At 37.1% G+C, this 57671-nt stretch carries 50 protein-coding genes and 1 pseudogene (1 of these 51 only partly in view); 34 read left to right on the top strand and 17 right to left on the bottom strand.

From position 1 onward, the window contains the following. Positions 1 to 466: 466 nt before the first annotated feature. Entirely contained in the window at positions 467 to 823 is a 357-nt protein-coding gene (locus tag HCX49_RS08875) for a hypothetical protein (RefSeq protein ID WP_132773615.1), read from the top strand. Between the two features lie 392 nt (positions 824 to 1215). Beyond that, a complete protein-coding gene (locus tag HCX49_RS08870; protein WP_168126854.1) occupies positions 1216 to 2301 on the top strand; it encodes a serine hydrolase domain-containing protein in 1086 nt (361 codons plus the stop codon). A gap of 201 nt (positions 2302 to 2502) precedes the next feature. On the opposite strand, the gene HCX49_RS08865 is transcribed toward HCX49_RS08870, so the two are convergent. Continuing rightward, complete coding sequence (locus HCX49_RS08865; protein WP_168126853.1) at positions 2503 to 4704, bottom strand: TlpA family protein disulfide reductase; 2202 nt, start codon at positions 4702 to 4704, stop codon at positions 2503 to 2505. 105 nt (positions 4705 to 4809) lie between these two features. Next, positions 4810 to 5946 (bottom strand): hypothetical protein, encoded by a 1137-nt coding sequence (locus HCX49_RS08860; protein ID WP_168126852.1) that lies wholly within the window; start codon positions 5944 to 5946, stop codon positions 4810 to 4812. A 191-nt stretch (positions 5947 to 6137) separates the two neighbouring features. Between HCX49_RS08860 and HCX49_RS08855 the strand changes: the two genes are divergently transcribed. The 4 genes from HCX49_RS08855 (at position 6138) to HCX49_RS08840 (ending at position 10304) form a co-directional block, all read left to right on the top strand. Beyond that, positions 6138 to 6641, top strand: a complete 504-nt coding sequence (locus tag HCX49_RS08855) for a YfbM family protein (protein ID WP_168126851.1) — start codon at positions 6138 to 6140, stop codon at positions 6639 to 6641. 242 nt (positions 6642 to 6883) lie between these two features. Further along, positions 6884 to 9097, top strand: coding sequence for a sensor histidine kinase (locus tag HCX49_RS08850; RefSeq protein WP_168126850.1), 2214 nt, complete (start codon positions 6884 to 6886; stop codon positions 9095 to 9097). Continuing rightward, positions 9090 to 9719 (top strand): response regulator, encoded by a 630-nt coding sequence (locus tag HCX49_RS08845; protein WP_132773625.1) that lies wholly within the window; start codon positions 9090 to 9092, stop codon positions 9717 to 9719. The genes HCX49_RS08850 and HCX49_RS08845 overlap by 8 nt, the downstream gene beginning before the upstream one ends. 111 nt (positions 9720 to 9830) lie before the next feature. Beyond that, positions 9831 to 10304 (top strand): hypothetical protein, encoded by a 474-nt coding sequence (locus HCX49_RS08840; protein ID WP_132773627.1) that lies wholly within the window; start codon positions 9831 to 9833, stop codon positions 10302 to 10304. Between the two features lie 262 nt (positions 10305 to 10566). Here HCX49_RS08840 and HCX49_RS08835 read toward each other — a convergent pair whose 3' ends face one another. Further along, positions 10567 to 11868: a hypothetical protein gene (locus HCX49_RS08835; protein ID WP_168126849.1), complete on the bottom strand. Its 1302-nt coding sequence runs from the start codon at positions 11866 to 11868 to the stop codon at positions 10567 to 10569. Between the two features lie 474 nt (positions 11869 to 12342). Here HCX49_RS08835 and HCX49_RS08830 point away from each other — a divergent pair, with 474 nt between their 5' ends. The 5 genes from HCX49_RS08830 to HCX49_RS08810 all read left to right on the top strand — a co-directional run bounded on the left by HCX49_RS08830 (position 12343) and on the right by HCX49_RS08810 (position 16599). Next, on the top strand, positions 12343 to 13053 hold the full coding sequence (locus tag HCX49_RS08830; RefSeq protein ID WP_168126848.1) for a hypothetical protein: 711 nt from the start codon (positions 12343 to 12345) through the stop codon (positions 13051 to 13053). Positions 13054 to 13259: 206 nt separating this feature from the next. Next, positions 13260 to 13820, top strand: coding sequence for a hypothetical protein (locus HCX49_RS08825; RefSeq protein WP_168126847.1), 561 nt, complete (start codon positions 13260 to 13262; stop codon positions 13818 to 13820). 334 nt (positions 13821 to 14154) lie between these two features. Then, on the top strand, positions 14155 to 14487 hold the full coding sequence (locus HCX49_RS08820; protein ID WP_168126846.1) for a hypothetical protein: 333 nt from the start codon (positions 14155 to 14157) through the stop codon (positions 14485 to 14487). A gap of 44 nt (positions 14488 to 14531) precedes the next feature. Continuing rightward, complete coding sequence (locus tag HCX49_RS08815) at positions 14532 to 14864, top strand: hypothetical protein (RefSeq protein ID WP_206368323.1); 333 nt, start codon at positions 14532 to 14534, stop codon at positions 14862 to 14864. A gap of 667 nt (positions 14865 to 15531) precedes the next feature. Then, on the top strand, positions 15532 to 16599 hold the full coding sequence (locus HCX49_RS08810) for a serine hydrolase domain-containing protein (protein ID WP_168126844.1): 1068 nt from the start codon (positions 15532 to 15534) through the stop codon (positions 16597 to 16599). A 241-nt stretch (positions 16600 to 16840) separates the two neighbouring features. Here the strand turns inward: HCX49_RS08810 and HCX49_RS08805 are convergent, their stop codons facing one another. Next, complete coding sequence (locus HCX49_RS08805) at positions 16841 to 17851, bottom strand: GntR family transcriptional regulator (protein WP_206368321.1); 1011 nt, start codon at positions 17849 to 17851, stop codon at positions 16841 to 16843. Between the two features lie 244 nt (positions 17852 to 18095). Between HCX49_RS08805 and HCX49_RS08800 the strand changes: the two genes are divergently transcribed. The 9 genes from HCX49_RS08800 to HCX49_RS08760 all read left to right on the top strand — a co-directional run bounded on the left by HCX49_RS08800 (position 18096) and on the right by HCX49_RS08760 (position 34255). Then, the gene (locus HCX49_RS08800) at positions 18096 to 21233 is read left to right on the top strand and encodes a SusC/RagA family TonB-linked outer membrane protein (protein WP_168126843.1); all 3138 of its coding nucleotides are present in this window, start codon (positions 18096 to 18098) and stop codon (positions 21231 to 21233) included. A 14-nt stretch (positions 21234 to 21247) separates the two neighbouring features. Then, positions 21248 to 22816: a RagB/SusD family nutrient uptake outer membrane protein gene (locus tag HCX49_RS08795; protein ID WP_168126842.1), complete on the top strand. Its 1569-nt coding sequence runs from the start codon at positions 21248 to 21250 to the stop codon at positions 22814 to 22816. Positions 22817 to 22839: 23 nt separating this feature from the next. After that, positions 22840 to 23724 carry a DUF5017 domain-containing protein gene (locus HCX49_RS08790; RefSeq protein ID WP_168126841.1) on the top strand — a complete coding sequence of 295 codons (885 nt, stop codon included), beginning with the start codon at positions 22840 to 22842 and terminating at the stop codon, positions 23722 to 23724. Further along, positions 23721 to 26369, top strand: a complete 2649-nt coding sequence (locus HCX49_RS08785; protein ID WP_132773645.1) for a glycerophosphoryl diester phosphodiesterase — start codon at positions 23721 to 23723, stop codon at positions 26367 to 26369. The genes HCX49_RS08790 and HCX49_RS08785 overlap by 4 nt, the downstream gene beginning before the upstream one ends. Positions 26370 to 26390: 21 nt before the next feature. Continuing rightward, positions 26391 to 27824 carry a hypothetical protein gene (locus tag HCX49_RS08780; protein ID WP_168126840.1) on the top strand — a complete coding sequence of 478 codons (1434 nt, stop codon included), beginning with the start codon at positions 26391 to 26393 and terminating at the stop codon, positions 27822 to 27824. A gap of 82 nt (positions 27825 to 27906) precedes the next feature. Then, positions 27907 to 28578 (top strand): GDSL-type esterase/lipase family protein, encoded by a 672-nt coding sequence (locus HCX49_RS08775; RefSeq protein ID WP_132773649.1) that lies wholly within the window; start codon positions 27907 to 27909, stop codon positions 28576 to 28578. Between the two features lie 73 nt (positions 28579 to 28651). Then, positions 28652 to 30934 carry an FAD-dependent oxidoreductase gene (locus HCX49_RS08770; RefSeq protein ID WP_168126839.1) on the top strand — a complete coding sequence of 761 codons (2283 nt, stop codon included), beginning with the start codon at positions 28652 to 28654 and terminating at the stop codon, positions 30932 to 30934. 43 nt (positions 30935 to 30977) lie between these two features. Beyond that, a complete protein-coding gene (locus HCX49_RS08765; protein WP_168126838.1) occupies positions 30978 to 32657 on the top strand; it encodes a sodium:solute symporter family protein in 1680 nt (559 codons plus the stop codon). Positions 32658 to 32908: 251 nt separating this feature from the next. Continuing rightward, positions 32909 to 34255, top strand: a complete 1347-nt coding sequence (locus HCX49_RS08760) for an anaerobic C4-dicarboxylate transporter family protein (RefSeq protein WP_168126837.1) — start codon at positions 32909 to 32911, stop codon at positions 34253 to 34255. 369 nt (positions 34256 to 34624) lie between these two features. Here the strand turns inward: HCX49_RS08760 and HCX49_RS08755 are convergent, their stop codons facing one another. From HCX49_RS08755 to HCX49_RS08740, 4 genes are all read right to left on the bottom strand, one after another. Beyond that, on the bottom strand, positions 34625 to 35005 hold the full coding sequence (locus HCX49_RS08755; RefSeq protein WP_346600591.1) for a glyoxalase superfamily protein: 381 nt from the start codon (positions 35003 to 35005) through the stop codon (positions 34625 to 34627). 172 nt (positions 35006 to 35177) lie between these two features. After that, the gene (locus HCX49_RS08750; protein ID WP_132773659.1) at positions 35178 to 35603 is read right to left on the bottom strand and encodes a DUF2251 domain-containing protein; all 426 of its coding nucleotides are present in this window, start codon (positions 35601 to 35603) and stop codon (positions 35178 to 35180) included. Positions 35604 to 35918: 315 nt separating this feature from the next. Then, complete coding sequence (locus HCX49_RS08745) at positions 35919 to 36881, bottom strand: alpha/beta fold hydrolase (protein ID WP_168126835.1); 963 nt, start codon at positions 36879 to 36881, stop codon at positions 35919 to 35921. Positions 36882 to 37165: 284 nt separating this feature from the next. Further along, positions 37166 to 38140 carry a glycoside hydrolase family 43 protein gene (locus HCX49_RS08740; RefSeq protein WP_021188255.1) on the bottom strand — a complete coding sequence of 325 codons (975 nt, stop codon included), beginning with the start codon at positions 38138 to 38140 and terminating at the stop codon, positions 37166 to 37168. A 593-nt stretch (positions 38141 to 38733) separates the two neighbouring features. On the opposite strand from HCX49_RS08740, the gene HCX49_RS08735 reads away from it, so the two are divergent. From HCX49_RS08735 to HCX49_RS08715, 5 genes and pseudogenes are all read left to right on the top strand, one after another. Further along, positions 38734 to 39819 (top strand): glycoside hydrolase family 43 protein, encoded by a 1086-nt coding sequence (locus HCX49_RS08735; RefSeq protein WP_021188253.1) that lies wholly within the window; start codon positions 38734 to 38736, stop codon positions 39817 to 39819. Positions 39820 to 39906: 87 nt separating this feature from the next. Then, a complete protein-coding gene (locus HCX49_RS08730; protein ID WP_168126834.1) occupies positions 39907 to 40104 on the top strand; it encodes a hypothetical protein in 198 nt (65 codons plus the stop codon). Positions 40105 to 40416: 312 nt separating this feature from the next. After that, a pseudogene (locus tag HCX49_RS08725) lies at positions 40417 to 41211 on the top strand (Rpn family recombination-promoting nuclease/putative transposase); the annotation flags it as partial. 429 nt (positions 41212 to 41640) lie between these two features. Beyond that, entirely contained in the window at positions 41641 to 42090 is a 450-nt protein-coding gene (locus tag HCX49_RS08720) for a nuclear transport factor 2 family protein (protein ID WP_132768900.1), read from the top strand. 252 nt (positions 42091 to 42342) lie between these two features. Beyond that, positions 42343 to 42690: a hypothetical protein gene (locus HCX49_RS08715; RefSeq protein WP_132768898.1), complete on the top strand. Its 348-nt coding sequence runs from the start codon at positions 42343 to 42345 to the stop codon at positions 42688 to 42690. 232 nt (positions 42691 to 42922) lie between these two features. Here HCX49_RS08715 and HCX49_RS08710 read toward each other — a convergent pair whose 3' ends face one another. The 6 genes from HCX49_RS08710 to HCX49_RS08685 all read right to left on the bottom strand — a co-directional run bounded on the left by HCX49_RS08710 (position 42923) and on the right by HCX49_RS08685 (position 46434). Continuing rightward, positions 42923 to 43609: a tetratricopeptide repeat protein gene (locus HCX49_RS08710; protein ID WP_132768896.1), complete on the bottom strand. Its 687-nt coding sequence runs from the start codon at positions 43607 to 43609 to the stop codon at positions 42923 to 42925. A 27-nt stretch (positions 43610 to 43636) separates the two neighbouring features. Next, a complete protein-coding gene (locus HCX49_RS08705; protein ID WP_132768895.1) occupies positions 43637 to 44272 on the bottom strand; it encodes a hypothetical protein in 636 nt (211 codons plus the stop codon). A 111-nt stretch (positions 44273 to 44383) separates the two neighbouring features. Continuing rightward, complete coding sequence (locus tag HCX49_RS25725; protein ID WP_168126833.1) at positions 44384 to 45034, bottom strand: DUF3885 domain-containing protein; 651 nt, start codon at positions 45032 to 45034, stop codon at positions 44384 to 44386. Between the two features lie 79 nt (positions 45035 to 45113). Then, positions 45114 to 45677: a hypothetical protein gene (locus HCX49_RS08695; protein ID WP_168126832.1), complete on the bottom strand. Its 564-nt coding sequence runs from the start codon at positions 45675 to 45677 to the stop codon at positions 45114 to 45116. 106 nt (positions 45678 to 45783) lie between these two features. Next, on the bottom strand, positions 45784 to 46017 hold the full coding sequence (locus tag HCX49_RS08690) for a hypothetical protein (RefSeq protein WP_132768890.1): 234 nt from the start codon (positions 46015 to 46017) through the stop codon (positions 45784 to 45786). 21 nt (positions 46018 to 46038) lie between these two features. Then, positions 46039 to 46434 carry a hypothetical protein gene (locus HCX49_RS08685; protein WP_132768888.1) on the bottom strand — a complete coding sequence of 132 codons (396 nt, stop codon included), beginning with the start codon at positions 46432 to 46434 and terminating at the stop codon, positions 46039 to 46041. Positions 46435 to 46804: 370 nt separating this feature from the next. Between HCX49_RS08685 and HCX49_RS08680 the strand changes: the two genes are divergently transcribed. Then, complete coding sequence (locus HCX49_RS08680) at positions 46805 to 47254, top strand: nuclear transport factor 2 family protein (protein WP_168126831.1); 450 nt, start codon at positions 46805 to 46807, stop codon at positions 47252 to 47254. Position 47255: 1 nt separating this feature from the next. Here the strand turns inward: HCX49_RS08680 and HCX49_RS08675 are convergent, their stop codons facing one another. Next, complete coding sequence (locus HCX49_RS08675) at positions 47256 to 47858, bottom strand: hypothetical protein (protein WP_132768885.1); 603 nt, start codon at positions 47856 to 47858, stop codon at positions 47256 to 47258. Positions 47859 to 47992: 134 nt separating this feature from the next. Between HCX49_RS08675 and HCX49_RS08670 the strand changes: the two genes are divergently transcribed. The 8 genes from HCX49_RS08670 (at position 47993) to HCX49_RS08635 (ending at position 55669) form a co-directional block, all read left to right on the top strand. Continuing rightward, on the top strand, positions 47993 to 48361 hold the full coding sequence (locus HCX49_RS08670; RefSeq protein WP_168126830.1) for a nuclear transport factor 2 family protein: 369 nt from the start codon (positions 47993 to 47995) through the stop codon (positions 48359 to 48361). Between the two features lie 504 nt (positions 48362 to 48865). Beyond that, positions 48866 to 49756, top strand: coding sequence for a helix-turn-helix domain-containing protein (locus tag HCX49_RS08665; RefSeq protein ID WP_168126829.1), 891 nt, complete (start codon positions 48866 to 48868; stop codon positions 49754 to 49756). Between the two features lie 146 nt (positions 49757 to 49902). Continuing rightward, the gene (gene lysS, locus HCX49_RS08660; protein WP_168126828.1) at positions 49903 to 51399 is read left to right on the top strand and encodes a lysine--tRNA ligase; all 1497 of its coding nucleotides are present in this window, start codon (positions 49903 to 49905) and stop codon (positions 51397 to 51399) included. A 379-nt stretch (positions 51400 to 51778) separates the two neighbouring features. After that, positions 51779 to 52699, top strand: coding sequence for a hypothetical protein (locus tag HCX49_RS08655; protein WP_132768879.1), 921 nt, complete (start codon positions 51779 to 51781; stop codon positions 52697 to 52699). A 246-nt stretch (positions 52700 to 52945) separates the two neighbouring features. Further along, positions 52946 to 53395, top strand: coding sequence for a nuclear transport factor 2 family protein (locus HCX49_RS08650; RefSeq protein WP_132768877.1), 450 nt, complete (start codon positions 52946 to 52948; stop codon positions 53393 to 53395). Positions 53396 to 53594: 199 nt separating this feature from the next. Beyond that, a complete protein-coding gene (locus HCX49_RS08645; RefSeq protein WP_168126827.1) occupies positions 53595 to 54527 on the top strand; it encodes an Rpn family recombination-promoting nuclease/putative transposase in 933 nt (310 codons plus the stop codon). Positions 54528 to 54560: 33 nt separating this feature from the next. Then, the gene (locus tag HCX49_RS08640; protein WP_168126826.1) at positions 54561 to 55184 is read left to right on the top strand and encodes a hypothetical protein; all 624 of its coding nucleotides are present in this window, start codon (positions 54561 to 54563) and stop codon (positions 55182 to 55184) included. Between the two features lie 176 nt (positions 55185 to 55360). Beyond that, on the top strand, positions 55361 to 55669 hold the full coding sequence (locus tag HCX49_RS08635) for a hypothetical protein (protein WP_132768872.1): 309 nt from the start codon (positions 55361 to 55363) through the stop codon (positions 55667 to 55669). A gap of 557 nt (positions 55670 to 56226) precedes the next feature. Here HCX49_RS08635 and HCX49_RS08630 read toward each other — a convergent pair. Both HCX49_RS08630 and HCX49_RS08625 read right to left on the bottom strand, forming a co-directional pair. Further along, positions 56227 to 57156: a hypothetical protein gene (locus tag HCX49_RS08630; protein WP_132768870.1), complete on the bottom strand. Its 930-nt coding sequence runs from the start codon at positions 57154 to 57156 to the stop codon at positions 56227 to 56229. Between the two features lie 3 nt (positions 57157 to 57159). Then, on the bottom strand, positions 57160 to 57671 hold the 3' portion of the coding sequence (locus HCX49_RS08625) for a hypothetical protein (RefSeq protein ID WP_132768869.1). The gene runs 175 nt beyond the window's last position; only the last 512 of its 687 coding nucleotides appear in the window; the start codon falls outside the window, past its right edge; the stop codon is at positions 57160 to 57162.

Here is a 57671-nt window from a genome sequence, read left to right as displayed (position 1 = left end):
TTTAAAGTATATAAATATACTAATATTTATTTAATAAAGTATAATAGTATACTTATATATTTTATTAAACATATTCTAAAATTCATATATATAGTTTTATCTAAAATATCGAGAGACGATCTGGATAGGCGGCAACTATATATAAATAAGATGTTTATGTGTTTCGATTACTATTTGTAGTCTATGGTCGTATTGATTTTAAAGGATGCTAGGAAAAGTTATTATTGAAACCTATTAATCTTATAGTGATAACGATCAATCCTTTCCAATCAAAAAAAAGATTTACCTAGCCATTTCCACCATTCACAGATTTTTTAGTTTGTTTAGTTTAATTGCCATAGGGCAGGTACCATTTACACCCTACTTTTGAATCAACAAACAAATAGAACTGCAAAGCAGGCATCAGGGTTTGAGTTGGTGTATTTGAGGCTGATGCAACTTAATAACAATATAATATAAAGACATTATGAACACTGTAGCAAAAACATTCGCAGCAGCCTTGATCGCAGTATCAACATTCACTATTGCAGCAGCCAAACCAGTAGGAGATAACTCTAAAAAAGCAGTAGTCAATCTATCAACTGCAGATCTCGCGATTGATCATTACGTAGCGGTTATGACAGAGGGGCAGTCGGCAGGAGTGGAGCAGTTTTTCACTTCAGATTTTAAACAGAAAGTTCATGCATCAGAAGATAAGACCAATAGCCGTTCAGAAGTAATTTCATTTTTGAAAAAGCAAAAAGGCGAGCAGCTGAACTGTAAAACAAGCACCACAATCGTTGAGCAATCCAGTGACTATAGGGTCGCAAAAGTAACCCAATAATTTGAAGGGTTTACCAAGATCGATTTAATCACGTTTGTCAATGATGGAGGGAACTGGAAAGTATTCCAGTCCATCAACTCGTATAAGTAAGTAAAGTTTGAATACATATGTTTAGTAGAAGCCACATCGAGAGATTTGGCTTTGTTTGTTCTTATTTTTAGCCGAGCTGCACGCAAATCTTTCAGGAAGGAGTTGCTTTCAATGCAGAGCTACTCCTTTACTTCTGCAGTAGAAGTAAAAAGTATAATTAGCGACTTATTCAGGTTATTTAAAATATCAAATTCAAATGATCGAAATCTATTCGGTATGTAACCCTAATTTAACAAAAGCTGTGCAAGATCAAGTATGGAGAAATGTAGTATATTTGAGTGTTACATCCAATTATAAAATCAATGCCTAAGACAATCATTTTTTCATTATTAATATTTTTATCTATCTCAGTGAATGGGCAAGATTTCACCCAAATTGCGGGAAAAATTATGGAAAGAGATAGCATTCCTGAAATGGCATTTGCTGTCGTTACAAAAGACAGCATTATCATTAAAAAGGTTTTAGGACATCATAAAATATCTGAAATAGATGATAAATCGGATGCTAACTTATCAGATTATTTTCATTTAGGTTCAAATACAAAAGCTATAACAAGTTTTGTGATCGCAAAATTAGTCGAAAGCGAAAAAATTGATTGGAACACCAAATTCTTTGACCTTTTTCCAGACCTAATCGTTGGATCACACACAAATTATAAACATATAACATTAGCAGATCTGCTTGCTCATAAAGCGAATATACAGCCTTTCACAAGCGGAGCTGCATATCAAAAACTTCCAAAATTTACCGGAAATAAACAGGAAATGCGTGAAAAGTTTTCCCAATATGTATTAACGCTTCCTCCATTCGATAATAGTAATAAATACAACTATTCAAATGCAGGATATAGTGTTGCAACTTTAATGGCTGAAAAAGTTAGTGGAAAATCTTGGGAAGAATTAATCAATATATTTCTTAGTGAAGAATTAAATATTGACGTCGCTTTCGGTTGGCCCAATAGAAACTTCGAAAATCAGCCCTATGGACATTGGTCTGAAAATGGAAAGATTGTCTCAATTTATTCTGATAATGATTACAATTTAAAAATGGCTGAACCTGCTGGAGATTTGAGTATGAATATTGAAAACTATGCAAAATTCATCCAACTAAATTTGCTAGGTTTAGCTGGACAAGACAATTTTTTAAAATCTAGGACTTATGAATTTCTTCATACTGCAAGCGATGAATACGCATTAGGCTGGGGTAATTACACTAAAAACGATGAAGAAATTTCAGAACACGCCGGGTCGGACGGAACATTTTTTTCCTATTCACAAATTGACCGAAAAAAGCTAATAGGTTATATTGTACTAGTGAATAGTGGCGCTGAATCAGCTCAACTTGGTGTCTTCGAAATGATTAATCATCTAAAAAATAACAAAAAATGAAAATCCAAGTTGAAGTTGTCTTTTAGACAGGGAGACTACTCACAATAAAGTGGTTTAAACCAATATATTCCTTTGGTAAAACACCACTTAGTTACACTTAGCTTTAACTTGTCCGTTAGAATTGAAATCAACAATAAGAAATAGGAGTATTAAAGTATATAGCCATTTTAAATATTACAACTATAAGCCTATTTCATCTGTTTATAGCTTACTTAATTCCAAGACTAAACTTTCCCAGTCAAATCCAAATTCTGTAGGAATCAGTTTCCCTTCTGGTGTTAGGATGTATTTGCTTGGATATCCACGGACTTTATAATTTTGTTCTACTTTAGAATCGGACACCAGTACCGGTATTTCATAATTATTGTTCGTTAAAAAGCGTTGCACTTTTTCTTTTGTATCGTTGCAGGCAATGCTCATAAAATTAATTTTACTCATTTTATCCTGCTTTAGTTCCAGGTAATACTTGTTTAGTTTTGGCATTTCAGCAACACAAGGGCCACACCAGGTACCCCAAAAATCGACGACGGTCCATTTTCCAGCCAATTGTGCGGATGAGAATTCTTTATCCTGCATATCTTTTAGCAAAAAGGATGGTGCATCTGCAAGTTTTGAAATAATCTCTTTCTTGAAAAAATCATTGAAACTGCTCTCAGCATAATTTTCTCGATAAAAAGATGATAAGCTTTTAAAACTACTCGCCGGATTATTCAAAAACTCTTGTATATAGTTTTGAAGAGCCACATCCTTTTTACCCCTCTTACTTAATAACACCATATAATTGTCACTGTAGTTTTCTTTTGATTTTAAAAAGACGCGGTCATAAAAAGTTCCATATTCCTTTTCAGCCGAATTTTTTGGAGAATAATAGGCCGCTTTTTCCAAAAACAGGAGCGCGTGATCTTCTTGGTCTACTGGTGTCTTTTCATACGCCAGATAATATGCATAAGCTAAATGAGCTTTTTGTAGGAAACGTTTCTTATTTACCTCATCTTCATATAGTGCTGTAATTTTATCGATTATTATTTGCATCGTCTGTGCATCATATCTACCATGTTCAGAAAGGATCTTCTGAATCAAAAGTGCATACCGACTGGCATTTCCTTGATTCCAGTACTCATTATCCATATCGAGCACTTCATTTTGGATTTGCTTAAGGCTATCTATATTCTGAGTCTGCATTGCCTTCGCCCATAAGTACATTGGTCTAGCCGCCACTCGCTCTCTCTCGCTAAATTGATTGGCAATAAGATCGAGCTTTTGCAGAGCTGAACTGTTTAGAGACATGATGTATTGACTTAGCGTTTGTTGTAGATATTCGAAGAGTTGCTTATCATTCAGGAGTGGTATGATTTCCTTAAAGTCATTGTCTGAGATATTATCGAATGAAACTTTGTTGCTCAGATGGTAAGTCCCGGCCAGCAACTTTGGAGATATGGATGATAAAGCATCATAATACTGCTTATCTCGAAAGCTTTGCAAATGTCCCAGTTTATTTTTAACGTAATCACGATTTCCTGCATATTTCGCTTCGTATAGCTCTATATACCGTTGTAATTTAATACTATCTGTTTTATCATTTGTATTTATTGCATTGCTCCAATAGCTACCTTTTACGAGCATATCATAATAATCATTTTCAATCGCAGCTGCAGTATATTTGCTCGCACGTTCTATTGAACTGGAAGAGTGGCCGTTTATCTTTTTGCCATTCGCATCTAAAAATGAATAGTTAGCTATTCGATTTTCATCTCGTACAAGGTGGGTTTTAGGATCAAAGCTGGTACTTCCTTCCGTTGTTGAAGAGCTGTCGCTTTGCGAATAGTTGACGGCAATTTCAGACTTATTCTGTTTTACCATATGGTATAGTAGACCATTTTTTGTGATATCAGATTTCTTCAATGCATTTTCATCCGAAGATGATAATGCCGCAAAATAGAGAGATTGCAGCAGGTTACCGTATTCTGAAAATGTATTGGTTAAGGCATTTTCAACAATATCATCTTTAATTTCCCATGCAGTAAGTTGCTGTCTTATCTCATTCTTCCATTTCAGCGTATCTATGCTTATTACTCCCTTATTGACTGTAAAATGCAAAGGTTTTGTCAAACCATAGATATTGGAAATCGCAGCAGTCGAAGTCAAGAAATTTTCCCCTTTGTTCAGGTCTTCAGTAGAAAATATACGGTCTCCATTTTTACTTTCAAAACCAGTTACGCGCAATTCCATAAGATCACCTTGGCTGGCTACCTTCTTTAGTTTTATTAATGCTATATAATAGGTTTTTTCATCAGCATTTCGGTTGTAATTGCTGTTTTTTTTTACGATATAATGAACGGTTGGCTTCTTTTGTGCCACAGCCACTTGTACACACAAACTGACCACTAAGAGTAAGTACTTCATCGGTTAATTGGTTAAATTACTCTAATGTAAGAAAATTAATTGAAGTAGTTATTTACCAAGTAATTTTTAATTACTCTAGTGGCGTATGTTTTCTTTTGAGCTTATTTAATGATTTTGTTTACCTGTTTTTGGGGTCTTAGTTAGGTTTGGAATGAAAACCAGATAGTCATAACCTTTTATAATTCTTTCCAGCGTCAAATCCTCCACTTTAAGCTTCTTTTTAGAAATAGCTTGTTTCAGAGGTCTTAAATCATAGGTATACCAATTGTCATCTTTCACAACGGTTAAGAAAGGTTTATATTCGTCTAAATCAGCCAATGTTTCACCTTCACCCTTTCCGATAATCATAATATGCAATGACTTGCGGTAATTTGCCTCTTCAATATTATACACTAGGTTTCCAATATCAAATACTTCCATTAAACTCTCTCCTTTAGGCATATGATTAGCACCATATTTGAATAGATTCTTTTTGTCTCTCCATTCAGGGAATTTTTCAAGAATCAAGTGTTTCAAGTATTGAATTCTTAAAGGATGAATTCGATTTAAATAAAGTTCTTTGCTTAATTTGAGTGCTTCAAGTTGCTCTTTTTCGTTTGCTGATAAATTTAGAGCGCTCAGTGCGTCCAATTTAGCCCGACAATCATCAGAGAACAAATAGAATGTGGTGTTGTTTTTTGTGTCATAGGCAGCCGAATTAGCGATCATCTGCTTATAAATTTCTATTGCTTTATTATTTTTGGATTGTTTACTCAGTTCAGAAAAGAGTAACTGGTCTGAAAATAAACTAATTTGTTCAGTTCCATATATCTTGATGTTCTGTTGAAGTATGTTTTTATACAAATCAAACTCAGCCTCACCTTGTAAAAAAGATAAAGCAGAACCGTTTTCATTGCGGAATTTATCCAGTTCAGCAGGGGATAAGGATTTAATTTTTGTTGATATGGTATTGATTGTATAGGGATCAATTTCCATAAAATAGTTGTCGAACTTAATACTATTTACAATCGCATTTGTGAAGTAAGGGATCTCACTGGTGAAATGGTATTCGCCCAATAATACAGAATTGTTTTTGTTTATTTCATCCTGAAGGGAAGTCCATCCTTTCCCTTCGAATGCGCTGCTGTTGTTTTTTTTAAAGGTGGAATAGTTTTTTTGAATTAAGCTATCCATTAGTGGGGTTTGCGCATAACTGAAATTGGCAATAAAAAGGCTTAGAATAAGTAGTTTGGTTTTCTTCATATTTTTTTTAGAAAGATACAATATATTGATAAAATATATAACTATTTTTCATCGATACACCTTTTTTAATAGGTTGATAAGATCAGGTTGTCAATCTTCTTATTAACTAAGTTTTAGTCAAATTCAAAATAAAGTTGAAATCTCAAAATTCTTTGCTTTAGAATAAAATTAAAATTAGCTAATTTTATTGGATGGGAATAATACAACAGTATCTACGGATAGACCAAAGTACTTTACTACGTTATCTTGATAACAGCCAGTTATTGGAAGATGACCTTTTTTCTACTTCTAATTCTGAAAAAACAAACCTATTAGACATAGGTAAAAGCTGGGATGGCTTGTTTTACGTTGTCACAGGTGAACCTTTAAATAATTATAAAATAGTGCTCCCACCTTTGCAATGGCTAATATTTGGCCCCAATATACTTGACGAGGAACAGGATATGGGATATGGCCCTGCGAAATACCTTACGTCACCCCAGACTGAAGAATTATTAGAAGCTGTGAATGACATCTCTGAATCCTCTTTATCAGATCGATTTGATGCCGAAAAAATGAATGAGGAAGGTGTTTATCCTGAATTTTGGGAAGATCCTGAAGCGCTAAATTATCTGATTCAGGAATTTCGAAAATTGAAAGAATTTTTGCAATTAGCGGTAGCAGAAAATCAAGCTGTGATTACCTTCCTTTGTTAATTTTATTTTAAGGGCCAGAAGCTATATCAGCATTTTTCTCGCCGCTTCAAACATCAATAAGTACAAGATGCTGTAAAATTATAGCAAATCGAATGGAATATCTTATTATTGTTTAACTATTTTGTCTTTTTACGTGCATTTCAACAGTCTTTTCATATTTTGGTTTAATTATAAATTGTTAAAGAAAATATGATTATAAAAAGATGTTGTTCCTGTCCTAAATCTTGCTTTCAAAAGCAAACATGAAAATCTGTACAGTGAAGAAGTATTTAGTATTAATTTTAGTGATGTTTTTCTTCGGGAAGATTAGTGCTCAGAGTGCTGTTGAAACCGCTGCAAGTGAATATCATCAGGTCGCTGAAGGCAGTGAGCAACAGCTACTGTTGGCGGGCAAATATGCGCATGCACTTTTTTTTAATGGTCAGCAAAAGGAAGCGATGGAGTTGCTGCAAAAAAATATAGCTAGAGCATCTAAAAAGCTTGATGGACAATACGCTGCACAGCTGTGTGGTATTGCCGCAATGAACAGCAAGATACTAGAAGATAATACATCCGCTAACAGATATCTCGCGCAGGCTAAAATATTTGCAAAAAAAACCAAAGAGCTGAGCATTAAAGGATATGTGTCGTATTGTGAGGGTTGGATGCATGCGAGGAATAATCAGGAGCAACAGGCGATCCGATGCTTCCAGAACGCTTTAGTGTTTTACGATCAAGCCCCTCAGACAGATATCGTTATATCTAGAAAAACTGCAATTTATAAGGAGCTATCATCGATCTATTCAAACTGGAAAACATATGACTTACAGGAAAAATACGCTAAACTTACTCTGGAAGTCGCTAAATTAAGAAATAGACCCATGGATATTTTTGACGCTTACATGTCTATGGGATATAATTATCAGGAGCAGTACATCAATCAGCCCGAAAATGAGCATCTTCGTAACCAGTCTGAAAGTTATTACCTCCAAGCTATTAAATTCTATGAAAAGAACAGCTCAACAATGGCTGTGCCCTCTGACTTATCTTTTGCAGCAATTAACCTAGCCAATCTGTATTTACAGTATTATCCGGCGTCCTATAAAACAAAATCGCTCCAGTATGCGCAACAGGGACTAGAAGTTGGACAAAAAACAGAACAATATGCTCAGGTAGCTTCGGCTTATGGAATAATGGCAGAATATAGCATGAAAGAAGGTGATACAGAAACCGCAAAAAAATACCTCCTTGCTTCATTAGCCACGCTCATGAAAGATACTGTAATAGAAAATACGATTGCCCTTAGCTTATATCAAAAGCTCGCAGAGGTATATGAGACAGAAGGTCAGTATCATGAAGCCTATCATTACTATAAACAATATGTTAAGCTCTACGAAGAGGTTTTCAATGCAAATAAAATGGAACAGGGGCGCAGATTAGAAGCGCAGTTTGAAAAAGAGAGACAGCAACAACAGTTGATAAGACTGCGATTTGAAGCCGAAAAGAGAAAACAACAAATCTCGTTGATGCATGCGCATAATAAGGCGCAGCTGCAGGATTTGGAAAACTTAAAATTAAATGAAGAAATTCAGCGTCAGCATATAGAAGTTATCCAGCTAGAGGCAGATAACAGAGGTAAAGAACTTAAACTTTCACGTGTTGAGATACTGCAGCGGGCAGCACAACTTAAAACTTCTCAAAAAGAACTTGCATACAAATCAAAAATAAATTCAGTCTATTTTTTCCTTATCCTGACATTTATCATAGCTGCCATGTTGATCTATTATGCTTATCGCCAGCATCTCAAAACATTAAAACAGAAAGAAAGCCTACAGGTTTTGGTCTCCATGTTAGAGGGGCAGGAAACCGAACGTTCACGTATCGCCAGAGATCTTCATGATGGATTAGGCGGTATTTTGTCCGGGACAAAAATCACTTTATCCGGTCTTACGCTATTGAATGAGAATGATTCCAGTAGAAATACACTGAATAAATCTTTAGATCAGCTCGATGTTGCTGTAGTCGAGTTGCGCCGCATTGCACATAACCTTATGCCTGAACTATTGGATAAATATGGCTTGGAGGAAGCTCTTAAAGAATATGCTGAACGCATGAGTAACGATGAGCTTGAGATTTCCAGTCAATTTGTAAAGTTGGAAGCCGACCTTTCAAAAGATAAACAAATAGTCGTCTACAGAATAATCCAGGAGCTGGTAAATAATGCGGTGAAACATGCTCAGGCTTCACAGATTATAGTGCAACTGTCGCAACACAATGATCATATCCTGATCACTGTGGAAGATAATGGAAAGGGCTTTGATCCGCATCTTGCAGATGGAAAAAAATCAGCCGGAATTCACAATGTACAGTCTCGCCTCGAATTTTTAAGCGGGAAGATGCATATTTATTCCCGTGCCGGAAAAGGTACAAGTATAGAAATAGAGTTTCCGATAAATAATAATCCTTATTATGGTTAATATAGTAATTACTGATGATCATCCGATGATGCTGGAAGGTTTAAAAAATATTCTAGAGGCAGAACCCGATTTTAAAATTTTGGATTGCTTTACAGATGGTAAATCAACACTAGAACGGATTAAACGGATTAATCCTGATATATTATTGCTTGATATTAATCTTCCTGATACGAATAGTATAGAGTTAGTCGCCTTATTTAAGAAACGGTGTCCACACATGAAGATTGTTGCTATCAGTGTTCATAATGAATACGCTGTCATTAATAGTATGATCACACAAGGTGCGGACGGATATATCCAAAAGAATGCTTTAGGACCGGAGATTATAGCAGGTATTCGGAGCGTGTGTCAGGGAGAACTTTTTTTGTGCGCGAAGACTAAGTTAAAAATGAGTAAGAAAGATAATATTGGTCTTCAAAATGTACCTAAGCTCACGCGCAGAGAGAAGGAAATATTAATGGAAGCAATCAAGGGATCAACTACCGTTCAAATCGCCGAAACTTTATTTATCAGTCATCATACAGTTGAAAGTCATAGAAAGAATCTCATCGAAAAATTTGAGGTTAAAAGCATTGCATCTGTCATAAAACTTGCACTTGAATATGGTATTCTTCGTGACTAATGGCCAAAAAACCACTACATTCAGGGATTTGCTGAAATTTTTTCATCCTTTAAATTTGTTTATCCTTCAGAAGAGGTTTTAACAAATTATCAACACAAAAAATAAAAAGAGATGAAAAAAGTGATTTCAGGAAGTGCTGCTTTAATTATGTTCTGCACACTTTTAAGCTGTGGCCAAAAGAAAGATGCAGTTGCCTATAACAATGAACTGATGACGATTATCAACAGTGAAGAGGTACATATTAGCGAAATGAACAGCGCAATGCAGTCAAAAAAATATGATGAAGCAGGAAAAGTAGCCCTAAAATGGGACCAAGCTGTAAAAGAAGACATTAAAAAGGTTGAAAAAATTGGCGATTTCAACGGTGATGACCAATTGCAGCAAGCCATTCTAAAAGGGTTGAAAGGTTATGGTAAAATTGTTTCAGAAGATTACCCAAAACTGATTAACATTAGAAAGAGTACTACCCAAGATCCGGTGGTAGAACAAGGATTACTGGACAATATTAATAAGGCATTTGAAGATATGGCAAATGGTGTCAATGTCGCTTCAGATAAATTTGAAAAAGATTACGCCAAAAAATAGGTGGACATAAGAATAAATAAAATAGTCGGTGATGGAGATCACCGGCTATTTTATTTATTACCCCTTACGCTTTACTAGCTTAAACGATCTTCTTCAATCGGCAGCATACTTGCTTTCTCTTTAAGAAACTTCCATTTATACCCTTCCTTTACTGGCATAGGGAAAAACTGTACCGTTGAGGTTTAGCCGTAGAAATCATAAACTCTCAATCCAATGTCATCAAAGGAGAGTGGACCATCCATTTACCATTGGAAACTTTTCATTAAAACTTTTTTAAAGGTAATTTCAGTTGCTGCATGTTGGATACCAATGGTTTTAGGTGAGATTCACGATCCATAAAAACCGCTGATATTTTATATATTCCAGCAGACAAACCGTCAGGAAAGAAAGGTACATAAGGGTACTCATCCACATCTTCGTTCTCACTTTTATCATGAAAAATAACGAACTGTTTTTTTTCAACATCCCATTGTACCATATTGTCATCAAGCACAGCTCCGGGTTTAAACCACTTTTCATCCGCTTTATTGGCTTGTATATCCTTTGGGTTTTGTGGTGGTAGTTTTAAATATCCTGTATTGTAAAGAGGGTAGAGGAATTTGTTACCATTCTCATTTTCCAAAAGAATGTAAATTTTTCCGTTATATGATTCGAATATTTTATTGGAATAATTGTTCAGTGCAATACAGAAATAAAAGCGATCATCTCCACTCTGAGGATCTATCATGACCAGGTTTAGGCCATTGTTATTCTCCTTATAGTGAAGTTTGCTGATGTCCATCTTTAACTCTGACACATTGACCCATTGTTCTAGTGTTTCAGAAGCAGATTTATATTTTATTTTTAGCCACTCCTTTCCTTCAAAAGCGGTGATCTCAAGAAAAGCTCCTTTTTCGACAAAGCTATTAGAAACAGCTTGATATCCCGGCTCATTGTATAATCGAAGCCTGGGTACCTTTACTTCAATTATAGGTATATTTTTATCTTCAAAATTTTCTAGTTTTACACTTTTTATACTCCCATCCACATTATACATACGGATTTGATATTGGTGAATTGCAAGTTCATAGTCATGCAATACCTGTGAATCGCCAGCACTATACAGTTCACATTGCTTATTAAAACCGAATTTTATCCATTCTTGCGCATTGCTATAGCTGATGATCATGCCAGGCTCTTGCTTAGTGATGATAAGGTTACTGAATTCATGGTTCGGATAGTTGAGTTCCCTATAAGATGAAGATTTAGGCTCAAATAAAAATATAAGGGCATCATTTGACTGATGTTCATCCGAATTGAGAACTAGATCCATATACCCGTCATTATTGACATCGTAGGTTTCAATAAAAGACAGCGTACGTTTCCATTTTTTGAGTAACACAGTTTTATTATTATTATTATTCAGCTTTGCGACAATACCTTTTTCAGTTTCATCGACAGTAACGGTAACAGCTTCGTTCACTTCGAAAGTAGGAAACCGCGATTGTGCCTGTGTGCTCAGATTATCAATAAAGGAAAAAAGTATAAGACCGAACAATTTTTTGTATGCTGTAGAGAATGCCATCTATCAAACCTACGCATATCTTGTTGACAAAAACATCCCTGAATATAGTGTAGTTTAGGTCACTTTCTCTCTCGCTCAACTTATAACCTGTCTAAAATCAATTAGATTTAGCTGTGGTGTCTATTTTATTGGCAATCAAAAATAAAAAATCAATGATGTAATATTAAAGGAAATCAACAATGACCTAATATAAAGAAATGATAAGAAGGGACATGGATAAGAGTACAAGACAATTAGACGAATTAACAAGTATCCGAAACCTGAATAGCAATATTAACCAAAAACGAAGTCTGAAGATTGCTGTTCTCTAACCTAATTCATATTTTAGTAGTTACTATGGTTAAGTTGATATTTTAGAAATCTTATAGACGATGGCAGAAATTGATCTGAATGGGGCAAGATAAATCTTAGCGAAAAGCTCAAGTCCTATTTCGTAGCTTTGTCAAAATATTATAGTTTGTAACTTTATTTTAAATGAATAAAAAACATCTGCTTGCATTACTTCTCCTCACGATAACTCATTTTACGTACGCGCAATTTGCAGAAATTATCGATAAAGATGGTTATGTAAATGTGAGGAAACAACCCACAGTTACTAGCAAAATTGTTTCAAAAATTAACACTGAGGAGATTGTCTATGCATTTCCCGATGAAAAACTTCGGGATTGGGTCATTGTTGATTATACCGATCGTCAAAATGAGAATATTACTGGATATGTACATCAATCTAGGATTAAACTAATTGAATCTTATGAAAAGATCCCAATTAAATCCTTTAATGATAGCATTGCAAAATTTATATCGAAAAATGTGACTGTCGAAATTAGGTCCGAAAAATTTGATTACAAAAAAAATAAAAGATACTTTTCATCGACAAAATATGAGGATTATACCGTTGAAGACATATTCAAAGGACAGCAGGTATGGGGAACTGATGGTACGATTCCTATAAGTCATTATACATCCATAAAAGCCACGATAAAAGGTAGAACTATCCAAATCCCAGAAAATGAGATCGAGAATCTGTTTAATATAAACAGTGAGTTTGCAGCATGTTACTATGACAATCCAAATGATACTTTATACATTACTTCTGTCAATGGTGATGGTGCAGGAGGATATGCTGTATTGTTTAAGATTGAAAAAGGGATCTATAAAGCCCGAGTTGTAACAATGCCTTTTTAGCATAATAAGGGAGATTTCAGTTTTTGATTAATAATGCAGAAACAACGCTAAGTACATAAAAAAATAATCAAAAAAATATTTAATTATAGGAGTCTTATTACTTATCACTTCACTAAACAAATAAAATGAATAACATTAATAAATATTTTTACCGCTATATTATTTTCATTTTAATCTCAGTCCCAATGCATCTATTCTCCCAAAGTATGAAAAATAAAAACAAGTATACTTACGAGGTTAGAGAAGAAAAAGGGGACTTAAATCATGATGGCAAAATGGACAGAGTAACTGTGAAAATGGATACTGTAGATGAAACAAGACCATTAAGATTGCAAATTTTCCTCTCTCAACCTAATGGAAAGCTAACTTTGACAGTATCCTCAGATAAAATCATTGAACCGCAGTATCCTGCTGAAAAACAAGGTGAGTTTAATGGTTATCAAATTCCTAATTTCTTTATTGAAGAAGGGATTTTAAAAATGTGGAGCGAAATTAAAGGCGGAAATATTACCTATCATTTCAAATATAAAAGAGGAAATTTTGAATTGATTTATGTCGATAAGCTTACATATGACGCGCCCCAAGGTTATATTGATGAAAATACAATATTCACAGAAACAAAATTTGACTTGATTACAGGTACTAGAACTGAATCCGATGAAAAATTAGGTTCAACTAGACCACTTGCAGTCCGAAAAAAAAGAGTTTTAGTACGACCTTTACCCAAAATACAGGATGTTAAATTTTCGGATAAAGATCTATATTAACGATATTTCTTCGAATATTGACATCATGGTACAAAGGATAATGATAAAAGTTCATTTGCCCATCAGACTCTTTATTTAAGTATAAACTTCACAATGGCAGGAGCCAACCAATAGATGAAGGCAATTGGAAAGTAACTCAATCCATCAACTAGTACAAATGAGTTAAGTTAGAATGCACATGTTTCGTTAAAGTCACGTCGAGATGTGGCTTTACTTTATTCCATTTCTAAAGTTTTGGACGATATCTTTTTCTTCTTAAATAGAGGTTTTGTTATTGTCGCGATTTATAACTTATAAGCGTTATATTTAATATAAACACTAAATAATTTAAATTATGAATAAAACTTACCTATTAATATGCGACCTGTTGACTGTTGTAATTCTATTTTATGCCTGCAAAAAAGACAATAAATATGAAGAGCTAACTCAGCTTGCGGACATAAAATTACAGGAAGCGATTAAGCTTGCCGAAAATCAATCTTGCAAACCGATAGAAGAATGGCGTATAGATACCTTTTCTTACCGTTATGTATCCGTGCATCCAAGTTTTGAAAAAGAGTATAGTAAATTGATTAAAGAATACAGAAAACTTTTTGAACAGGCCAATAAAGCGTACAAGCCAGGTAAGAGCGGTGCGATTGTTTGTAATATTATAATACTTCACTAGTTGAACTACCTCCACACTTTGGTGTCCGTTGCATGGATGGTAAGATGATTGTATCATTGGCTACAGATCTTGAGCTAGTAGAGATTAACCAAAGATTGGAAGTGCTATTTCCCAAGGTAAGGGATTTCTTCAAAGATACACCTTGTACTGATCCGAGTAAATGGGGGGTAATCACTTTACGAAAAGACTGTGAATTTATACCTATAGCGATCACAGATACACCTAACTTTAGAACTTTTGCAGAAATGGAACAGCAATACAGCTCTTTAAATGCCGCTAAGTTATGGTTGACTCAAGGAATAGGCTGTCAGTCAGTTAATCCCAACTCTTCCAAAAATGTAGTGTGTGTGGATGGCAAAGCCAGTATAAAATTATAAAGTGCTTTAGATAGATCTTCGGAGGTGAAATTTTTAATATAATGCAAATGTTATTTTGTTTACGTTCAATATCGTTGCTTCAGTAACATGCTTTATCCTGAAAATGAAATACTACATGTAAGTTTACTGTATCGTTTATATTAGCATAGGATTTCAGGTAATTATGTTATGGGAGGTATAAGAGGTTGGGCAATATTGACTTGTGAAGACATGCCTACATAAATTGTAAACGTGATTATATCAATACGCTAGCCTAAGCGAAAAAATTAGTTTAGAATTTCATTGGAGTGCAAAATGCTCGCAACAAGAATCGCGAAGGAAGAGATTAATGTTGCATTATAAATTTCCCGTGAAGAGCCCCGAAGATCTCTACGTAATAAGATTGAAAAACTGAAATAGAACTTTTTTTTGTATACAGAACCGCTTGGATGACCAAGCGGTTTTTTTTGTGCTAATAAAAGAAATTCTTAGAAAGACATGATTTAAAATTAATGACAAATACAATAAACCTGTTAAATTAATTATGATTAACCGACTTCTTAGAGTGATTTACCGATAATAATATGATATTCACCTCTTTTGGATGTGATATCGTGTAATATTATCTTAGTTTTATTGCTGTACATTTTTAGATAACTGTTGTAATTCTTAATGAAAAACCTAACTGATGAGAAGATTATTTTTAATATTAATTTTAATTTCTGTTTTTGGCATTTTGTCAGCTCAAGATTTTAAAGAAAAAATTGATAGCATTATTAAAACAGAATTTATGCAGGTAAACGAACCAGGTGGAGCTTTTTTAGTTGCTAAAAATGGTAAAGTGCTTTATAAAAAATCTTTCGGGAAAGCCAATTTGGAATTAGATGTTGATATGACTATCGACCATGTGTTTCAAATAGGTTCCATGACCAAACAGTTCACCGCTGTTGCCATATTAATGCTTGAAAAACAAGGAAAATTAACTGTAAATGATCCAATCTCTAAGTTCATTCCTAATTATCCATCTGGTCATAAAATTACGATAAAACATTTGTTAACACATACGTCGGGAATTCAAGATTTCACTAAAATGAAATCTATATCAGATATTGCTCAAAAACAGATGACCCCTGAAATGATGGTTAACTTTTTTAAAGATGAGCCTGTTAATTTTGAAGCCGGAGAAAAATTTGAGTATAATAATTCAGGCTATGTTGTACTTGGATATATAATAGAATTAGTGTCGGGCATTACTTATGAAGATTTTATACAAAAGAATATTTTTCAAAAAATTGGAATGAATAATTCCTATTATGCTTCAGATCGAAAAATTATAAAATCTAGGGCATATGGATATCATCAAAAAGCAGATGGTTTTGTTAATAAAACATGGATCAATTTTAGTGTCCCATTTTCTTCAGGCTCTTTGATGTCAACATTAGAAGATTTATTAAAATGGCAAAATGCACTAAATGATAATCAGGTATTGGATTCATTAAGTCTTAGTCAAGCATTTAAATCATATAAATTAAACAACGGTGAAGTCAGTTCGTATGGATTTGGCTGGCATATTAAAGAAATTAATGGTATACCTACAAGAGAACATGGAGGCAGTATTTTTGGATTTAAATCTATGGCCGTTTACATTCCCAGTAGAGATATTTATATTGTTGGATTGAGCAACTGCGATTGTCACTCACCTACAGAGTTGGTTCGGGAAATTGCTAAGATTACACTTGAAGTTATGAAACAATAAAGGCTTCTCAAGGATTGATAATATTTTGTATAAGCTGGTAAAGCTTTCTATTCAACTAGCTATAATTAAAATGAAAAAACGAGATATTCAAAAGTATTTAATTGATTTTTAATATTTCTGAAAATATAACCGTTTTATAAACAGACACTTAATTGCGAACTGACCCTGCCAAGAATAAAGTGGCATTTACAAAAAAGCACAGCTTATCCGATCTTTAAATGCTAACTGTACCAAAAATTAATTATAGTGAATTTCGGATAATAACTTGAGTAGGGTTGCGGACATTTACAATTTTCTTTTGAAGTATAACTTCAGCAGTAGTTTTTCCCATTGCCTGAAAATCAGTAGAGATTACGGTAATTCCTCCCTCGAGAATCTCTTTAACATCTGTATCATTGTAAGAAATAAGACCAATATCGTAACCTAATGTAAATCCATGCTTTTTAGCTAATTTGATCAGTGATACATCGTCAGAATCGTATCGACTAAAAGTAATAAAGGCAGTATGCTTTTCAAATTTGTTTTCATCTACTTCCGACTGGATATTATATTTAACGTTGAACTCCTCGCAGTAACTAATAAAGCCTTTGATTACGTGCTTCGCATGTAAAGCTTCGGGGTGTGCAATAAGTACAAGATTCTTATATTTTTTAATATTATCCTGTAGAAGACTAAGACTATTGTAGATATCGTATTCGTAGTCTTGGTAAATACAGGCATAAAGACCAGAAAGCTCCAATTGATTGTAATCAATAATAATCCGTTTGCTAGGTGGAACAAGATTTATTATTGAAGAGGGATCTTCTTTTAGAAATGTGACAATAACAAAATGTGTATAATTATTAATGTTTTCAGTGATAATATTTTTGAAAACATTAAAGTTATGGTGGTGAAAGTAAACATCAATATCCGCAATACCTTTCGTTTCAGCAAGCAAAGATTGATAAATCTGTTCACGCATAGGATTCATTTTATCGAGAAGAAGCAGGATACGATAAGAATGTTGTACCTGTATTTTCTTTACATAATACCCTTTGCGGTATACCGATTCGATTACACCTTTTTCAAGCAAATAATTAAGCCCTTTCAGCACAGTCTCCTTACTCATGCTGAGTTGATCCTGTAATTGTTTTAAAGAAGGAATACGATCTCCGATATGAAGGTCATTCTTTTCGATCAACGCATAGATGTGATCTACCAACTGTAGATACTTCATACGTGATCCATTACCTATTTCGTTTGTCGTGGACATGTGCGTGAAAGTCATATATAATAATAACAGTCAAACTTAGATAAACTTGTTTTCATATGCAAGTTCAGATCATATCATAGGATGAGTTTTTTTAACGATTTCCGTGTATATAAAAACTAGTTCTGAAAATAGAATTCTTTTTTTATCATTTTTTTTGCGAAAGCAAATATAATTTATAATTTTATAAAAGCAAACCAGTCTAGACCAGACTAGTTTAGGGAAGATAACTAATTATAAATATATTATGACTCTATTTCATCTAAGGACAGCTTGGCTGTTTTTAGGAATTCTTTTCATTTCTTTCTCCTCCTTTGGCCAGCAGTCTAGGTCTGCGAAGGGAAGAGTAGTAGACGTAAAGGGCATTCCTTTAATCGGGGTTACTGTTTCTAATCAAAATAAATCCGTCAATACCTCGACAGATTCTATGGGTAATTTTTTAATATCTCCAATTTTCAAAGATGAGCTCCTGCTGTTTTCAATGATCGGACATGTAGTTGTAGAACAGGCTGCGGTATTGGATAAGCCTATGGTGATCACATTATTGTCAAATAGCCAAATGCTTGATGATGTCGTCATAATTGGTTACGGTACTACAACAAAACGCGACCTGACCGGCGCTGTGGGTCAGGCTAATCTGACGGATATGCGAAAAGCGCCAGTAGCGAATTTTGAAGAAGCATTGGCTGGACGGGTAGCTGGAGTACAGGTAAGCTCGAATGATGGGCAACCGGGAGCGGAGCTTAAAATTGTTATTCGAGGCAACAACTCAGTCACTCAGGATAATTCTCCACTGTATGTAGTTGATGGATTTCCTGTGGAAACTTCCGTCGGGAATATGATCAATCCAGAAGAAATAGCATCCTTAGAAGTGTTGAAAGATGCCTCTGCCACCGCTATATATGGAGCAAGGGGAGCCAATGGTGTGGTGCTGATTACAACAAAAAAAGGTAAAGTGGGAGCACCAGTCATTAATTACAGTGGCTGGGTAGGGCTTAATCAGGTCATCAAAAAACAAGAGGTTCTCGATCCCTATGAATTTGTAAAATATCAATTGGAACAAAATCCTGTGCTTTATACAGGTATTTATCTTAAGGAGGGGAAGAAGCTGGATGATTATAGAGATATGGAAGGAATCAATTGGCAAGATAAGATATTTCGCAATGCCGTTACACACAATCATACACTTGCCATGCGTGGCGGCAGTGAGCTTACGCGATATGCAATCTCAGGATCGGCACTGGATCAAGATGGGATTATTTTAAATAGTGGCTTCAATAAGTATCAGGGGCGGATAGTCTTGGATCAGACCATAAACACAAAATTTAAAGCGGGAATAAACTTAAATTATACAGCCTATAAACGATACGGTACAGTTGTGTCCGAATCTCAGGTAAGTCCAACGGCTAGCCTGATGTATGGGATATGGGGATTTAGACCGGTCACTGGAAGTGATTTGGCTGATGCATCGTTAATAGATGATCTCTTTGATCCAGATATGGACCCCAGTGCCGGTACAGATCTACGTATCAATCCTTATCTAGCTGTGCAGAATGAGTATAATCCATTGTTCAGCACTAATCTAACTGCCAATGGTTATCTGGAGTATAAACTGGCAAAGACCTTAACATGGAGAACGACTGGTGGTTATACTCGGATAAATCAAAGACGAGAAGTATTTTTTAATTCTCGGTCTAGAGGAGGACATCCATATACAAATAATAAAGTAAACGGTTCGATCTGGAATAACGAGATCACAAACCTGTTAAATGAGAATACACTGTCTTATGATAAGAAATTTAAAGGAGGACATCGCTTAAGTGCTGTAGCAGGGTTTACCTTACAGGATATTCGGAATTACACCAATGGTTTTTCATCTATCCTGGTACCCAATGAGGCATTGGGTATCAAAGGACTGGATGAAGGACAGGTGACAACGGCCCCGATTACAGATCAGGCCAATGGACTGGTATCCTATTTGGGACGTGTTGACTATAATTACCGGTCACGGTATTTGCTGACACTTTCATTCAGAAGTGACGGATCATCAAAGTTTCCTAAAGCAAATAGATGGGCTTATTTTCCTTCGGGATCTTTTGCCTGGCGGCTGAAGGAAGAAAACTTCCTCAAGTCATTGACCGTAATCAATGATGCTAAAATACGGGTAGGTATAGGCTCGACCGGCAATAACCGGGTATCTGATTACGCGTCACTTAGTGCATTGCAAATGAACCCAGCCTCAGGTTATAGCATTGGTAATAGCGCTGGCCAAGGAATGGTGCCGACCAACTTGGGAAATCCAAATCTGAAGTGGGAAACCACCGTACAGACCAACGTAGGACTTGATGTCTCCCTATTCAAGAATCGGGTATCTCTAACCACAGATTACTATCATAAGGAGACTCGTGATCTATTGTTAAATGCGACTTTGGCACCTAGTATGGGATTCCTGACCGGGTTCAAGAATATTGGTCGAGTATCCAACAGTGGGATCGAATTTACTTTAGAAACCAAAAATGTACAAACTCCAAATTTTTCATGGAATTCGAGCTTTAATATCGCATTCAATAAAAATAAAGTGCTCGAACTGAATGAGGGGGAACCAAGCCTTGCTACCCGTGTTACATGGGGCAACTTTAACAATGCATATCCTTACATCGCTATACCGGGACAGCCAATTGCTTTGTTTTACGGTTATCTGTTTGACGGAGTATATCAGTATGCAGACTTTGACGAGGCCAATGGCAGTTACATATTGAAGACAGGAGTGCCCAATAATGGTGTCCCTAGAGCAAATATTGAACCTGGAGATATCCGGTTTAAAGATATTAATGGTGATGGGCAGGTTGACAACTACGACCTGACGATTATAGGCAATCCAAATCCAAAGCATATTGGTGGATTCAATAATAACTTCATTTACAAGAATTTTGACCTGAATGTCTTTTTACAATGGAGCTACGGAGGTGATATCCTCAACGCCAATCGTATTGAATTCGAGGGAGGAGATCCTGTCGCTCGTGGTTTCTTAAACATGTTTGCCTCTTTTGCAGACCGATGGACCCCAGAAAATCAAACCAATGATCTCTATCGGGTTGGTGGACAGGGGCCCGCAGTGTACTCTTCCAGAACGATCGAAGACGGGTCTTATCTGCGCCTCAAGACGGTGTCTTTGGGATATACCTTCGATGCCAAGCAGCTCAAAAGAATACGAATGTCATCGATACGAGTATACATGGCGGCTCAGAATCTGATCACCTGGACTAATTATTCTGGACTCGATCCTGAAGTGAATACACGTCCCGGAGCATTGACTCCGTCGTTTGACTGGTCTGCTTATCCACGACCTCGTACAGTGACACTGGGACTTGATCTTAATTTTTAAACTAACCCTCAATCATGATGAAAAGCATCTATATTTTATCCATATGTATGGTCTGTCTAATCAGCTCATGTTCCAAATTATTGGACAAAGAACCGGATTTTGTGACGACTGAAAATTATTTCAAGAGTGAAGACGAATTGATGAATAGTCTACATGGCGTTTATAATCGGTTGATCGATACGTATGGTCGTATGTACAGTCGAGGACTCTTCAGCTACTTTGTCCTCAGTGATGAAGCTTATTTTAAGAATATATCCATCAACAATATCAGAGTGATGGTCATGAATGCAGCAGATCTGGACATCGGTAGATTATGGGAGACGTTGTACGAAGGAATAAACAGGTCAAATCTATTATTGGAAAATGTAGATCGGGTGGATATGGATATCACCAGGAGAAATGCCATAAAAGGTGAAGCACTCTTTATGCGTGGATACTATTATTATGTGTTGACTGATCTTTTTGGTGAAGTTCCTCTAAAACTGTCGTCTACCCAATCTCCAAATGAAGCATATCCTACCCAAGCGACTTTGGCAGTTTTGTACGCACAAATTGTGAAAGACATGGAAGAGGCTGAAAATCTGGTCTACGAAAGTGGAGAAGTCGCTAATGAAAGAGTTTCCAAAACAGCGGTCCAAGCAATGTTGGCTCGGGTATTTCTAAAAATGGCTGGTCAGCCACTTAATGATCAATCCCGCTATCAAGATGCCCTCCACTATGCTGATAAAGTAATCGCTTCTGGAAAACATGAGCTCAATCCTGATTATAAGCAAATATTTATCAACCATTCACAGGATATCAATGATGCTAAAGAATGTCTTTGGGAAGTGGGCATGTTTGGTAATAAGATAGGCAATATTGATCAGGCTGGGATGGTCGGTATTGAGAATGGAATAGAATGTCCTGATGAACGTATTGGATATTCCGGCGGGGCAATGCGGATCACAGCCAAGTTGTATGATCTATTTGGTCAAAAGGATACCATTAGACGCGATTGGAGTATCAGCCCTTATCGTTTTGTAGTCGCTTCTGGAACGACCTCACGGCGATACCATACTGCGGCGCAATTGTACGAGCGGAATCCCGGCAAATGGAGACGGGAATATGAGATAGGTACCAAAGCACGCAGTTATAATTCGACTAATTTTCCGATGATCCGTTACAGTGATGTGCTGCTGATGAAAGCCGAAGCCGCAAATGAGGTTAATGGATCGCCTACAGTGGAAGCCTATGAAGCCGTCAACCAAGTTCGCAGAAGAGCTTTTGGTACACCTTCAAGTATGGTAAACAAAGATAGTGATGTACCCGCAGGATTGGATAAAATTGAATTTTTGCAATATATCCAAGATGAACGTTTGCGCGAGCTCTGCTTTGAGGGTATTAGAAGACATGATCTGATCCGTTGGGGAATCTATGTGCCAACTATGAATACACTAGGAAGAGATATTTCGACCAACGCACCTGCGGCACATCGGTATGGCGGTAATGCAGGTCTGAATGCAACTGAAAGAAATGTGTTATTCCCGATCCCCAACACTGAAATTACCATCAATAAACAGATTGTCCAAAATCCAGGTTGGTAAATCTGGATCTAAATAGAGAAGAAATGAAAAGATTGACAATTTATATCATGACGGCCTTACTGCTAGCTAGTTGCATGAAGGAGGATATCGCCAGCGCTGATCTTCAGGTCCTGACGAGTGCATCGGAATATAGAGTAGGAGATACTGTCGTATTCCGATTTGAGGGGGCTCCGGACAATATCGTGTTTTATTCAGGAGAACATGGTCACAACTACGAACTGAAGGATCGGCAATATGCAGACAATGACCTACAGATTGATTTTAAAACATTGGTGCAGTGGGGCGTAATCTATCAGAATCTACAATTGTTGGTCTCCAATGATTTTAGTGGAGTGTATAATCAAGAACAGATCGCTAAGGCAACCTGGGTGGATATTTCCGACAAAGCTGTATTCTCCACAGGCAAAGACAACACAGCTTCTGGAACAGTGAGTCTGAAACCTTATGTCGGCACCGTCGATACAGCGTCACTTTATGTCGCATTTCGGTATACTGACTTCCAAAAAAAACAGCAGAACAGATGGGTCATCCGTACTTTTAATGCTGACAAAGTGTCTCCGGAGGGGATGACGACAAATGTAGCGACGATGTCCAGTGCCGGCTGGGAAGCCGTCAGCATCTTGAATGATAGTAAGGTGTGGGACATTTCTGCTAAACAGCTAATGATGTATGGGGGAGTTGCCTCCGATACCGACAACGATGACTGGGTCATTTCTAAAGGATTTACAGTGAAAGCATCTGTAGCAGATAAAGGAATCGCACTGAAAAATATCAGTACCACTATGCAGGAATACAGATATGTGTACCAGAGCCCCGGGATCTACAAAGCAGTATTTGAAACTTCATCGGATTGGTACAGTGGGCGTCAAGAAGGATATACCGAAGTAACAGTAGAAATCAAGCCATGATCATTATACACATACTCAATAAAATAGGTAAGCAGGGCCGTACCGCAGGAAAGTGTCTTATTTTACTGCCGCTACTGTATTGTTCAGAAGCATCTGGGCAAAGTCATGCCGAAGTTGCTTTGGAAAATAGTGCCGTACAGTTGGTGTGGCGTCATGCAAAAACTGGCTATAACCTTCAATCTGTCGCTTTAAAGGGAAGGGAGGGAAAGGACTATTTAACTATGGCTACGCATCAACGAACGGTGTTGTTCTCGAAAGAAAAGCCGTTGGACACAGCAGTTACAATCTATGATAAACAAGGGAAAACGATTCAGTTCCCAGACTCCCAATACCGCTACGTGACACCAGTATGGTCGCAGAGTCTATCGGCTGTCAGCTTAAATATTGCTGGCGAAGCCTGGTCTTATCAACCGACTTCCGTGAGCTCTATTTCGAAATCAGCGCTTACTTTCCAATATGGTAGTGAAAAATTTGAAATGTCGGAAGAATGGAGTTTGGATTCCAATTATGCCCATGACATCCGTGTGCGTATGACTTTGGTTGCCAAGGAAAGCGGTTATTATTCGTTATCAACCCCATCTTTGGCTACAGCAGATCAAAAACAATTTCAATGGGCTGTGATTCCGGGATTATTTCAAGGAGCGCAACTCAATCCTGACTTTGTAAGGGCGTATGCATATGGTCATGGTATACCTGATCGGCCGGTGGTTGTGCGGGAACGAACAGCGTCTACATTAACCTCCTTATTGACAACGCAGGCGGGAATAACCTTAGCCACTGTGGCCGAACCGGGAACGGCGAGGGATCCATGGCCGGAGAATGTCAAGACCCATGCAGACTGGAGACTCGGATTGTCTCTGATGAATCGAAACAGTGAACTGACACCCACCCTATATCATCCTGTATTGGGATCGACCGGATCTTACCTAAAGGAAGGTGAGCAGGTAACATTTTCTTTTCGGTATACCATCCAAAAAGCAGGATGGTATGACGTCCTAGGACACGTGATAAAAGACGTGTATCAATTTGACGATTTTTTAAAGATGAAGAAAGCAAAGCGGTCTTTGACGGATCGTCTCTACGCTATGTATGATTATGTCATTGCTGACAGTACATCTAAGTGGCGAACGGAACGTTACGAGGGGGAGGTGATCGGAGCTCAGGATTATCTGGGTGGGGTCTATGGTTCCGAAAAAGACGCGATGAAAAACTCAGATTATGGAGCGATGTGGATGCTGGCCAGATTGACTGGAGACACGAAGTTGAAGGAACAGCGACTTCCTGCGGCTTTAAACTTTAAGCTGAAACAGCAGCATAGCGAACAAGGATTTTTTTACGGGTCGGCAGCAGGCCAGTACTACCTGCATCGCAGTAAGCGATTTGCTGAAGAATGGGGCCCATACAGTGAACCTATCGGTACGACATACTATATGTTAATGGATATTGGTAATATATTACTTTTTGAACCAGATCGGACAGCTCTTAAGCAAGAGCTGCGAAAAGCAGCAGATTGGTTGTTATCAAAAATGCATCCGGATGGACACTGGGAGGTCGCCTATGACAACCAGTCAAACACTCCGATGTTCGAGGATTTAGCAGATCTCCGTCCAACATTTTACGGCCTACTGGTTGCTCATCAGTTGCTGAAAGATGAAAAATATAAAGAAGGGGCCATCAAAGGAGCAAAATGGTTTGTGGAAAATGCTGCTAAAAAAGGATGGTTTCTCGGTGTTTGTGGAGACACCCGATTCGCCCCGGATTTTGCAACAATACAGTCCGTGCAAGCCCTGATAGATATGTATAAGCTGACAAATGATGAACAGTATCAAAATGCGGCGCTACAAGTGGCCAAGTACTATACAACAGCTATCTATACGCATCCCATGCCATCCCGTACGACTAAACAGGTAAACGGTGTGACGCGAGAGGACTGGGAAATCAGCCAAGTGGGGTTAAGTTTTGAGCATGGTGGTATCATGGGGTCTGCCAATCATCATGGCCCTATTCTGCTGTCAAGCCACGCAGGTCTATTCGTTAGGCTTTATGCGCAGACAAATGATAGCTTATTTCTGAATATGGCAAGAGCGGCGGCGTGGGGACGGGACGCATTTGTGGACGCCTCTACAGGAGTAGCATCTTACTATTGGGATGCCATGAATAAAGGGGCAGGTCCATTTCCGCACCATGCGTGGTGGCAGCTGGGGTGGATTACAGACTATCTAATAGCTGAGGCAACACTTCGATCGAATGGACAAATTACTTTCCCCAGTGGGTTTATCACCCCTAAAGTGGGCCCTCATCGTAGCTATGGCTTTGAAAAGGGCAGCATATTTGGAAGATCCGTGGATTTGAAAATGAAAAAAGGACTTGTAGTTCTGGGTAACGCAAATGTAGATTATATCTTGGCTACAGATAGCGATAATAAGGAGCTCTATATCATCTTGTTGAATAATAGTGTAACTCCACAATCCTTTCGACTTTCTGTAGCTGAAAACCAATCCCGTGAGATATTTGGGTTGATCGGAAAACAGGCGCATGTCCTCAACTCGAGGGGTGCCGAGGAAGTACGCATGGATAGTGCCGAAGATTGGGAAATCACATTGCCCGAGACTGGACTCAAAATCGTAAGGATCACCTATCATTAATCTTTAAAAACAACTAACAACATGAACAGACGTATAAATTATTTAAAAAGTTATTGGGTACTACTGATATGCCTAGGGGCCGTATCTACAGTATTGGGGTGCAACCGCTTCGGACAGGATCTGCCCATTGCGGAAGAGCTAACGGCAAACAATCTTGCACGCATGGCATCGACGGTCGGCCAATTGGATTCACCAATGGTGAAGAGTTTGGCTTATCAAGTCATCGTCAATAATGATACCTTGGATGTATGGCAGGAAACCTGCTATGATCTTGCCCAAAACGGTGGACAGACAGACGTCCATACGGCGTTATTCAACTATACCCCTGGTGCTCAGGTTAAGATTATTTGCAATACGACCTTCTCCAACTTTACGCTGTCGCCTAAGCGATTGGATATACCGGTAGTGAAAAATGGGAACGAACTGACATTTACCGTTCCAGAATATTATAATTATGCCTTAGCAATCCCCGGAAGAGCTCCTCTATTCCTATTTGGTGCTCCTGACTACAGCGCTTACAAGCCTGGAGCTGTTGTGTTTGCAAAAGGTGTGCACGAAGGCGTAAATGGGGTCTTCAAACTTGCATCGAATACAACTTATTATCTAGAAGAAGGGGCTATATTAAAAGGAAAAGTGCTGATTGAAAATGTCTCCAATGTCAAACTAATCGGTCGGGGATATATCGATGACCGCACTGCTCCTGTAGCGGGTAATTTCGTCAAAGTCTATCGCAGCCAAAATATTGAACTTCGCGGATTTGGCGTTCGACATGCTGCTTTAGGCTGGCAAGTGGATATGGTCAACTCTTCAGATGTAGAGGTATCACATCTTAATCTATTAAGTTTTGGACAGAATAATGATGGTTTAGATCTAGGTTCGGGCTGTCAGGATGTACATTTTTCCCACTGCTTTATCGGATCGGGAGATGATGGTTTTGGTTGGCATGCGACAAATGCTGCTGCAGATGGGGAAACACCCCTATTAAATTGCAGTGCGCACGATTGTATGATCTGGAAAAATCAAGTGGGGGTAGGTATTCGTATTGGGTCGTCTTTAGAAACCAGCAGTGTCGAACAGCTTACTTTTAAAGACATAGATATTGCCCAAATGACCTGGGGTGGTCATTCTGTAGCCATACCGCACTCGGATTGGGCCGATGTAAAGAATATTACGTTTGAAGGTATTCGAGATGAAACAGCAGGCAATACGCGGTTTGTCCTTATGTATATCAAGCAAAATGCAAATTCAAACCCTGTATACAGACCTGGAACTATTTCCGATATCCGATTTATTGACTGTACGAGTAGTGCTACCGCAGCAATATTTGAGGGTTATGATGCCGCGCATATGATCAAAAATGTCAGTTTCAAAAACGTAAAGGTTGGGGGAAGAGACATGCTTCAGTCAGATATTGTAGCAAATGCCTTTACATCCAATATCACAGTGGTGGATTAGGAATCGAAATGGATGATATAATTTATAAATAATCAAAACAAACCGATCCGTCAGATAGCGGATTACAAAGTAACTTATACAGATGAAAACAACTCAGATAATATGGATATGCTTACTGCTCGGTATGACTATACCTCATCTTTATGCCCAGTCGACATTGACACAACAGGAGAAATGGGAACAAAAAATACAACGATATGAACAGTTGGACGCCCAATATCCACCTCCACCTGATGTGATTCTGTTTGTTGGCAGTTCGACCATTGAGAATTGGAAGACTCTAAAGGATGATTTTTCGGATAAAGCGATCCTTAATAGGGGTGTGTCCGGAACCAAGACAATAGATCTTTACAATTATAGGGATCGATTGATAACCCCCTATGATCCGAAGCAAATTTTCATTTACGAAGGTGATAATGACATCGGACTACGCTGGTCGACCGAACGCATTGTTGCGCAGTTCGCCCTCCTGTTTAATGCAATAAGGAAAGAGAAACCAAATGCGGAAATAATCTTTATCTCCATAAAGCCATCACCTCGTCGATTAAAAGATAAAAACCAAGTGGAAGAGGTAAATGCGGAGATACAACGATTTATAGCAAAACAAGAGCGGGCCAAATATGCGGATGTATATACCGAGATGTTGGAAGCTAATGGCGATTTGATTCCAGCATATTATCGTGAAGATGGACTTCATCTTACTGCGGAGGGATACGACGTCTGGAAAAAAGTTATATCCAAGTTTATACAGTGAAATTGAAGAATATGCCCCAGGCTTTAGGGACATTAGAAAGTGAGTAGAGCGTTGATTAAAATAGAAAAAATATATGATTTACAGTAAGGGGGGAACCTCCAGAGTATTAAAAAAGGAAATCATCACGGCGGATCTGACGATCGTAGGAGGAGGGATGTCCGGGGTTTGTGCAGCTATTACTGCGGCTAGACAAGGACTAAACGTCGTATTGGTACAGGATCGCTCTGTACTGGGAGGCAATGCCTCCAGTGAGGTAAGATTGTGGATATTGGGAGCGACTTCCCATATGGGTAATAATAATAGATGGAGTCGGGAAGGAGGGGTTATTGATGAAATATTGGTCGAAAACGTATATCGCAATCCGGAGGGTAACGCAGTTATATTAGATATGATCCTATTGGATAAGGTAAAACAGGAATCAAATATAAGGTTGTTGCTCAATACCAGTGTTCACGAAGTGCAGAAAGACGGAAATGAAATCATCAAGTCTGTCCATGCTTTTTGTAGTCAGAACTCCACGCAATATGAATTGGTATCTCCTTTATTCTGCGATGCTTCTGGAGATGGAATTGTAGGCTTTCTTTCTGGCGCTGCATTCCGCATGGGAGCAGAAAGTCGGGAAGAATTTGATGAACCTATGGCGCCAGATACATCCTACGGGGAGCTATTGGGACATACCTTGTATTTTTATACAAAAGATGTAGAAAAACCAGTGTCCTATACTCCACCTGCCTTTGCGATGGACGTGACCAAGGAAATTCCACGATTCAAAAACTTCAATGCCAAAGAACATGGATGTAAATTGTGGTGGGTGGAATATGGAGGACGACTGGATACGGTACATGATACCGAAGAGATCAAGTGGGAGCTTTGGAAAGTCATTTATGGCGTGTGGGATTATATTAAGAATTCTGGACAATTTCCTGAAGCCGATACGCTGACATTGGAGTGGGTAGGAATGGTACCCGGTAAAAGAGAGAGCCGTCGATTTGAAGGGGATTACATATTGACACAGAAAGATGTGGTGGAGCAACGGCAGTATCCAGATGCGGTGGCATATGGCGGCTGGTCTATTGACCTCCATCCTGCAGATGGTGTATTTAGCGACCGTCAACCATGTAACCAATGGCATAGTAAAGGTATTTTTCATATCCCTTATCGTTGCCTATACAGCCATAATATTCAAAATCTCTTCTTGGCTGGTCGTATTATCAGTGTTTCCCATGTTGCATTTGGTGCTACCAGAGTGATGGCAACATGTGCATATGTAGCGCAAGCTGTGGCTGTGGCAGCGCAATTGTGTATCCGGCACCAACTTATGCCACGACAGATTGGTCAGGACCATTATATGGTTGAGTTGCAAAAAGAACTACAGAAATCGGGTCAGTATATTCCCGGAAGTAAATTGTCCGACGATGATGACCTTGTACAGCAGGCGGAACTAACCGTTTCGAGTACGTTGGCTTTTAAGGGATTTTCGAGCGAAAATTTAGTGTGGAAAGACCTTGAAATTTCTGCTGCACAACTACTTCCTGTGGTGGTTGGAGCATTGCCGATCTTTCTTTTGGAAGTAGAAGCTATTAAGCAGACAACATTAAATGTCGAGGTGAGGGCGAGTAAACGGAGGGGCGGATTTACTCCAGACAAAACGCTTGCAAAGAAGCACATAGCGCTTAAAGAAGGATTTCATACGCTATCTTTAGATTTTGAATTAGAAGTCGATCAAGATCAGTATATCTTTCTTACATTTCTACAGAATACGGATATACGTCTGGCTTATTCCAATCAGCGAATCTCGGGATTACTATCTGTATTCAATGGCGTCAATAAGGCTGTCTCCAATAATGGAAAACAGGAGGCCCTACCGGAATCTGGAGTGGATTCTTTTGAGTTTTGGACTCCACAGCGTCGACCGGAAGGACACAATCTAGCACTTGGATTATCTTCGGTCCTCTCTGTCTTTGACATCCAAAATGTCCGAAACGGCATTGATAGACCAACTATTCAGCCCAATGCTTGGGTCGCTGCAGTCGACGACAACAGTCCAATGATCTCCATCAAATGGTCTCGGGAACAGACCATCCGACGAATTCAAATTAATTTTGATACCGATTGGGATCATGCGATGGAATCAGTATTGATGACTCATCCGGAGAAGGCTATGCCATTCTGTGTTCGGAATTACAGAATTGAAGATGGGCAGGGCAAGGTTATATATACAGGAAGAGAAAATTTCCGAACCAGAAATGTGATCGAACTTCAAGAACCGTGCGTGACCGACAAGATGACAATTCATCTTGAACACCCTTCATCAGATGTACCTGCGGCAGTTTTTGCAGTCAGGTGCTATGAATAGATAAGAAGACAATTATTTTCGTTAATTTAATGTTTGATACAAGATGATAGATACAGTAGTCATAATAGTTTTTTCGGTCTTCATTATGCTCGTCGGAATTAGTTTTTCACGAACAGGAAGAAATTTAAAATCTTTTTTTGCAGGTGGAGAAGCTGTTCCTTGGTTTATTGGCGGGATGTCACTGTTCATGAGTTTCTTCTCAGCTGGTACATTCGTAGCTTGGGGATCCATCGCCTATAGTCACGGTTGGGTAGCCATTACGATCCAATGGACAATGTGTATAGGGGGGCTCATTACAGGACTATATTTGGCTCCTAAATGGAAGGCCACAGGCAACCTTACTGCTGCCGAATTTATTAAGGAGCGCTTGGGTAACGCTGTTCAGAAGTGTTATATCTATGTATTTATGCTGGTATCGGTTTTTATCAAAGGATCGGTACTCTATTCAGTGGCCAAACTTGTTTCGGAGTCGTTGGGATATCCTTTGATCCCAGTAACCATCGTATTGGGAATTTTGATGATCGCCTACACGGCTATTGGGGGGCTGTGGGCAGTGATGGTGACAGATATACTGCAGTTTGTCGTATTGACGGCAGCGATATTGATTGTAATTCCTTTGGTGTTCCAGGAGGTTGGTGGCGTACAGTCATTTTTGGATCAAGTGCCCGAAGACTTCTTTAATGTGGTGAGTGGTGAATATACCTGGGGATTTATATTGGCATTTGCGTTGTATCATATTTTTTATATCGGCGGAAACTGGACATTCGTGCAGCGGTATACCAGTGTGGATACGCCTCGGTCTGCATCGAAGGTCGCTTATTTATTTGCCGCATTGTACATTGTCAGTCCCATGTTATGGATGATTCCGCCCATGGTCTATAAAGTCATTAATCCAAATCTTATAGGTCTAGCTACGGAGGGTGCTTATATAATGGTTTGTAAGAAGGTTCTTCCCGCTGGATTATTAGGATTGATGCTGACAGGAATGTACTTTTCTACATCGGCTTCAGCAAATACGGCATTGAATGTTGTATCTGCTGTATTTACCAATGATATTTATAAAGGATCGGTAAATCCGCAGGCATCAGAAAAGAAACTGATGTTTATAGCTCGGGCATCTTCTTGGTTTTTTGGACTTTTTATGATTATTGTTGCGCTTATAGTGCCACTAATTGGGGGGATAGTCGAGTTTACCCTGAGCATAGGAGCGATTACAGGTGGACCGTTGCTAGCACCACCCATATGGGCACTGTTTTCAAAGCGGCTAACAGGAAAAGCGACCATATACATCACTGGAATAAGCCTATCTGTAAATTTGCTATTTAAAATTGTCTTTCCGTTGTTGATGGATTATAAACTCAGTAGGGCCAATGAGATGTTACTCGGTGTTGCGCTTCCATTTCTCTTGTTGATTTGCGTTGAAATATTTGCGAAATCGAGAGGGTTAATAAGTCCAGAGTATATGAATCTTCAAAAGGTGAAAGCAAAGCGAAAGGAAGCTATAAAACAAATAGATGAAGAAGAGGAGATTGCATTACAGAATCAGAATGTATTCGGGTTGAAGATGATCGCATTTTCACTTAGCTTTATAGCAGTTCTTCTGTACGTATTGTGTTTTTTCTTTGCAGATCGTTCGCCATTGGTAGGAGGAATTGCGACGGTGATATTGATGACCGCACTCATCCCGTGGAGAGCGGCTAAAAAAGTATCACCTATGAAGTAATATCATTGCATAAGGTAACTAAATTATTGATCATAAATAGCTTATTCATGTCCTGTGCGCTATTTGCATAGGTCTTTGAGATGCCATTTTAAAAAACCTTAAATTATGAAACAAATACATAGATGGAGGGTAGAACTAAATTTTACGATCCGAAAAGCAGATGCTTATCCATCTACTTTTCGGATCGTGAAGATAAAGTGTAAGAAACCCAATTCCATAGAAAATTTAATTTATCCTAAATTTATAGTACAATGATATTCTGGCAACTCGGGATCCTGCTGATCATGATCTTGATCGGATCCCAAATGAAAGGGATAGGTCTTGGAATAATGGGAATGGTTGGTTTACTGATCTTCGTGCTGGTGTTTAAAATGACACCCGCAGACCCACCTGTAGCGGTGTTATTAATTATTCTGGCCATTGTGACTACGGCAGCTACCCTGCAGGCGGCAGGTGGTTTGGATTATCTTGTGAGTATTGCCGAACGTATAATCCGTAAAAACCCAAGCCAGATTACGTTTATCGCCCCTTTTGTTACTTATTTCCTATGTCTATTCGCAGGGACAGCCCACATCGTCTATTCCCTTTTGCCCATCATTGCTGAAGTCTCCGCCAAAAGGCGGATACGCCCTGAAAGACCACTTTCGGTATCCGTGATAGCCTCACATCTGGCCATCACAGGAAGTCCAATGAGCGCAGCTAGTGCTTCTCTTGCAGGTATGTTGGCATATTCTTCAGCATCCATCGATATTATGAAAGTATGTATCCCAGCTGCTCTGTGTGGTATACTGGCAAGTGTGTTGGCTGTGCGCAAAAAAGGAGTTGAGCTCGACAAAGACCCGATATTTTTAGAGAAGATGAAGGACCCCGAATTTGCGCACTCAATGGATCCCAGTCGCATCGGGAACGTAAATCATCAGTATGTCCCTGCGCCAGGGGCCAAAATTGCGGTAGCAATATTTGGATTGGCGATTCTTCTGGTTATTTTCTTTGGTGCATTTCCAGCCTTTGTTCCTTATGTAGGTGGAGGACCTAGCTTTAGTGTGAGTGAAAATGGAACTATCAATCTCACAAGCTTAATTATTCTGATTACCTTATCTGCTTCTGGATGCATCATGTTGATCACGAAGACTCCGGCTGCTAAGGTGGCAAAGATGACGCTCTTTACTTCGATGGCTTCAGCTGTCGTATCTGTATTGGGGGTAGTGTGGATGAGTGCCACTTTTATGTTGGCCAATGAAGAGATAATCGAACATACTTTCAAGGATGTTGTGACGGAGCACCCTTGGACATTTGCAATTGCGTTGTTCTTCATGGGAGCACTTACTTTTAGTCAAGCAGCCACCACTCGGGCTATTATGCCTATGGGGCTAGCTCTTGGTATCTCGAGTCCACATTTATTGGCAATGTTTCCCGCAGTAAATGGAGACTTCTTTCTTCCAGGTTATCCCACGCTCGTAGCAGCCATTGACTTTGATCGAACAGGAAGTACCAAAATTGGGAAATTTGTAGTCAATCACAGTTTTATGTTACCTGGGTTGGTGGCGATTGCCGTAACAATCTTTGTTGGTTTTATTTTAAGTGGTTTTTTACTTTAATTTGTTCACAAGCTTTCTATCTGATGTGAGATTCAGCAGTTTCATCCCATTCAACAGTTATTCTATGTGCTCCGTTTTCAGAATGTACGCCAATGAAATTACGCCAATGAAATTCGGAAGTCCTTTTGGTTTTATATTTTTAAGCGTTAACAGGCAAATGCCCACTATTGCTTTTCCTTTTTAAATATTGTTGAAGAAATTACGAATGAGTGATATGCCAGGTCAACGGGTATCAGACATTTCCAAATGGATAAATACTGGGTATTAACGAAGTGTGGATGAAACTTTTGAATAAAACCACTTTGTCATTTTAAAGAATTTTTAATTTCAGAATGAAGTTTTCTTAGCCGTTATTGTCAACCGATTTTTTTATAAATGGGTCAATAAATTAATAGTTACTCCATTTGGGTCTTTTACAAAAAATCGTCTTACTCCCCAACTTTCATTGGTTATAGGATACACAATTTCAATTTTTTGATTTTTGGCACGTTCAAAAAAGTTATCTATATCCGAAACCTCAATTGATAAAAATATTGCCGAGTTATCTAAAGGATTGTTTTTGTTGTTTTTGAAAATAGAAATTTGTGCTGTTGTGTTTTCTTTTGATACGAAAGTTAATATCCAATCCATATCCATCGCTAAGTCCATTCCTAAGAAATCAGTATAGAATTGCTTGCTTTTCTCTATGTCGTTTGAATAAATATTTGGAACAATTCTTAGCATTATTACTTTATTTTTCGTTGTGTGAATTTTATTTTTTCAGCTTGTTGCCAACGAAGTTGGATATCTGTAGCAAATATACAGATATCCAACTTCGTTAGTATAGTTAGTAACTCCAATAGCTACTTTTTGTTCTTAAACAACCTTTCAAATCTTTCCGGTTTGGTTTCATATAAATCTTCAATGCCATGACCTCTATCTTTTAATTTTTGTTTCTTGATAATTCTATGAGCAGATCATCAGTCAAATGTCTTTCAGCAATTAATGTCCATTTATTACTTGATTTTGGAAAGCCAGTTCTGCAGTAACCTGCTTTATTTTCAAAATCAAAAACGGCATGATAATAATTGTTAATAGATAAAAAAGCTTTAGTAAGATCTTCAGACCATAGAATTTTCAAAGTTGAAGGCTTCTCTTTATCAGTAACATTCGCAACATTATAAATGTGCAAAGCATCTAAAACATCCAACTTATCGTTATTTCTGCCGATGGCATAAAAATATCCTGTTTCATTATTGTCTTCAAATACAACTGCATTATTATTTTCAGCAGTAGAGTCTATAAAAGTATCTTGACCGATTGAGAAAACCTGCTCTTCATAAAGTACTACCTGAGGTCTATCATTCATTTCATTGTAGTTTGGTATAACTAATATAAGACTTTCTTTTCTTCTTCAAGCAGACCTCTTCAGGAGCAGTGTATGTATTTTGGGTTTTTGCTTAGCCTATAAAAGAGGCGCTAATAACACTTATATATAATTTTCGTTTTTTTGCTGTCAATCCAACCGAAGCAAAGTGCTTCATCAATGGCTTCACTCCAACTTAATTAAGTAATATTTTTTTGTGTAATAAACAAGCCAAACAGATTGTTTGGACTGATGGTTTTTTTCAACAACTGTCTCCAATCTGTTTGGTTTTGAGGAAAATAAGTTTCTACCTCCTTGTTAAGCATTTTGTTGTTCTAACCATTTTAAAATGGCTTGTGTAGCTTCCTCTGGCTTTTCTTGTTGAATCCAATGACCACAATCCAGACTGACAACATCCAGATTAGGAACAATATTTTTTAGGTTTTCAGACTTTGGAATCGTGTCCAGATCACCATATATCATAAGAGTCGGCTGATGAATGATTGGCGTTACGTCCGCCATGAAGTGCCAGTTTCTATCCATGTTTCTATACCAATTTATACCCCCTGTAAATCCTGATGATTCAAAGGCGGAAACGAACACTGCGAGTTCATTGTCGCTCATCAAGGGTTCGCCAAGCGGTTTTTCCGCCCTTGCAAGATTAATCATCAGCACTCCTGGTTCAGGAGGTGTGGGAGCTGAGCTTTTGCGGAATATATTACGAAGGAACTGAGCAGTGTTTTCATTCATAATCGCATCTGCTACCCCAGGTTGTCTGTTGAAATGAACAAAATAGAAGTCTGCTCCAAATATTGCTTCCATCAACTCAATCCATGGCTTTTGACCACGATCTTGATAAGGCAAAGCCAAGTTGATGATTTTATTTACCCGATCAGGATGCAATAGTGCTAGATTCCAAACCACATTTGACCCCCAGTCATGACCCACAAATGTAGCATCCTTATATCCATAATGGTCGAGCAGGGCAATAAGGTCACCAGTCAAATGTTCAATATCATAATCCGTCACTTCAGTCGGACTTGAAGAATTACCATAGCCACGTTGATTTGGGACAATTACATGGTAGCCAGCCGCGACAAGAGCCGGTATTTGATAACGCCATGAAAATGCATGCTCTGGAAACCCGTGGCAGAGAACGATAGGTTTCTCAGAATTTTGCTGACCTGCTTCAAATACTTCCAGAACTACTCCATTAACAGAGATCATTTTAGGTTCTGGAAATTCGATTGCATTAGATCCAGTATTGATTACGTTTGTCATTCCTATATCTTTTAAATATTAATTAATGACGCAAATCTATAAGGGAGAAGTGACAGCCTTATGTCAGGAGTCTAAAATAAATGAGAGGTGTCAAATTACGCTTGTAGGATCATTTTTAAAGTCCAAATTTGTATATAATTATATTTTTACTATAGTAGCTTTATTATAAGTCGTTTATTAAGAGTAAATCTTCCAGCAATTTTGATGATCTGCTATGGAAGTCTATTTTAGAGCAGACTTTTGCACATTTTTCTTTGCAACGCTGGCAATTATATTGACATAATTTATTTAACAATTAGCGGTCTAATAGGTTCTCCAACAATGCTTAATACGCCATCAGATGAAATTGCTAAATCATTAATGTATGATGTCCTTGGAGCGACACTTGTGGAGCTGGCATGAGCATGGTATATATATTTATATCCGCCATCAGCACTTATAAATGGAGCTCCATGACCTGTACCGAGCAATCCCGATGCTGAGGGATGATCTCTCCTTAGGATGGGGTTGCCACTATATTTCTTCCAAGGACCTTTGGGTGAACTGGCTGTTGCATAGCCTACGGCGTAATCCTGGCTTTCAAAATGATTGGCAGAGTAAATTAGATAGTACGTGTTGCCTCGTTTTAAGATTGACGGCCCTTCTACGACTGTAGCTTGTTTCTTCTCCCATGGTTCACTTGTACTTATGCATTTTGTGAGCGTTTCTGCTTTTATACTCTGTAAATCATTATTCATCTCGGCCATCCAAATGACATTTCCATCCGTAAATCGGACATAAAATAAATATGGCGTTCCGTCCTCGTCGATAAAAAGAGAAGTGTCAATTCCTTTTTCATTTGGAATAATAGGTTTTTTTTCTTCTTGAATAAAAGGCCCTTCTGGGCTTGAGGAAGAAGCAACACAAATATGTTCATCAACAGAATAGAACATGTAAAACTTTTTGTGAGCGGTTACATAATATACTTCTGGTGCCCAGAACCATCGGGTTCCCCAAGAGTCTTGAGGGGAAAGTGCTAAATTTTTATGACGCTTCCAATGCTTTAGATCATCGGAAATATAAACTTCAAAACCATTTATGCGGGTGCCATATGCATAGTATTTGCCATTATGGAATAATACGTAAGGGTCTGCAATAGGTAGCTCGTTTTCGATAATTTTAACAGACTTATTATCATTTGCATTACAATATAAAGACAGTATAAAAAATAAACTTATAATCGTTATTAAACGATAAGGAATGCTTGTCATAATTTTCATTTTTTTGAATTCAAATCTTATGAAGAATTAGCCATAAATTCAAATACCGATGAATCTGTTGAGCATTTTGCTCATGCATGATACAAATTGGAATAATTTTGAATAAAATGGGCAATGTTATGTAAACTTTAATTTACATTTTTACGTGATATAGATTTGTAATTGGGCTTCAATACAATTATAAACAAAAAAAATAAAATTTATACATAAAAAGAGAAATTACAGAGCCTGAGGTGAATTGTCAGTCAGTAGATGTAAAAAACCAAATTGTAAACGGATGTGAAATTAAAACAGCGCTTTAAGTTTTTAATTTATTCTATTGGATTATTATCAACGGCATAATCCTGTGGACTATTTGTGTCTAGACGTACTATAAACGAGCAGGTGTATCAAAAAAGCAAAAACATAAACTTGGTATTTGAACACATTTTTGTAGATCCTACAGTTATAAGAAATAAACAAACTGGCTATTTCTATAGAACTGAAGACAACTGGGGAGATGATAATGGGAATCCATTGATGCCTATCTTACGATCTGACGATCTGGTTCATTCGGCGGAGTTGGGGCACTGTATTTTAAAATTAATTGAAATATGATTACTAAAAATTTATGTTTATCCTTATTGATTGGTTGCTGGCTGTTGTTATTCTCCACTTCAAAAGCCCAATCAAATAATCCACTTGATGTTGCTTTTGGTGATCCATTTGTGCTTTACGATCAAGAAACAGATGCCTATTATATGTATGGTACTGGTGGAGTAGAGAATGGTTTTGTAGCGTATTCTTCTAAGGATTTGAAACAATGGGAGAATAGGGGTACAGTGTATACCGCTCAGCAAGATAAAAGCTGGGGGACGAAAGATTTTTGGGCCCCGGAAGTATATAAGCGTGGAGGAAAATACTATATGTTTTATAGTGCACATTGGAAAGAAAATCCGAATGATGAATTAGAAAATTATCGCATTGGTATCGCAACCTCAACCAATCCTACAGGCCCATTTATAGATTTGACAGGTCGTCCCTTATTTGACCCCGGATATCCCATTATTGACGGTAACGTGTACTTTGCTGAAGATGGACGTTTGTATCTTTACTATTCACGATGCTGTTATAAAAATCCAGTTCAGTCGGAGATTGCAGCTTGGGCAAAGCAACAGGGGATGTTTGATGAAATAGAAGAAAGCTGGATATATGGAGTAGAGCTAGCTTCAGATTTTTCACATGTAATTGGAGAGCCAACATTATTGTTACGGCCTCCTGTCTCAAGGGATGATAAGCAATCTGAATGGGAGAGTAGATCTGTGACTTCAGGTGAAGTAAATAGAAGATGGACAGAAGGATCCTATCTATTTAAGCATAACAATCTCTATTACATGATGTACTCCGCAAATCATTTCGGAGGAGAAAATTATGCTGTTGGCTATGCAACAGCCTCCAATCCACTAGGCCCATTCGAAAAGTCTGCAACAAACCCTATATTACAAAAAAACATATCCAATGGAGGTGTTGTTTCAGGGACGGGGCACAACAGTCTTTTGAAAGATAAAGAAGGTAAAGTATGGTGTGTATATCATGCCCGCACGACTAAAACAGGCAGTCAGCGCTTAGTATTCTTAGATGAACTGAAAATTTTACCTAACGGTCAGCTTATAGTGGACGGTCCAACTGTTAAACCTTAATAAAGCTGATGTTTTTAGTTTATTGTATTTCGACTTTGATGAGATCGGGAATACCTTATTATAAATTAAAATTTTAAAAGTTGATTATTGATTATATTTCAATATTATTATGCGCCCTATACCTCTTTTGGTGCTGTTTGTGGTCTATCTTGCAATCGCTCCTCTGCTTATATGCTTGCAAAAGTGACCCAACAATTTGAAGGATTTACCAAGACTGATTTAATCACATTGGTCAATGATGGCGGCAACTGGAAAGTATCCCAATCCATCAATTCGTATAAGTAAGTTAAGTAAATTTCATATGTTTAGTCAAAGCCACGTCGAGAGATGTGGCTTTTCTTTTTAGTATTCACAGCTATTTTACCTAACAACAAACGTTTTTTCCTATTCTTTTAACAGTAAGTAGAGAAATATTTGATTTGATAAATAATTTAGTATTTTTGCTAAATTATTTGGTTTAAAAGGTTTTGTTTTTTATTTTTAATTGATTACCAATAATATACCATTATGAGTGTAAAGATAAGTAACCTTTCGAAGTACATCGATATCTTAAGTGACTTCGGTTGGAAATTTTATTTCGGTTGAGAGGAGAATAAGGGTAACCTAATTAATTTTCTGAATAGTATTTTAGAAGGCGAACATGTTGTAGAGGATCTTACCTATAGCAATGTGGAGGAAGATGGCGATGAACCTAATGAGCGCAAAGTTATTTTTGATTTGCGATATGTTGGTGTAGGTGGAGAAGTTTTTCTAGTGGAGATGCAATTGCAGAATCAGGATTTCTTTTTTGATCGTGCGGTGGGTTACACCTCTAGGACCATTAGTCGTCTAGCTAAAAAAGGAAAGAAAGGAGATAATTATGAGTTACCGCCAATTTATTTTATCGCTGTTTTAGGCTTTCGTTTGGATGTTGCCAATAGTGATAAGTACTTTTATAGTGGTAAGATTATTGACGAATTCGATCAGGAGGTGCTATATCCTAAGTTGAGTTACAAGATGCTTGTATTACCTAATTTTAATAAAGCTAAAGCCGATTTACCGACGATTCTGGATCAATGGATGTATCTTATGAAGCACTTGGATAAAATCGATAAGCTCCCTAACTATTTGGATAAAAGAATATTCTCCCGTATCTTTGAACTAGGAGAACTGGCAAAACTAACGCCTGAGGAACAGATGTCTTACATATCCAGCTTAGATCGTAAACGCGATTATACCAACACGTTGGCATACGCAAAAAAAGAAGGCCAGAAAGAAGGTCAGAAAAAAGCCGAGGCTAAAGCCTATGCTGAGAAAATCGCTTCAGCGAGAGAGTTAAAGAAATCTGGTGTAAGCGATGAAATTATTTCAAAGAGTTTAGGCATATCTTTGGAGGTTATTAACAAACTTTAATTAGTAGCTAAAGCTGAAGGCGAGCACAATAAAGTCATGGAGACAGCTTTGAAGCTTACAAAGATGGGTTTATTAGTGGAACAAATTGCTGAGGGTACCGGACTTTCCATAGAAGAGATCGAAAAACTGAAATAGAACATATTTTTAAAATATACAGAACCGCTTGGATGACCAAGCGGTTTTTTTTGCCTTTGTTATTGACAAGTGGGCGACAGCAGAATAACCCCATTTCAGGTTCAACCACTTCACCTACCCATTTCCACCATTCACCGAGTTTTTAGTTGGTTTAGTCTAATTGCCATAGGGTAGGGACGAATTACACCCTACTTTTGAATCAACAAACAAATAGAACTGCAAAGCAGGCATTAGGGTGTGAGTTGGTGGATGTGGGGCTGATGCAACTTAATAACAATATAACATAAAGACATTATGAAAACTTTAACAAAAACATTCGCAGCAGTAGCCTTGATCGCAGTATCAACATTTACAATGGCAGCAGGCAAACCAGAGGTATCAAACCCTAAAAAAGCAGTGGTCAATCTATCCACAGCAGATCTAGCCATTGACCATTACGTAGCGGTTATGACCGAAGGACAGTCGGCAGGAGTAGAGCAGTTGTTTACTTCAGATTTTAAACAGAAAGTACATACCACAACAGATAAAACCAACAGCCGTTCAGAAGTTATTTCATTCCTGAAAAAGCAAAAAGGCGAGCAGTTGAACTGCAAAACAAGTACCACTATCGTTGAACAGTCTAGTGACTATATGATCGCAAAAGTGATCCAAAAATTTGAAGGGTTTACTAAAACCGATTTAATTACGTTGGTCAATGATGGTGGCAACTGGAAAGTATCGCAATCCATCAATACGTATAAGTAAGTTAAGTAAATTTCATATGTTTAGTCAAATCCACATCGAGAGATGTGGCTTTTCTTTTTAGTATCCTCAGACGCGCTGGACAATAGCACGCGATTACAATATGGATCTTATTTAGGATTTTATAAATTTGACTTCAATAAAGACTGAAGCTTTTAACTTTTGTTTCTTGATAATTCTATAAACAGATCATATTTTCTATTAATAAATAAATTAAGAAATTTTAAGTTAATTAATCATCATACCTTTCCTTATATGTTTTGTAATAAAGTCATTTTTGCACTAGTTTTAACAGCTATTCAAACAGCCATCTTTGTCTCGTGTAATACTCAAAACCGTGGCGAATGGGAAGTTTCCGATGCGAGTCGTGATACTATGCTTAATGCAGAAACCAATGTAAGTGATGCTACTACTATGATTCTAAAAATTGAGGGGCATACAGACGACTCAGTAAAAGTACACGGGATGACAATTGCTGGAGGAAATATTAACAAGGAATTGAAAGTTGATTGGTATAACTCAAAGGTTTCAGTTCAGTTTGAAGCCTATCGAGCAAAACAAGGCAGTCTAAAGATTAAATTTTATGTGCCAGCAAGCCTTTAGCTGTTATATATTTCAATAAACATACAAGGCGTCTATGAAGCGTCTTGTATACTCTTCTGGATAACATTTACAACTTATCTAAAATTGTACCTTTGTTATTTAATTTTCTTCTTAGTACTGTAGTCCTTTATTTTCTTGCACATATAATCATGAATTATTATTTGCGTATGCACTTTCTTTGTGGATCACACAGACATGTCCCTCAAGTTATTCTATAATGATCAGCAGGCGTTTATTTCTTACAACCTTGTGTTAAAGCCTCTGTATATTCCTTTGTTATTGGTTTACCGCCAAGTTTTATACATTCATTGTAATACTTCCAAGCATTCTCACAGTCATTTTTTACAAAGTAGCATACAGACATTTTAAAAAGGGTATTTTGGTTTTTGGGATCAATAGAATAAGATTTTTTAAAGTTATTTATAGCCAGATTGAAATCTTTATCTCCATGATTTTCCATAAACCTTGTCATATAAACAGTTGCCTTATCGGTTAGAATGTTGGAACTGTTAGCATTTAATTTCAAACCTTCGTCGTACTGCTGCATTGCACTTTCAAAATCCTCGAATGAAAAATAAATAGCACCGAATCCCCAAAACACATCTGCATTTGTCGGGTCGAGAAGCCAGGCCTGATTAAACCTATACATGGCTGTTTTTAAGTCCTGCTTATATAAATAATCAAAGCCCAGTTTAATCAAAAGTTCAGAAGCTTTACGATTCGTTCCAGCTTTTTCTAAGTACGACTTTATAAGTTCCTGATCAATTGTTTTTTGCTCTTTAGTCTTGACAGCATTTCCATATTTAGGTAGAAGACGTATTTCAGTTTTTGCTTCTTTTTTCCAATTTGAATACGTTATTTGTTGTCCAAATATGAGAGTCGTAATAAGTAGAAGAATGCATGTTATGGTGTATTTCATAGTAGATAAGTAAGTTTTTGTTTTGCTCTATTGTTCTGCTATGATTTGCATCAATTCCTCATCGGTGTAGTTTCCTATTATACCGCGCTTACTTTTTAAGTAATCTAAAATTGTAAGATCATCAAATCCATGCGTTTGTTTGATACCCTGGCATATAGTCTTTAGATAGTCTGAACTAGGTTTAGTTTCCGTTTGGTTATCACTTTCATTTGTTAAGGTGAATATTGGATAATCTTTCTGTTGTCCTATATATAACAGATTACCATACCAAGACTTTTCTTTAAATATATAAGAACCGTCCAGTATAGCCTTATTAAAATCCATTTTAAGACCAGATACCGTGTTCGTTTCCTGCTTAGCTATATCAATCAATTGACCATTTGTTATCAGATAGATCCTTCCCATTGTTTTTATAGTAGGACTAAAAGTCGTTCTGATAAAAGCAACACCACCATTATCCCAATTCTTAGAAGCTCTAGCAAAATAAAGCTCAGAGTTAATATAAATGTCTTCACTTTCAGAGGGTATTGTTTTATCAAGACATCCACCATATACCGTTTTTGCACCTGCCGGTTGTCCACCTGTTATGTAGCAAAGAAAACGCTCTTCCAAAAGGTTAGAACCATAGCACGCATACCAAACTTTGTCCTGTAAATCATCCATTTCTTTAAATTGGTTATAATCTTCTTGTTAAAGATATAAATAATAAAAGGTTTTCTTTTCTTCTTCAAGAAGACCTTTTCAGCATTGGTAAAGTAATTATAGAGATTCCATTTATTCAAACTGTTTCTGAATCTTTTCTCTGTCATTATCAAGAATCCAGTCATTATATTTTTCATAGATAGACCTTAATGATTCTTTATCGGCAGCAATAAGATCAAGACCTCTGTCGTCATACATATGAAAGATTAGTTTTTTGTCAATGTTGATAAAATAAACCTCTTTGTTTGTGAGAATTGAGTTGTTGTCTAGTCTTGGTTTTCTTGGAGGAACATCGGTGTTTCCAATTGCTGTTATTATATTTTGATGATGTATTCGGTCGGCAGTCAGTTTAACAACAGCTATGTTTCTTACGTCAAATTTGTCACTTGGTTCATAGAGCCGTTTCTCTTTTATATAACTAATCTCAGTCTGCTGCAGATTCTCGATTTGCTTAAATGTAAAGTTTAATAATCTTATTTTCTGCCGTTTATATTTATAGTCCATATAAACTAAAAACACTTTATCAGAACTGTCAAATACAGAATGAAAAATTGTTGAAGCACGTTTTGTTACCTCCTTAAAGTATTCGTTTGTAGCGGTTTCCTCAGTTTGTAGGTCAAAGCGAAGTCCGAAATCCCACCTATAGAACAAAGGTGTTCTAAGCCTAAGCTCTTTGAAATTGGTTCTTAAAAATTGCTTATATTCTTTTAATATTGTTGACACATAATTGTTTTTAGTAGCTGAATGCATTCTTTAATTTAATATTGCTTGATTATAAAATAGAACTTTCCATTTATCAAAGTTATTTGGTTCCTTCTATTATTTTACCATCAAAATCGATTTTATATTTTCTATTAGAGAAGTCCATCAATAGTATACTGTCGTTTTCAATCCTAAATGATTCATCATCAAGGGAAACAAATATATCAGCACCTTCAAATTGCCAAATTATCTTTCCGTTTTTATTAAGCTTTGTTACTTGAGTTTCACCATCAACGAAATAGAAGTCATTTTGTTTGAAAATTTGAAAACAAGTGATTGGGTCAGCCTGCATTTTCCACATCAAGTCGAGATCAGGTAATGATAAACAAAATATTGTATCACTGCAGCATATTACGAGTTGATCCTCGTCTATAATGAAAGAATTTTGATTAATCCCATTAGCACCCTGTGAACCTTTAATTATGCAACTGTAGATAGCTTTACCCTCATGATAAACTTTGATACCATGTCTTGATGTTATACGGTAAGTGGAATCATTCCCTAAGTAAATTTTAGAATATCTAAATATATTATCTGCTGAATCATCTTCATAATCAGGTTCATCTATGATTTCAAGGATAAATTGCTTATATACTTTAGTCATCGTTATTATTTCTTAGTGAGTATTAATGAAATGTCTTCTTTTGCTTTGTACTGACCTTCTTCAATTATTTTGAAAGTTAGGTATAGGAAAATGTTTTTCGATTCAACTAAAATAACGTTTCTGTGGGTTGGTTTTCTGCTGCATCTATTATTTCTTCCATTAATACAAACTTCTTGTCATCATCAGTTAATGTTGTATAGTGATCAATATATCTATCAATATCGGAGGGATTGGTGACTTCAATAGGCCATTCCTGCATCCATTCCTCATTTGATAGGTTGAGCTCTTGTGCTAGCTCGTCAATTGCTTTTCTATTTGCACACCTGAATATTGGTTCCATTTATTGTTTTAATCAATGCTTTCACCAGGTGTATTCTTCTGTATATGGCATGTTTTTAAGATTTTCAAAATCGCTTATTTTATAGGGTATCTTATTTTTTAGGTTCAATTGCCAGACTGATGCCTCCTTGGACCAAGGATCAATTAAAAACTCGATCATATCATCATTCTTAATGCGCATCTGGACAATATTACTTATCATGTCCAATTTAGTTATTTGATGATTATCCCAAATTAAAATATGATCACCTCCGATTATACATACTTTGTTTACGATCAATCCACAATATGGGTTTCCATACATATCTCCAATGCATATAGCTGTCTTTTCTCCTTTATTGACTAAAATTATATCCTCATCAACATGGCCTAAAGTATATTCTGGAGATTCATCTAATATTTTGAGATCATTTATCATATTGCTTTAGGTCTTTCAACTTTAATGACTAGCCATTAACATGTTTGTGTCCTATACGAATTTACTAATTACAATTTGAATTCCATTTTTCAATATTACTGAATGTTTCAAAAGATAATTTGGTTTCGATACACTCTCCTTTTAATCTCAATACTTACTAAACAAAATTAAATATGTACAACCACTTCACCTAGCCATTTCCACCATTCACCGAGTTTTTAGTTGGCTTATTCTAATTGCAATAGGGCAGGAACGATTTACACCCTACTTTTGAATCAACAAACAAATAGAACTGCAAAGCAGGCATCAGGGTTTGAGTTGGTGGATGTGGGGCTGATGCAACTTAATAACAATATAACATAAATACATTATGAACACTTTAGCAAAAACATTCGCAGCAGCAGCCTTGATCGCAGTATCAACATTCACTATGGCAGCAGGCAAACCAGTAGGAGATAATTCTAAAAAAACAGTAGTCAATCTATCTACAGCAGATTTAGCAATTGATCACTACGTAGCAGTTATGACCGAAGGGCAGTCGGCAGGAGTAGAGCAATTGTTTACATCTGACTTCAGTCAAAAAGTACATGCGTCAGAAGATAAGACCAACAGCCGTTCAGAAGTAATTTCATTTTTGAAAAAGCAAAAAGGCGAGCAGTTGAATTGTAAAACAAGCACCACAATCGTTGAGCAATCAAGTGACTATATGGTAGCAAAAGTAATTCAACAATTTGAAGGTTTTACCAAGACCGATTTAATCACCTTGATCAATGATGGTGGCAATTGGAAAGTATCTCAATCCATCAACTCGTATAAGTAATTTATTGTTTAATCATATGTTTAGTAAAGGCCACGTCGTGAGATGTGGCTTTACTTTTTTCATAAAATTCAATATATTGCTGTAAAGTTCCTTCCATTTGAATCATATCTAAAATTAACAGCTTAAAGGTCTGTTTTGTATTTTTATCTGTTTGATTATTATTTGAATAAAGAAAATTCATCAAAAACTCTCTTTTACTATCCAATATATCTTTAAGTTCTGCTATATTCGACAATATCGTTATTTTCTCATAATCAATTAAGTCAATTTTAGTATTAGATATAGTTTTCCAAGCATTGATTTTAATTTGTGGAATGCGAATTCCATTACATTTCCTTACAACATCCGACACTTTAATATTTTTGTTGCTAGCATAAAAGTTTAAGGAATCAATCAAAGACTCCTGGATAGGTATTTTTTCCATAATATCTTCATTAGTATCCTTTAACTCGCTATCTATTGTGGAAAATACTTGATTAATAAATGCTTTATCCTTTCTCTCGGAATTCCAATTATCAATAAAAAGTGCGATTAAAATTCCTGCGATTACAGGAATAATTTCCTTGATAAAATGAATACAATAATTTCTAATTTTTTCCTTCATTAGGGTGTTTTGGTATGATTAAAGGTAATGGCTGTTTATATAAAGATCCAAAATTCAAGTAGATTTTAAGTCTTTACTAGGTAAATGTACGTGATTTTTTCGATATATTCATAAGGGGTGGAGCGTAACTAGAAATGCTTAAACCTAAAAAAGCGTTAATCAGTCTATCCACAGCAGATCTAGCTATTGTCCATTATGTTGCGGTTATGACAGAGGGACAGTCGGCAGGAGTAGAGCAGTTGTTCACTTCAGATTTTAAACAGAAAGTACAGGCAGCAGAAGATAAGACGAACAGCCGTTCAGAAGTAATTTCATTCTTGAAAAAGCAAAAAGGCGAGCAGTTGAACTGTAAAACAAGCACCACAATCGTTGAGCAGTCCAGTGACTATATGGTTGCAAAAGTGACCCAACAATTTGAAGGATTTACTAAGACCGATTTTATCACCTTGGTCAATGATGGTGGCAACTGGAAAGTATCCCAATCCATCAATTCGTATAAGTAAGTTAAGTAAATTTCATATGTTTAGTCAAAGCCACGTCGAGAGATGTGGCTTTTCTTTTTAAGATCCTTAGCTGTGTTGCCCGATAACAAGCGTTTAACATCTGGATAATATTTAGGATTTTATAAAGTCGGATTCAAAAGTGATTACAGCTTTTAGTTTCTTGATAATTCTATGAGCAAATCATCAGTCAAATTTCTACAACAACAAGACTGTGTTATAATCAATATCGCTATGTCAGTTATACAAGGTCTCTTTCACTGGTGCTGGAGACTTTTCCATTTTTACTGTCCAGTCATGGTATTCAAGAATGAGCTCCAAGCAAGGCCTTCTCACTATATCTTCTCCTTATCCACACTTCTGGAACCTTTCGAATAACAATCTTCTCTCATCTGTTTTACCTAAGACAATTGTAGCACGATATGAAAAGAAAAACAAATGGTATTTATTATTAGTTGGTAAATAACGAATATTTTTATTAATTTGTAGTGTAATAATGATGTGATTATGGTAAATATATCGATAGTAAATTTCAAAGATATTCTTCGTTTCAATCAAGAAGCTATTTACGATTTTGAAGAGAGTATTCTGGTCGCAGATGTAGGTATTCGTGATTTGCATATTACTCGCATGTTTCCCATAAGAACATCTTTTTTTATGTTCGTGCTCGTTGAACAAGGCACTATGCGTATTGAGCTCGATTATAGCATTCATCATTTATCCAAACAAGATTTTCTTCTTATCCTACCCGAGCATATCTATCAAAGCATATCAGGTAGCCCAGATACCCGATATCGACTTATTTTTGTAGAACAGGCATATTTTGAGACAATGAACAGGTCAAAAAACGATGTGCTAAAAACTAGTTTTTTAAATATCCGTAAAGATCCTGTTATCCATCTTTCGGAGAAGGAATTTAATGTTCTCGCTTCTTGTCATGAAAGACTAGAGCAACGAATGCCGGCCATACATCATTTCAAGAAAGATATCATTAATGCACTCTTGCTGGAATATGTAATCGAGGCCGAAAACATGATGATAAATCATCATGAACATCAGGTAAAACAAAGTAATTTAACCAGGCAGGATATTATTTTTCATAAATTCTTAACATTATTGAAAGAAGATGTCATCCATCAGCACCATGTATCGTTTTACGCTGATAAGCTACATATCACACCCCAGTATTTAGCTTCGGTATTAAAACAGCTTACAGGTAAAGGAACTAAAGATTGGATTGCTGATGCTTTATTGGTGGAAGCGAAAATTATGCTCCAACACTCACAGCAATCTGTACAGCAGATATCCGATGCTCTTAATTTTTACGACCAATCCACATTCGGTAAATTTTTCAAAGCACGTACCGGGCAAACTCCCAAAGCATATCAGAATCTATAATTTTTAACTCCAAGTGTTCACGTACCTTCGATTATTACCAATAATGTCCTGTTAATTCACACCCATTACCGTATTGATTTGAGATTTTTGTGTTTTATATATTCCTTCAGTATTAGAAGAGAAATATAGCATAATGAAAGTAAAATATGGAATTGAACGAACAGGAAGTAATTCGTCGTGAGAATCTCGAACAATTACGAGAAATGGGGATAAATCCTTATCCAGCCGCAGAATTTAAGATAAACGCTACGACATCCGATATCAAACAGAGTTTTAAAAAAGATGAGGTTAAACAAGTCACTATTGCTGGCCGTATCATGAGCCGTCGTATGATGGGAAAGGTCGCATTTGTAGAACTGCAGGATCCGTACGGTCGCATTCAGCTTTACATCAACCGTGATGATATCTGCACAGGTGAAAATAAAGATTTATATAACATCGTATTCAAAAAACTATTGGATCTAGGCGATATCATTGGTGTTGAGGGACATGTGTTCAGCACCAAAACTGGTGAGATCTCCATTCATGTAAAACAGTTGCAGGTTCTGTCAAAATCACTACGTCCTTTACCTGTTGTAAAACATAAAGAGGGCGTTGCATACGATGCGTTTCTTGATCCTGAACAGCGTTACCGTCAACGGTATGTTGATCTTATTGTTAACCAGGGAGTCAAAGAAGTTTTCCTTAAAAGAACGAAAATCTTTCAGTCAATGCGCCAGTTTTTCATTACGAAAGGTTATGTAGAAGTTGATACACCAGTTCTTCAGTCCATTCCTGGTGGTGCAAGTGCAAGACCTTTTGTTTCTCATCATGAAGCATTAAATATACCTTTATATCTGCGTATTGCCAATGAATTGTACTTGAAAAGATTGATTGTCGGCGGATTTGATGGCGTATTTGAGTTTTCACGTAATTTTCGTAATGAGGGTATGGATCGTACCCATAATCCCGAATTTACCGTCATGGAAATTTATGTCCCCTATAAAGATTACAACTGGATGATGGCATTCACAGAGCAACTATTGGAAAGGATATGTCTTGAGGTTTTGGGTACAACTGAAGTATTGGTGGGAGATACTGTTATCGATTTTAAAGCACCTTATCGACGAGTAACCATGGCTGGTGCCATACAAGAAAATACGGGTGTGGATATCAGTAATATGACCGAAGAAGAATTACGTCGTACTTGTATTGCCTTCGATATCGATCAAGATGAAAGTATGGGTAAAGGCAAACTAATAGATGAAATTTTTGGAAAAACCAGTGAAAAGAAATACGTGCAACCGACCTTTATCATTGATTATCCCATAGCAATGTCGCCACTATGCAAAAGTCATCGTGATGATGCCACATTAACAGAGAGATTTGAGCTTATCGTCAATGGAGTAGAATTATGTAATGCTTATTCAGAATTAAATGATCCGATCGAGCAGCGCTTAAGATTTGAAGAACAACTTCAGCTTCAGAAAAAAGGCGATGATGAGGCTATGTACATTGACCAAGATTTTCTACGTGCATTAGAATATGGTATGCCTCCCACATCTGGGATGGGTATTGGTATGGATAGATTAACCATGTTACTTACCGGCCAAACGGCCATACAAGAAGTATTATTATTTCCGCAGATGAGGCCAGAAGTATGATGTAAACCATAGGATCCAGAGAATTATGTTTAATTTGAAATTTAAAATAGCACAGCTAAATTTGATTTTTTTTGATAAGTAGTCACGTAGTTTACCAGAGCTATTCAAAAAAGGCCCTCTGCCTTGAAGCAGAAGGCCTTTCTTATTTCCCACTCCAAACGGTTTCTTTTAAAAATTAATTAATGACGCAAATTTATACTTGAAAAGTGACGCTTTATGTCAGGAGTATAAAAGAAATGATAGTTATCAAATTACTTTTGTAGGATCATTTTGTGTGGTACAAATTAGTAAGTAATTAAACTTGATTACTAAAAATATTAGTTTTACTATTCTTTATTTTGTATCTTTATTCTAGTAACCTTATTATAAATAGTTTATTATGAGTAAATCTTCCAGCCGCGTTGATGATCAGCTATGGAAGTCTATTTTAGAACAGACTTTTGCACATTTTTTAGAGTTTTTCTTTGAAGATGCAGCAGGTATATTCGATCTGAGTAAACCTTTTGATTATTTAGATAAAGAGTTTGAGTCTTTATTCCCTCCAGAACCCAACGGCAAGGGTGTGCGTTTTGTAGATAAGTTGGTCAAAGTCTATTTGAAAGACGGCGGTGAGCAGTTTGTGCTATGCCATATTGAGGTACAGTCCAGTCGAGGCAAGGGAGATCTTGCAGAGCGCATGTTTCGGTATTACTATAAAATATCCGATAAGTATCAAGTTCCAATTTGTGCCATTGCTATCCTTACCGACGATAGCCGAAGTTATCATCCATCTGCTTATATTAAGGAGTTTATGGGCACTATTCTCCATTACCGCTTTAATAGTTATAAGGTTTTACATCAAGATGAGGTAGCATTACGTTCAAATAGTAATCCCTTTTCAGTCGTAGTTTTAACTACATTATTGGCTATCACGAATAAAAATATCAGTGATGATAAGTTGAAAGATATTAAGCATGATCTTTATGAACAGATGATGAGTCGTAAAATGGATAAGAGTACGCGTCAGGGTCTCTATAATTTTTTAACGTATTACGTAGGCTTTGAAAATCAGGGGAGTTTAACTATATTTGAGTCAGAAATTAAAAAAAAATTAGGAAGGAGTAATATAATGGGCACTCAAGAATATCTATTAGATAAGGCAGAAAAAGAAGGCATTGAGAAGGGTCGTTTAGAAGAGCGTGCTAAGCTTAAGGCTGAAAAGCGTGCTATTGCATTAGAATTTAAGAAAATGGGTTTACCTGTAGCAGATATTGCTAAGGGTACCGGACTTTCCATAGAAGAGATCGAAAAACTGAAATAGAACATATTTTTAAAATATATAGAACCGTTTGGGATGACCAAGCGGTTTTTTTGTGCCTTTGTTATTGACAAGTGGGCGACAGCAGAATAACCCCATTCCAGGTTCAGCCACTTCACCTACCCATTTCCACCATTTACCGAGTTTTTAGTTCGTTTAGTCTAATTGCCATAGGGTAGGAACGATTTACACCCTACTTTTGAATCAACAATTAAGAACAATAAACTAACAATATAACATAAAGATATTATGAAAACTTTAGCAAAAACATTCGCAGCAGCAGCCTTGATCGCAGTATCAACATTTACGATGGCAGCAGGCAAACCAGTAGGTGATAACTCTAAAAAAGCAGTAGTCAATCTATCCACAGCAGACCTAGCCATTGATCATTACGTAGCAGTTATAACCGAGGGACAGTCGGCAGGAGTAGAGCAGTTGTTCACTTCAGATTTTAAACAGAAAGTTCATGCATCAGAAGATAAGACCAACAGCCGTTCAGAAATTATTTCATTCTTGAAAAAGCAAAAAGGCGAGCAGTTAAATTGTAAAACAAGCACAATCATTGTTGAGCAATCCAGTGACTATATGGTTGCAAAAGTAACCCAACAGTTTGAAGGTTTTACTAAAACCGATTTAATCACATTGGTCAATGATGGTGGCAACTGGAAAGTATCCCAATCCATCAACACGTATAAGTAAGTTAAGTTTAAATCCATATGTTTAGTTAAAGCCACATCGTGAGATATGGCTTTTCTTTTTCTATTGTATCTTTAAAAAGATTGCTCCAAGTTGTGCTAGCCGACAACAAACGACTACAAACGTTTAATAACCGACTAATATTTTTAGTTTTTATCATATTTGATTTATGTAATTAATTATTTAAATAAATCCTAAAATTATGTTAGCACATGTAGAACCCGTATTTATTGATCCAACCACCGATGAAGGATTCAAGCGGTTATTCGGAGACAAGGTCAACCTGATCAACTTTCTAAACATCATCTTTCGCGGTCGCAAGACCATCACAGATCTTACTTATCGGGATACCGAGCGTATTGGAGCGACCGAAGAGATCGGTAAAGTTATTTTTGATCTTGTAGTCCAAACCAGTACAGGGGAGGAGATCATCATCGAGATGCAGACCAGTACACAGACCAACCTGAAGCAACGTATGCTGTATTATGCAAGCAAGGTCATTTCAGACACAGCACCCAATGGAAACCGCAAAGCCTGGGGGTATGCCATTCCCGAAGTCTACACCATTGTACTGATGGATGGTTTTCATATGCCAGGAGGTGATCATAAAACATATTTTCACGATACCTGCCTGTGTCATAGAGATTCAGGACAAATTTTCTACGAAGGTTTAGGGTTTATTTACCTCGAATTGATTAACTTTGTTAAAAGCGAAGTTGAGGTTGAAGACGAACTAGACAAAGTATTCTTTATGCTTAAGAATATGTCAACGTTGAGGACTTTGCCACGGATTATGAATTCGGCCGTATTTCAACGGTTCTTTCAGTTGGCCAGCTACGCAAAATTGACAAAGGAGGAAAGAACTATGTATGATATTAGTTTAAAACGCAAGTGGGATGCTGAAGCAGTGCGGATGTATCAACAGGAACAAGTTGAAGGACTAGAAAAGCAATTGAGAGAAGCTAAAAGAGAAACTAAGAAAGCGTCAATAGCAGCTAAAGCAGGGGGTATTGCAGAAGGCGAGCATAAAAAAGCCATTGAAACAGCTCTAAAGCTGAAAGAGATGGGTTTACCTGTAGAGCAAATCGCTAAGGGTACCGGACTTTCCATAGAGGAGATCGATAAACTGAAATAGAACATTATTCTAAAATATACAGAACCGTTTGGGATGACCAAGCGGTTTTTTTGTGGCATTTTTACATTTTATTCATCCTTTGTTTGTTACAGTTTCGGTGAACTTACCATGATAAAATATTATAAAGCTGACGATAAAGAACAACTACTTTACAAAGAAACTTGGTTTGACGAAAAGAGAAAAGTAGCCATTGTTCACTATGGAAAAGTTGGTTATAAAGGAAAAGTAGAAGAGATACCGATTGAAACGAAAAATGCAAATGACGATTTTGTAGATAAGTTCTGTAAAGACTGTGAAAGTAATAGCTATTATCAAATCGATGAAGACAATCATCATTGGGTTGTTGTTCAGTTTCCTTTAAAGAGTGAATTAGGAAATAAAAGAGATTTATGGCTTAAAGACAAGGTGCAAGAATATCTAAAAGACCATCTAGGCTGGAATGGAGTAGGCGATGTGGATGGTTTTGATATGGGACAAAAGAAATTAAATATTTTTTGTAAGGTTGTAGACAGTGAAAAAGCGGTTAGCAGTATCAAAACCTGTCTCAAAGATTATCGACTTGACCTTAATCAAGCACAAATTGCAACAAAAAAAGTAGGAGAGATAAATTATACGCTGAAGTTTTCACACAAAAAAGTAGATAATTTTGAACTATGAAAAAGTTAGCCTTACAAGAGATTGATTTCAAACAGTCGCTTCCAGACTTGATTTTCAAAAGCAGTTTAACGCAAAATAAAACATAAATTAAACAAGGCTTTTGACAGGAATTTATAAACAACAATTTTATTTTAAACAGTACATTAAGATCCTATAAACCTTTATTAACCATAAAAATGACCACGGAAGAATTCCAGGATTATAAATTAGAAATAGAAGAATTAACAGCATTACTAAATAATGAATGGCTTGATTTGAAAAATTTAATGATATCAAACAACATTAATTTAGAAAGGACGCTATTAGTCGGTTACTATGAAGATGCTGAAGGGAAAGAGCATGGATTACTTTACAACAAAAAAGACAATTTCATACTAAAATTTGAAGTGTTTAACGACAATATATCACTCACTAGTATTGATCATGTTCATGAAGTAAGTGATGAATATCCGCAATTACAAGTAGCTATTAGCTTAGCAGATTAGTTGTTAGAAATGGATTCCCCCGTTAGCACACGAGAAATATAACGCTAAACTACGCAGTTTTGCAGACTGCTGATCTAGAAGTTTTCTATGGTAGACCATTTCAGTTTGTACCGTATTAAAAAGCTAACAGTTAATATATATCTTCACTTTCAGAGGGTATTGTTTTATCAAGACATCCAGCATATACCGTTTTTGCACCTGCCGGTGGTCCACCTATTATGTAGCAAAGAAAGTGCTCTCACAAAAGATTAGAGCCATAGCATGCATACCAAACTTTGTCCTGTAAATCTTCCATTTCTTTAAATTGGTTATAATCTTCTTGTTAAAGATAAAAATAATATAAGATTTTCTTTTCTTCTTTAAGCAGACCTTTTCGGGAAGTCAGATTAAATATCATAGCAGTCAGCTTCGCTACTTATACGCACGCTGTTCGGGAAGACTTTGGGAAATGTCTACCAAAAGTATACTTTTTCCAATTTTACGTCTTCATAAAAGTTATCCGAAACATCGCAGACTTTGTAAGTAGGTGATGTCTCGGACAGGTTTTCAATATATTCCTAAAATTTGCAATCCAACCAATGTATAATATTGAGCAGGAACTGCGCATTTTGTGTGGCACTAGGATGGTTCATCCCTCTTTTCTCACTTTTAATACCTTGGAGTTGTGCAGAAAATGGAGCTCCATCTCCAAATATGACAACTCTGCCCTTGCCGTATTTTAGATATGCACCGTTCACTAAGCCTCTTCCTGAGATATAAGGAATCGTGTCCGGCAGCGGTCTTTTTATTTGAGAAACATTGCTCGGAAGATAAATATTGTAGTCATCTCCCAATGCAGAAATAACATGAGCGTGTGAAGGAACTATAAACCCCGTTCCTCCCCAGCACATGATGCTGTCGATCTCTTCGCCAGGAGAGCTGGTAATCTGATTTGAGATAAGTGTCTTTCTTTCCTTTGAAAACACTTCCGGTAAGCCATCCTTTCTAAGTGCGAAACCATTGATTATGTTTATTCCAAATCTCCCTGCCAGATCATGGACAGAAGCGCCACACGGCATATGATCCGTTACGAGGAACAAACTTCCTCCAGCTGCAACCCATGTTGACAGTTCATCCATCTCTTTTGTAGAGAAAGCTGATCTTGCAGGTAGGTTCCAATCTTCCAAATCGTACATTGCATTCACTGTTACGTAGATCTTTGCTTTTTTTAAAAGCTCCCAGCTTATTTTTTCTGTGTTGCTCACCACCTTATAACCATCATCTCGGAGCAACTTGCTGAACGCAGCGTAGGCGCCTTTCAACGTCGATGCATTATTATGCGCCTCATCAAATAATAGCAAAGGACCATTTCCTTTCGTGTATGTAGGAGTGGAAATTGGATAGTTAAAATTTTCGTCTGACACCTGTTGCGCATCCGCAGGATTTGTCCCAATGGCAAGCAAACACCAAATAGAAAAGAACTTAAAAAACCTTCGGTTGATCATCATGACCTATTTTACTTTTATCCATATATCATTTTCAAAACAAGTGACCTGCATAGCTTCACCTTCGCTCAATAAAAACGTAAGCGGGAAGGTGCCGTCATCATTCAAGAAAAAAGTTTCGGACCGGGGCGTAAACGCAATCTCTTTATTATCCCATAGTTGCTTTAGCATCAATCCGCTTCCCGAAGAACGGATATTTATCTTAAGATTATTGTCATCATTCAAGGTGTAATTCCCTTCTAGTCGTCCAAGTTGTTCGACAGATAACTGTTTAGTTTTTTTTGGATCAAATCCTACTTTTGTCATCGTTATCCTTCCCAGTATCTTCGCATGATTAAAATGACCAGAGCTGTCTTTTAGGAATTCAATTTTGTGACCTTCCTCTTTTGACTCGAAATTCGTTTCATTAATCCGGATCAGTTGGTATTCTTTGTTATCCCATAATTGTTTGGCAAAAAGAAGCTCGTCTTTAAGTGCAAACTCAATAAAAGCAATCTTATTAGGAAGCTGGTAGTACC

This window comes from Sphingobacterium sp. B16(2022) (assembly GCF_012030425.1).
Taxonomy (GTDB): Bacteria; Bacteroidota; Bacteroidia; order Sphingobacteriales; family Sphingobacteriaceae; genus Sphingobacterium; species Sphingobacterium anhuiense.
This window is presented reverse-complemented; position numbering and strand designations above follow the sequence as displayed.

What these genes read in the sequence shown, in the direction of transcription:
- HCX49_RS08855 (WP_168126851.1), top strand. Translation starts at nt 6,138, where the DNA reads ATGGGAATAATACAACAGTATCTACGGATAGACCAAAGTACTTTACTA.
- HCX49_RS08820 (WP_168126846.1), top strand. Translation starts at nt 14,155, where the DNA reads ATGAATAAAACTTACCTATTAATATGCGACCTGTTGACTGTTGTAATT.
- HCX49_RS08760 (WP_168126837.1), top strand. Translation starts at nt 32,909, where the DNA reads ATGATATTCTGGCAACTCGGGATCCTGCTGATCATGATCTTGATCGGA.
- HCX49_RS08870 (WP_168126854.1), top strand. Translation starts at nt 1,216, where the DNA reads ATGCCTAAGACAATCATTTTTTCATTATTAATATTTTTATCTATCTCA.
- HCX49_RS08775 (WP_132773649.1), top strand. Translation starts at nt 27,907, where the DNA reads ATGAAAACAACTCAGATAATATGGATATGCTTACTGCTCGGTATGACT.
- HCX49_RS08670 (WP_168126830.1), top strand. Translation starts at nt 47,993, where the DNA reads ATGCTTAAACCTAAAAAAGCGTTAATCAGTCTATCCACAGCAGATCTA.
- HCX49_RS08645 (WP_168126827.1), top strand. Translation starts at nt 53,595, where the DNA reads ATGTTAGCACATGTAGAACCCGTATTTATTGATCCAACCACCGATGAA.
- HCX49_RS08875 (WP_132773615.1), top strand. Translation starts at nt 467, where the DNA reads ATGAACACTGTAGCAAAAACATTCGCAGCAGCCTTGATCGCAGTATCA.
- HCX49_RS08635 (WP_132768872.1), top strand. Translation starts at nt 55,361, where the DNA reads ATGACCACGGAAGAATTCCAGGATTATAAATTAGAAATAGAAGAATTA.
- HCX49_RS08685 (WP_132768888.1), bottom strand. Translation starts at nt 46,434, where the DNA reads ATGATAAATGATCTCAAAATATTAGATGAATCTCCAGAATATACTTTA.
- HCX49_RS08650 (WP_132768877.1), top strand. Translation starts at nt 52,946, where the DNA reads ATGAAAACTTTAGCAAAAACATTCGCAGCAGCAGCCTTGATCGCAGTA.
- HCX49_RS08630 (WP_132768870.1), bottom strand. Translation starts at nt 57,156, where the DNA reads ATGATGATCAACCGAAGGTTTTTTAAGTTCTTTTCTATTTGGTGTTTG.
- HCX49_RS08860 (WP_168126852.1), bottom strand. Translation starts at nt 5,946, where the DNA reads ATGAAGAAAACCAAACTACTTATTCTAAGCCTTTTTATTGCCAATTTC.
- HCX49_RS08800 (WP_168126843.1), top strand. Translation starts at nt 18,096, where the DNA reads ATGACTCTATTTCATCTAAGGACAGCTTGGCTGTTTTTAGGAATTCTT.
- HCX49_RS08695 (WP_168126832.1), bottom strand. Translation starts at nt 45,677, where the DNA reads ATGACTAAAGTATATAAGCAATTTATCCTTGAAATCATAGATGAACCT.
- HCX49_RS08745 (WP_168126835.1), bottom strand. Translation starts at nt 36,881, where the DNA reads ATGACAAACGTAATCAATACTGGATCTAATGCAATCGAATTTCCAGAA.
- HCX49_RS08715 (WP_132768898.1), top strand. Translation starts at nt 42,343, where the DNA reads ATGTTTTGTAATAAAGTCATTTTTGCACTAGTTTTAACAGCTATTCAA.
- HCX49_RS08720 (WP_132768900.1), top strand. Translation starts at nt 41,641, where the DNA reads ATGAAAACTTTAACAAAAACATTCGCAGCAGTAGCCTTGATCGCAGTA.
- HCX49_RS08825 (WP_168126847.1), top strand. Translation starts at nt 13,260, where the DNA reads ATGAAAAATAAAAACAAGTATACTTACGAGGTTAGAGAAGAAAAAGGG.
- HCX49_RS08770 (WP_168126839.1), top strand. Translation starts at nt 28,652, where the DNA reads ATGATTTACAGTAAGGGGGGAACCTCCAGAGTATTAAAAAAGGAAATC.
- HCX49_RS08680 (WP_168126831.1), top strand. Translation starts at nt 46,805, where the DNA reads ATGAACACTTTAGCAAAAACATTCGCAGCAGCAGCCTTGATCGCAGTA.
- HCX49_RS08640 (WP_168126826.1), top strand. Translation starts at nt 54,561, where the DNA reads ATGACCAAGCGGTTTTTTTGTGGCATTTTTACATTTTATTCATCCTTT.
- HCX49_RS08765 (WP_168126838.1), top strand. Translation starts at nt 30,978, where the DNA reads ATGATAGATACAGTAGTCATAATAGTTTTTTCGGTCTTCATTATGCTC.
- HCX49_RS08865 (WP_168126853.1), bottom strand. Translation starts at nt 4,704, where the DNA reads ATGAAGTACTTACTCTTAGTGGTCAGTTTGTGTGTACAAGTGGCTGTG.
- HCX49_RS08740 (WP_021188255.1), bottom strand. Translation starts at nt 38,140, where the DNA reads ATGAAAATTATGACAAGCATTCCTTATCGTTTAATAACGATTATAAGT.
- HCX49_RS08750 (WP_132773659.1), bottom strand. Translation starts at nt 35,603, where the DNA reads ATGAATGATAGACCTCAGGTAGTACTTTATGAAGAGCAGGTTTTCTCA.
- HCX49_RS08780 (WP_168126840.1), top strand. Translation starts at nt 26,391, where the DNA reads ATGAACAGACGTATAAATTATTTAAAAAGTTATTGGGTACTACTGATA.
- HCX49_RS08675 (WP_132768885.1), bottom strand. Translation starts at nt 47,858, where the DNA reads ATGAAGGAAAAAATTAGAAATTATTGTATTCATTTTATCAAGGAAATT.
- lysS (WP_168126828.1), top strand. Translation starts at nt 49,903, where the DNA reads ATGGAATTGAACGAACAGGAAGTAATTCGTCGTGAGAATCTCGAACAA.
- HCX49_RS08805 (WP_206368321.1), bottom strand. Translation starts at nt 17,851, where the DNA reads ATGTCCACGACAAACGAAATAGGTAATGGATCACGTATGAAGTATCTA.
- HCX49_RS08850 (WP_168126850.1), top strand. Translation starts at nt 6,884, where the DNA reads ATGAAAATCTGTACAGTGAAGAAGTATTTAGTATTAATTTTAGTGATG.
- HCX49_RS08710 (WP_132768896.1), bottom strand. Translation starts at nt 43,609, where the DNA reads ATGAAATACACCATAACATGCATTCTTCTACTTATTACGACTCTCATA.
- HCX49_RS08815 (WP_206368323.1), top strand. Translation starts at nt 14,532, where the DNA reads ATGATTGTATCATTGGCTACAGATCTTGAGCTAGTAGAGATTAACCAA.
- HCX49_RS08795 (WP_168126842.1), top strand. Translation starts at nt 21,248, where the DNA reads ATGATGAAAAGCATCTATATTTTATCCATATGTATGGTCTGTCTAATC.
- HCX49_RS08845 (WP_132773625.1), top strand. Translation starts at nt 9,090, where the DNA reads ATGGTTAATATAGTAATTACTGATGATCATCCGATGATGCTGGAAGGT.
- HCX49_RS08665 (WP_168126829.1), top strand. Translation starts at nt 48,866, where the DNA reads ATGGTAAATATATCGATAGTAAATTTCAAAGATATTCTTCGTTTCAAT.
- HCX49_RS08785 (WP_132773645.1), top strand. Translation starts at nt 23,721, where the DNA reads ATGATCATTATACACATACTCAATAAAATAGGTAAGCAGGGCCGTACC.
- HCX49_RS08810 (WP_168126844.1), top strand. Translation starts at nt 15,532, where the DNA reads ATGAGAAGATTATTTTTAATATTAATTTTAATTTCTGTTTTTGGCATT.
- HCX49_RS08835 (WP_168126849.1), bottom strand. Translation starts at nt 11,868, where the DNA reads ATGGCATTCTCTACAGCATACAAAAAATTGTTCGGTCTTATACTTTTT.
- HCX49_RS08735 (WP_021188253.1), top strand. Translation starts at nt 38,734, where the DNA reads ATGATTACTAAAAATTTATGTTTATCCTTATTGATTGGTTGCTGGCTG.
- HCX49_RS08690 (WP_132768890.1), bottom strand. Translation starts at nt 46,017, where the DNA reads ATGGAACCAATATTCAGGTGTGCAAATAGAAAAGCAATTGACGAGCTA.
- HCX49_RS08830 (WP_168126848.1), top strand. Translation starts at nt 12,343, where the DNA reads ATGAATAAAAAACATCTGCTTGCATTACTTCTCCTCACGATAACTCAT.
- HCX49_RS08790 (WP_168126841.1), top strand. Translation starts at nt 22,840, where the DNA reads ATGAAAAGATTGACAATTTATATCATGACGGCCTTACTGCTAGCTAGT.
- HCX49_RS08655 (WP_132768879.1), top strand. Translation starts at nt 51,779, where the DNA reads ATGAGTAAATCTTCCAGCCGCGTTGATGATCAGCTATGGAAGTCTATT.
- HCX49_RS08705 (WP_132768895.1), bottom strand. Translation starts at nt 44,272, where the DNA reads ATGGATGATTTACAGGACAAAGTTTGGTATGCGTGCTATGGTTCTAAC.
- HCX49_RS08840 (WP_132773627.1), top strand. Translation starts at nt 9,831, where the DNA reads ATGAAAAAAGTGATTTCAGGAAGTGCTGCTTTAATTATGTTCTGCACA.